The 56,421-nt window shown below is 72.9% G+C and carries 51 protein-coding genes and 2 pseudogenes (1 of these 53 only partly in view); 27 read left to right on the top strand and 26 right to left on the bottom strand.

Features of this window, described 5'->3' with window-relative positions:
• Nucleotides 1–193 precede the first annotated feature (193 nt).
• The 6 genes from O7633_RS18510 to O7633_RS18485 all read right to left on the bottom strand — a co-directional run bounded on the left by O7633_RS18510 (nt 194) and on the right by O7633_RS18485 (nt 6,339).
• Entirely contained in the window at nt 194–1,423 is a 1,230-nt protein-coding gene (locus tag O7633_RS18510; protein ID WP_282323322.1) for an LCP family protein, read from the bottom strand.
• 77 nt (nt 1,424–1,500) lie between these two features.
• Nucleotides 1,501–2,478: an NAD-dependent epimerase/dehydratase family protein gene (locus O7633_RS18505; RefSeq protein ID WP_077935279.1), complete on the bottom strand. Its 978-nt coding sequence runs from the start codon at nt 2,476–2,478 to the stop codon at nt 1,501–1,503.
• A 142-nt stretch (nt 2,479–2,620) separates the two neighbouring features.
• Nucleotides 2,621–4,294 carry a cation acetate symporter gene (locus tag O7633_RS18500; RefSeq protein ID WP_282323320.1) on the bottom strand — a complete coding sequence of 558 codons (1,674 nt, stop codon included), beginning with the start codon at nt 4,292–4,294 and terminating at the stop codon, nt 2,621–2,623.
• The gene (locus tag O7633_RS18495) at nt 4,272–4,670 is read right to left on the bottom strand and encodes a DUF485 domain-containing protein (protein ID WP_282323319.1); all 399 of its coding nucleotides are present in this window, start codon (nt 4,668–4,670) and stop codon (nt 4,272–4,274) included. The genes O7633_RS18500 and O7633_RS18495 overlap by 23 nt, the downstream gene beginning before the upstream one ends.
• 160 nt (nt 4,671–4,830) lie before the next feature.
• Nucleotides 4,831–5,361 carry a flavin reductase family protein gene (locus O7633_RS18490; protein ID WP_282323318.1) on the bottom strand — a complete coding sequence of 177 codons (531 nt, stop codon included), beginning with the start codon at nt 5,359–5,361 and terminating at the stop codon, nt 4,831–4,833.
• A gap of 483 nt (nt 5,362–5,844) precedes the next feature.
• Nucleotides 5,845–6,339, bottom strand: a complete 495-nt coding sequence (locus tag O7633_RS18485) for an SRPBCC family protein (RefSeq protein ID WP_282323316.1) — start codon at nt 6,337–6,339, stop codon at nt 5,845–5,847.
• A 121-nt stretch (nt 6,340–6,460) separates the two neighbouring features.
• On the opposite strand from O7633_RS18485, the gene O7633_RS18480 reads away from it, so the two are divergent.
• Nucleotides 6,461–6,715 (top strand): hypothetical protein, encoded by a 255-nt coding sequence (locus tag O7633_RS18480; protein WP_278130327.1) that lies wholly within the window; start codon nt 6,461–6,463, stop codon nt 6,713–6,715.
• Nucleotides 6,716–6,722: 7 nt separating this feature from the next.
• On the opposite strand, the gene O7633_RS18475 is transcribed toward O7633_RS18480, so the two are convergent.
• The 3 genes from O7633_RS18475 to O7633_RS18465 all read right to left on the bottom strand — a co-directional run bounded on the left by O7633_RS18475 (nt 6,723) and on the right by O7633_RS18465 (nt 9,859).
• Complete coding sequence (locus tag O7633_RS18475; protein WP_282328593.1) at nt 6,723–8,447, bottom strand: ABC transporter permease; 1,725 nt, start codon at nt 8,445–8,447, stop codon at nt 6,723–6,725.
• Nucleotides 8,448–8,479: 32 nt separating this feature from the next.
• On the bottom strand, nt 8,480–9,244 hold the full coding sequence (locus O7633_RS18470; protein WP_074478090.1) for an ABC transporter ATP-binding protein: 765 nt from the start codon (nt 9,242–9,244) through the stop codon (nt 8,480–8,482).
• Nucleotides 9,245–9,361: 117 nt separating this feature from the next.
• Complete coding sequence (locus tag O7633_RS18465; RefSeq protein ID WP_282323314.1) at nt 9,362–9,859, bottom strand: flavin reductase family protein; 498 nt, start codon at nt 9,857–9,859, stop codon at nt 9,362–9,364.
• 586 nt (nt 9,860–10,445) lie between these two features.
• Between O7633_RS18465 and O7633_RS18460 the strand changes: the two genes are divergently transcribed.
• The 13 genes and pseudogenes from O7633_RS18460 to O7633_RS18400 all read left to right on the top strand — a co-directional run.
• The gene (locus tag O7633_RS18460; RefSeq protein ID WP_348776294.1) at nt 10,446–12,284 is read left to right on the top strand and encodes a non-ribosomal peptide synthetase; all 1,839 of its coding nucleotides are present in this window, start codon (nt 10,446–10,448) and stop codon (nt 12,282–12,284) included.
• A gap of 96 nt (nt 12,285–12,380) precedes the next feature.
• Nucleotides 12,381–15,389 (top strand): condensation domain-containing protein, encoded by a 3,009-nt coding sequence (locus O7633_RS18455; RefSeq protein ID WP_282323312.1) that lies wholly within the window; start codon nt 12,381–12,383, stop codon nt 15,387–15,389.
• Nucleotides 15,386–15,721: an acyl carrier protein gene (locus O7633_RS18450; RefSeq protein ID WP_282323311.1), complete on the top strand. Its 336-nt coding sequence runs from the start codon at nt 15,386–15,388 to the stop codon at nt 15,719–15,721. Before O7633_RS18455 ends, O7633_RS18450 begins: the two co-directional genes overlap by 4 nt.
• Entirely contained in the window at nt 15,718–19,140 is a 3,423-nt protein-coding gene (locus O7633_RS18445) for a thioester reductase domain-containing protein (RefSeq protein WP_282323310.1), read from the top strand. The genes O7633_RS18450 and O7633_RS18445 overlap by 4 nt, the downstream gene beginning before the upstream one ends.
• Complete coding sequence (locus O7633_RS18440) at nt 19,137–19,985, top strand: 3-hydroxyacyl-CoA dehydrogenase family protein (RefSeq protein WP_282323308.1); 849 nt, start codon at nt 19,137–19,139, stop codon at nt 19,983–19,985. Before O7633_RS18445 ends, O7633_RS18440 begins: the two co-directional genes overlap by 4 nt.
• The gene (locus O7633_RS18435) at nt 19,982–20,263 is read left to right on the top strand and encodes an acyl carrier protein (RefSeq protein ID WP_282323307.1); all 282 of its coding nucleotides are present in this window, start codon (nt 19,982–19,984) and stop codon (nt 20,261–20,263) included. Before O7633_RS18440 ends, O7633_RS18435 begins: the two co-directional genes overlap by 4 nt.
• On the top strand, nt 20,256–21,365 hold the full coding sequence (locus tag O7633_RS18430) for an acyl-CoA dehydrogenase family protein (protein ID WP_282323306.1): 1,110 nt from the start codon (nt 20,256–20,258) through the stop codon (nt 21,363–21,365). Before O7633_RS18435 ends, O7633_RS18430 begins: the two co-directional genes overlap by 8 nt.
• Nucleotides 21,362–22,324 (top strand): 3-oxoacyl-[acyl-carrier-protein] synthase III C-terminal domain-containing protein, encoded by a 963-nt coding sequence (locus O7633_RS18425; protein WP_282323305.1) that lies wholly within the window; start codon nt 21,362–21,364, stop codon nt 22,322–22,324. The genes O7633_RS18430 and O7633_RS18425 overlap by 4 nt, the downstream gene beginning before the upstream one ends.
• Before the next feature lie 14 nt (nt 22,325–22,338).
• Complete coding sequence (locus tag O7633_RS18420) at nt 22,339–23,454, top strand: HAD-IIIC family phosphatase (protein ID WP_282323304.1); 1,116 nt, start codon at nt 22,339–22,341, stop codon at nt 23,452–23,454.
• On the top strand, nt 23,451–25,010 hold the full coding sequence (locus O7633_RS18415; RefSeq protein WP_282323303.1) for an AMP-binding protein: 1,560 nt from the start codon (nt 23,451–23,453) through the stop codon (nt 25,008–25,010). The genes O7633_RS18420 and O7633_RS18415 overlap by 4 nt, the downstream gene beginning before the upstream one ends.
• Nucleotides 25,007–26,371 carry an MFS transporter gene (locus O7633_RS18410; RefSeq protein ID WP_282323302.1) on the top strand — a complete coding sequence of 455 codons (1,365 nt, stop codon included), beginning with the start codon at nt 25,007–25,009 and terminating at the stop codon, nt 26,369–26,371. The genes O7633_RS18415 and O7633_RS18410 overlap by 4 nt, the downstream gene beginning before the upstream one ends.
• 4 nt (nt 26,372–26,375) lie before the next feature.
• The gene (locus tag O7633_RS18405; RefSeq protein WP_278130303.1) at nt 26,376–27,428 is read left to right on the top strand and encodes a MupA/Atu3671 family FMN-dependent luciferase-like monooxygenase; all 1,053 of its coding nucleotides are present in this window, start codon (nt 26,376–26,378) and stop codon (nt 27,426–27,428) included.
• Nucleotides 27,429–27,433: 5 nt separating this feature from the next.
• Nucleotides 27,434–27,820: pseudogene (locus O7633_RS18400) on the top strand (helix-turn-helix domain-containing protein); the annotation flags it as partial.
• Nucleotides 27,821–28,383: 563 nt separating this feature from the next.
• Here the strand turns inward: O7633_RS18400 and O7633_RS18395 are convergent.
• Together O7633_RS18395 and O7633_RS18390 are read right to left on the bottom strand one after the other, a co-directional pair.
• Nucleotides 28,384–29,337, bottom strand: coding sequence for a 3-oxoacyl-[acyl-carrier-protein] synthase III C-terminal domain-containing protein (locus O7633_RS18395; protein WP_282323301.1), 954 nt, complete (start codon nt 29,335–29,337; stop codon nt 28,384–28,386).
• A 67-nt stretch (nt 29,338–29,404) separates the two neighbouring features.
• Complete coding sequence (locus tag O7633_RS18390; RefSeq protein WP_282323300.1) at nt 29,405–30,259, bottom strand: NAD(P)-dependent oxidoreductase; 855 nt, start codon at nt 30,257–30,259, stop codon at nt 29,405–29,407.
• A gap of 178 nt (nt 30,260–30,437) precedes the next feature.
• On the opposite strand from O7633_RS18390, the gene O7633_RS18385 reads away from it, so the two are divergent.
• Together O7633_RS18385 and O7633_RS18380 are read left to right on the top strand one after the other, a co-directional pair.
• The gene (locus O7633_RS18385) at nt 30,438–30,839 is read left to right on the top strand and encodes a RidA family protein (protein ID WP_278130298.1); all 402 of its coding nucleotides are present in this window, start codon (nt 30,438–30,440) and stop codon (nt 30,837–30,839) included.
• A 15-nt stretch (nt 30,840–30,854) separates the two neighbouring features.
• Complete coding sequence (locus O7633_RS18380) at nt 30,855–31,673, top strand: class I SAM-dependent methyltransferase (protein ID WP_282323299.1); 819 nt, start codon at nt 30,855–30,857, stop codon at nt 31,671–31,673.
• Between the two features lie 86 nt (nt 31,674–31,759).
• Here the strand turns inward: O7633_RS18380 and O7633_RS18375 are convergent, their stop codons facing one another.
• From O7633_RS18375 to O7633_RS18350, 6 genes are all read right to left on the bottom strand, one after another.
• Entirely contained in the window at nt 31,760–33,418 is a 1,659-nt protein-coding gene (locus O7633_RS18375; RefSeq protein WP_282323297.1) for a cation acetate symporter, read from the bottom strand.
• 1 nt (nt 33,419) lies between these two features.
• Nucleotides 33,420–33,770 (bottom strand): hypothetical protein, encoded by a 351-nt coding sequence (locus O7633_RS18370; RefSeq protein ID WP_043963597.1) that lies wholly within the window; start codon nt 33,768–33,770, stop codon nt 33,420–33,422.
• Nucleotides 33,771–34,027: 257 nt separating this feature from the next.
• Nucleotides 34,028–34,789 (bottom strand): LytTR family DNA-binding domain-containing protein, encoded by a 762-nt coding sequence (locus tag O7633_RS18365; RefSeq protein WP_074478051.1) that lies wholly within the window; start codon nt 34,787–34,789, stop codon nt 34,028–34,030.
• Nucleotides 34,786–36,009, bottom strand: coding sequence for a histidine kinase (locus tag O7633_RS18360; RefSeq protein ID WP_282323295.1), 1,224 nt, complete (start codon nt 36,007–36,009; stop codon nt 34,786–34,788). Before O7633_RS18360 ends, O7633_RS18365 begins: the two co-directional genes overlap by 4 nt.
• A gap of 32 nt (nt 36,010–36,041) precedes the next feature.
• Nucleotides 36,042–37,613: a sugar transferase gene (locus O7633_RS18355; protein WP_282328592.1), complete on the bottom strand. Its 1,572-nt coding sequence runs from the start codon at nt 37,611–37,613 to the stop codon at nt 36,042–36,044.
• A 266-nt stretch (nt 37,614–37,879) separates the two neighbouring features.
• Entirely contained in the window at nt 37,880–38,740 is an 861-nt protein-coding gene (locus tag O7633_RS18350) for a DNA-formamidopyrimidine glycosylase family protein (protein ID WP_282323294.1), read from the bottom strand.
• 24 nt (nt 38,741–38,764) lie between these two features.
• On the opposite strand from O7633_RS18350, the gene O7633_RS18345 reads away from it, so the two are divergent.
• On the top strand, nt 38,765–40,018 hold the full coding sequence (locus O7633_RS18345) for a glycosyltransferase family 4 protein (RefSeq protein ID WP_282323293.1): 1,254 nt from the start codon (nt 38,765–38,767) through the stop codon (nt 40,016–40,018).
• A gap of 193 nt (nt 40,019–40,211) precedes the next feature.
• Here O7633_RS18345 and O7633_RS18340 read toward each other — a convergent pair.
• Nucleotides 40,212–40,433: pseudogene (locus O7633_RS18340) on the bottom strand (helix-turn-helix transcriptional regulator); the annotation flags it as partial.
• Nucleotides 40,434–40,499: 66 nt separating this feature from the next.
• Between O7633_RS18340 and map the strand changes: the two are divergent.
• Entirely contained in the window at nt 40,500–41,282 is a 783-nt protein-coding gene (gene map / locus O7633_RS18335; protein WP_282323292.1) for a type I methionyl aminopeptidase, read from the top strand.
• A gap of 148 nt (nt 41,283–41,430) precedes the next feature.
• On the opposite strand, the gene O7633_RS18330 is transcribed toward map, so the two are convergent.
• Together O7633_RS18330 and O7633_RS18325 are read right to left on the bottom strand one after the other, a co-directional pair.
• Entirely contained in the window at nt 41,431–41,970 is a 540-nt protein-coding gene (locus tag O7633_RS18330; RefSeq protein WP_282323291.1) for a cupin domain-containing protein, read from the bottom strand.
• Complete coding sequence (locus O7633_RS18325; RefSeq protein ID WP_282323290.1) at nt 41,945–42,745, bottom strand: glucose 1-dehydrogenase; 801 nt, start codon at nt 42,743–42,745, stop codon at nt 41,945–41,947. The genes O7633_RS18330 and O7633_RS18325 overlap by 26 nt, the downstream gene beginning before the upstream one ends.
• Before the next feature lie 182 nt (nt 42,746–42,927).
• Between O7633_RS18325 and O7633_RS18320 the strand changes: the two genes are divergently transcribed.
• Complete coding sequence (locus O7633_RS18320) at nt 42,928–43,587, top strand: TetR/AcrR family transcriptional regulator (RefSeq protein ID WP_278130280.1); 660 nt, start codon at nt 42,928–42,930, stop codon at nt 43,585–43,587.
• Nucleotides 43,588–43,850: 263 nt separating this feature from the next.
• Here O7633_RS18320 and O7633_RS18315 read toward each other — a convergent pair whose 3' ends face one another.
• Genes O7633_RS18315 through O7633_RS18300 form a run of 4 tightly spaced genes read right to left on the bottom strand, consistent with a single transcriptional unit; the run spans nt 43,851 to nt 45,730 of the window.
• Nucleotides 43,851–44,150 carry a hypothetical protein gene (locus O7633_RS18315; protein ID WP_282323289.1) on the bottom strand — a complete coding sequence of 100 codons (300 nt, stop codon included), beginning with the start codon at nt 44,148–44,150 and terminating at the stop codon, nt 43,851–43,853.
• A gap of 2 nt (nt 44,151–44,152) precedes the next feature.
• The gene (locus O7633_RS18310) at nt 44,153–45,355 is read right to left on the bottom strand and encodes a helix-turn-helix domain-containing protein (protein ID WP_282323288.1); all 1,203 of its coding nucleotides are present in this window, start codon (nt 45,353–45,355) and stop codon (nt 44,153–44,155) included.
• Nucleotides 45,342–45,512 (bottom strand): hypothetical protein, encoded by a 171-nt coding sequence (locus tag O7633_RS18305; protein WP_176735024.1) that lies wholly within the window; start codon nt 45,510–45,512, stop codon nt 45,342–45,344. Before O7633_RS18305 ends, O7633_RS18310 begins: the two co-directional genes overlap by 14 nt.
• On the bottom strand, nt 45,509–45,730 hold the full coding sequence (locus O7633_RS18300; protein ID WP_282323285.1) for a hypothetical protein: 222 nt from the start codon (nt 45,728–45,730) through the stop codon (nt 45,509–45,511). The genes O7633_RS18305 and O7633_RS18300 overlap by 4 nt, the downstream gene beginning before the upstream one ends.
• Before the next feature lie 130 nt (nt 45,731–45,860).
• Between O7633_RS18300 and O7633_RS18295 the strand changes: the two genes are divergently transcribed.
• Nucleotides 45,861–46,688, top strand: a complete 828-nt coding sequence (locus O7633_RS18295; protein ID WP_282323284.1) for a helix-turn-helix transcriptional regulator — start codon at nt 45,861–45,863, stop codon at nt 46,686–46,688.
• Nucleotides 46,689–46,696: 8 nt separating this feature from the next.
• Nucleotides 46,697–46,891 (top strand): DUF397 domain-containing protein, encoded by a 195-nt coding sequence (locus tag O7633_RS18290; protein WP_077935251.1) that lies wholly within the window; start codon nt 46,697–46,699, stop codon nt 46,889–46,891.
• A 213-nt stretch (nt 46,892–47,104) separates the two neighbouring features.
• Here the strand turns inward: O7633_RS18290 and O7633_RS18285 are convergent, their stop codons facing one another.
• A complete protein-coding gene (locus O7633_RS18285) occupies nt 47,105–48,823 on the bottom strand; it encodes a tetratricopeptide repeat protein (protein ID WP_282323282.1) in 1,719 nt (572 codons plus the stop codon).
• A 510-nt stretch (nt 48,824–49,333) separates the two neighbouring features.
• On the opposite strand from O7633_RS18285, the gene O7633_RS18280 reads away from it, so the two are divergent.
• The 4 genes from O7633_RS18280 (at nt 49,334) to O7633_RS18265 (ending at nt 51,828) form a co-directional block, all read left to right on the top strand.
• Nucleotides 49,334–49,798: an SUKH-3 domain-containing protein gene (locus O7633_RS18280; RefSeq protein ID WP_282323281.1), complete on the top strand. Its 465-nt coding sequence runs from the start codon at nt 49,334–49,336 to the stop codon at nt 49,796–49,798.
• Between the two features lie 224 nt (nt 49,799–50,022).
• Entirely contained in the window at nt 50,023–50,478 is a 456-nt protein-coding gene (locus tag O7633_RS18275; protein ID WP_282323280.1) for a hypothetical protein, read from the top strand.
• Between the two features lie 88 nt (nt 50,479–50,566).
• A complete protein-coding gene (locus O7633_RS18270; protein ID WP_282323279.1) occupies nt 50,567–51,481 on the top strand; it encodes an IS5 family transposase in 915 nt (304 codons plus the stop codon).
• Between the two features lie 26 nt (nt 51,482–51,507).
• The gene (locus O7633_RS18265; RefSeq protein ID WP_282323277.1) at nt 51,508–51,828 is read left to right on the top strand and encodes a hypothetical protein; all 321 of its coding nucleotides are present in this window, start codon (nt 51,508–51,510) and stop codon (nt 51,826–51,828) included.
• Between the two features lie 8 nt (nt 51,829–51,836).
• On the opposite strand, the gene O7633_RS18260 is transcribed toward O7633_RS18265, so the two are convergent.
• Entirely contained in the window at nt 51,837–53,315 is a 1,479-nt protein-coding gene (locus tag O7633_RS18260) for a tetratricopeptide repeat protein (RefSeq protein WP_282323276.1), read from the bottom strand.
• A gap of 257 nt (nt 53,316–53,572) precedes the next feature.
• Here O7633_RS18260 and O7633_RS18255 point away from each other — a divergent pair, with 257 nt between their 5' ends.
• A complete protein-coding gene (locus tag O7633_RS18255) occupies nt 53,573–55,831 on the top strand; it encodes a CHAT domain-containing protein (RefSeq protein ID WP_282323275.1) in 2,259 nt (752 codons plus the stop codon).
• Between the two features lie 28 nt (nt 55,832–55,859).
• Nucleotides 55,860–56,421 carry the 5' portion of a tetratricopeptide repeat protein gene (locus O7633_RS18250; RefSeq protein ID WP_282323274.1) on the top strand. Its footprint extends 500 nt past the window's final position, so the window shows 562 of its 1,062 coding nt (coding positions 1–562); the start codon lies at nt 55,860–55,862; the stop codon falls past the right edge of the window.

The following is a 56,421-nucleotide window of genomic DNA, read 5'->3' as shown; positions in this document are numbered from 1 at the left end:
CCGTCAAGGCGAGTTCGTCCGCCGGCTATTCGCAGTTATCTTCGTAGTTGCCTGCGGAATTCACCCGAACGGTCAATGGAATGCGGCCGGTCGGCGGTAAGGCCCCCGGTGGAACGGGGTCCGGCCGCCGACCGGCGCTGACGTGTGTCGAAGTAACGACCATCCGGGATCCGTCTCCGTTACCGGAAGCCCGTCACCCCGAGCTGCCCTCCGGCGGGTTGGCCTTCACCCAGTCGGCCATCTTGTCCGCCGTCATCGCCTGGTACATGGCCAGCGCCTTCTCCCGGTCCGAGACGACCACCGACTCGCCGTTGATCGTGTCGCTGCCCGAGTTCGGGCTGGTGATGAAGATCAGGTTCTCCCCGCGCAGGCTGCGGAACTGCACCGCCATGTCGACGAGCGAGAAGCCCTGGTCCACGGTCACCGCGTCCGTCACCGACTGGAGGAACGCGTTGAGCTTCTTCGGGTTGGTCAGGGTGCCCGTGCTGGCCGCCTTGTCCAGCAGGGCCTTGAGGAACTCCTGCTGGTGGCGCATGCGGGCGAAGTCGCCGTCGGGGAACTGCTTGCGCTGCCGGATCCAGTCCAGCGCCTCAGCGCCGTTCATGTGCATGGTGCCCTTGGTGAACTTGCGGAACGGCTTGTGGATCGAGGTGATCGACCGCTCCACCTTCAGGTCCACCCCGCCGAGTGCGTCGGTGACCTGCTTGAACCCGGCGAAGTCGATCGCCATCACGTTGTCGATGCGGACGTCGGTGAAGCACTCCACCGTCTTCACGGCCAGCGGCAGGCCGCCGAACGCGAACGCGGCATTGATCTTCGCCCGTTGCGCCGAGCCGCAGTCGGCCTGGGCGTTCTCCGGGATCGGCACGTAGAGGTCGCGGGGGATGGAGACCAGGTAGGCGGACTTGTGGTCGGCCGGGATGTGCATGACGATGATCGTGTCGGCCCGCCACTGGCTCTGCTGGTCCACCGGTGCGTCCGGGTCCCGCGAGTCGCTGCCGACCAGCAGGATGTTCAGCGCCCCGTCGACCGCCTTCGGCGGCCGGCCGCCGGTCAGCTCCGAGAACGGGTCGGTGCGGGCCAGGTCCTGATTGAGGTTGCGGGTGTAGAGCCATGCGCCGACGCCGCCGAGCAGCGCGAGGACGAGCACCGCCACGCCGGCCACCAGGCCGATCCGGCCCCACCTCGGGCGCGGCCCGCGCCCGCCGGACCGCCGGGGAGCGCCCGGCCCGCCGGGGCCACCCGGGCCGTCCGACCCGCCGAAGCCGCCGCTGCGGGGCCGGTCGTCGTGGGTGGGATACCACTGGGCCCCGGGCACGCTGGCGCGCCCCGAGCCGCCCTGGCCGGGGCCGGGCACCGGGGCACGCCCCGCGCTGCGACGCAGGGGCGGGACCGGAACACCGGCGGAAGCGGTCGCTGACATGTACCCGAGGGTACGTAGCCCGGTCGAGCGCCGCCCTCAATCGCAGGCCGGCCGGCGGGCCGCGTCGCGCGGACCGGCTACCCTAGCCGCTCGCGGAAGTGCTCGATCGTGCGGCGGAGGCCGTCTTCGGGCGCCACCGCCGGCTCGTATCCGAGCAGTTCACGGGCGAGGGTCAGGTCGGGGCGGCGCATCTCCGGGTCGTCGGCCGCCCGGGTGACGTACGTCACCTCGGACGTGCTGCCGGAGAGTGACACGATCAACTCGGCCAGTTGCCGCATGGTCAGCTCGTGCTCGGTGCCGCAGTTGACCGGGCCGGTCTCCGTGGAGTCGAGCAGCAGCAGGATGCCGCGCACCAGGTCCTCGACGTAGCAGATCGACCGGGTCTGGTTGCCGGTGCCGTGCACGGTGATCGGCTCGCCGCGCAGCGCCTGCGAGATGAACGTCGGGATCGCCCGGCCGTCGTCCGGCCGCATCCGCGGGCCGTACGTGTTGAAGATCCGCACGATCGCGGCGTCCAGCCCCCGGTACCGGTGGTAGGCCATCGTGGCCGCCTCGGAGAACCGCTTCGCCTCGTCGTAGACGCTGCGTACGCCGATCGGGTTGACGTTGCCCCAGTAGGTCTCGCGCTGCGGGTGCTCCTTCGGGTCCCCGTACGCCTCGGAGGTGGAGGCCATCAGGAACCGGGCGCCGTCGGCGACCGCGCGGTCCAGCAGGTGCAGGGTCGCCACCGACCCGACCCGGAGGATCTCCACCGGCAGGGTGGCGAAGTCGGTGGGGCTGGCCGGGGACGCCATGTGCATGATCGCGTCGAACCGCTCGGCCAGCGCCGGGTGGTGGGTCGGCAGCCCGTCGGAGATGTCCGCCTCGACCAGCGTGAAGTTGGGCTTGTCGTGCAGGTGGGCCACGTTGTCCTTGGAGCCGGTGACGAAGTTGTCCAGCGCCACCACCGTGCAGCCACGGGCGACGAGTGTGTCGACCAGGTGCGACGGCACGAAGCCGGCGCCGCCGGTGACGAGGACGCGGTGACCGGGACCGAAGCGCGGGGCAACCTTCATACCGACCAGCCTATACAGGTACGAGAGGGAAGGAAGGGCCCCCTGTTAACGCGAAACGTTGTACAGGGGGCCCCTTTTAACCAGCTCGGCCGGTGCGGGGCCGAGCGGGATCGGTACGCACCCGGGCCGGTGCGTACCGGCCTCAGTGCGCGCCCGCGCCGGTGAGGGAACGCACCTCCAGTTCGGCGTACTTGTCCTCGTCGCTCTCCTTGGAGATCATCGTGCCGATCCACCCGCACAGGAAGCCGAACGGGATGGAGAGGATGCCCGGGTTGGACAGCGGGAACCAGTGCCAGTCGTGGTCCGGGAACATCGACGTCGGCGCCCCGGAGACCACCGGCGAGAAGAACACCAGCAGCACGGCGGCGAGCAGGCCGCCGTAGATCGCCCAGACCGCGCCGGAGGTGTTGAACCGCTTCCAGAACAGGCTGTAGAGGATCGCCGGCAGGTTGCCCGAGGCGGCCACCGCGAACGCGAGCGCCACCAGGAAGGCCACGTTCAGGCTCTGCGCGTAGATCGACAGGGCGATCGAGACCGCGCCGATGACCAGCGCCGAGACCCGGGCCACCCGGACCTCCTGGCGCTCCGACGCCTGCCCGTTCTTGAGGACGTTGGCGTAGAAGTCGTGCGCCAGGCTGGACGACGAGGCCAGGGTGAGCCCGGCGACCACCGCCAGGATGGTGGCGAAGGCCACCGCCGCGATGATCGCCAGCAGGGTCGCTCCGCCGAGGTCGCCGCCGAGGAAGTCGATGCCCAGCCTCTCGGCGAGCTGCGGCGCGGCGGTGTTGCCGGCCTTGTCCTGGGCGGTGATCGCCGGGCCGCCCACCAGCGCCGCCGCGCCGAAGCCGAGGGCCAGGGTGAGCAGGTAGAACGAGCCGATGATGCCGATCGCCCAGAGCACGCTCTTGCGGGCCGCCTTGGCGGTCGGCACGGTGTAGAAGCGGATCAGGATGTGCGGCAGGCCGGCCGTGCCGAGCACCAGCGCGATGCCGAGCGAGAGCAGGTCGACCTTGTTGTAGAACGTCTGCGTCGCGTTGCCGGCGACCTCGACGCCGTAGCGCAGGCCGGGTTCGAGGAAGGCGCTGCCCTTGCCCGAGCGGGCGGCGGCGTCGCCGAGCAGCGACGACAGGTTGAACTTGTACTTCGCCAGGACCAGCAGGGTCATCACCAGCGCGCCGGTCATCAGCAGGAACGCCTTGACGATCTGGACGTACGTGGTGCCCTTCATGCCGCCCACGGTGACGTAGATGATCATCAGGGCGCCGACCATGATGATCGTGGCGACCTTCGCGGTGTCGGCGTCCATGCCGAGGAACGTGGTGCCCGGCTTGATGCCCAGCAGCAGCGCCACCAGCGCGCCCGCGCCGACCATCTGGGCCAGCAGATAGAAGATCGACACGGTGATGGTGGAGACCGCCGCCGCCGTGCGCACCGGCCGCTGACGCATCCGGAACGCCAGCACGTCCGCCATCGTGTACCGGCCCGAGTTGCGCAGCAGCTCGGCGACGAGCAGCAACGCCACCAGCCAGGCGACCAGGAAGCCGATCGAGTAGAGGAAGCCGTCGTAGCCGTAGAGGGCGATGATGCCGGCGATGCCGAGGAAGGACGCGGCCGACATGTAGTCGCCGCCGATCGCCATGCCGTTCTGGAAGCCGGAGAAGGACCGGCCGCCCGCGTAGAAGTCGGTGGCGGTCTTGGTCTGCCGGCTGGCCCAGATGGTGATGGCCAGGGTCACCGCCACGAAGACCAGGAACAGCGTGATGGTCAGGTTGCGGGCGGTGCCGCCGCCCGCCTCAGCCGCGAGGACCGTCTCCATGGGTCACCTCCCCCATCTCGGCGCGGATGCGGTCGGCGATCGGGTCGATCTTCCGGTCGGCGAACCGGGAGTAGAGCCAGGCGATCAGGAACGTCGATACGAACTGGAGCAGGCCGAAGATCAGGGCGATGTTGATGTTGCTGCCGAACAGCCGCGTGCCCATGAAGTCCCGCGCGTACGCGGAGAGGATCACGTAGAGCGCGTACCAGAGGAAGAACGCGACGGTCATCGGGAAGATGAAGCCGCGCAGAGCGCGACGCAACCCGGCGAACTCGTCCGATCGCTGTACGGCGAGGTACCGGTCCGCCGTGGACGCGGCCGACGCCGGCGTCTCCGGCTCGGTCGGTGCGTCCGACGGGGGTGTGTCCGTGGACATCTGTGGATCACCACCTTCACAGGCGTGGGGGTTTCGCGCACGGTAGGAACCGCACGCCCCGCCCGGGAAGACGTGGATCGACGGCGGTCACCACCTGCGCCGAGCGGTCGCCTGCCTGCGCCGAGTGACTCAGGTCACTCCGGTGACCGGTAGCTGCTGGTCAGCTCAACTCGTGGTACCGGCCGCGGTAGTGCAGCAGCGGGTCGCTCTCCCCCGTCAGGTCGATGCGCTCGATGGTGGCCTCGACGAGCAGCGCCCAGCCGTACTCGCGGGCGGTGTCGAGCCGGCACCCCGCCCAGCCGGCGGCGTCGGCGGGCACCGGGCCGTACCCGGTCTCGGTCCAGGTGTCGGTGGCGAAGAGGCCGCCCGGCGACGGGAACAGGCCGGCGAACCGGTCGGCGAGCTGCCGGTGCGGCGGGCCCAGCGGCGCGACGACGAACCGTCCCGTCGCCTCGACCGCCGCCCACAGGTCCGACTCCGCGTCGATCAGGCCCAGCAGCCGGTCCGGCTCCCCCTCGGCGACCAGCGTGGACGACACGGTCAGGCCGGCGGGGCCCGGCGCGGTCCACAGCGTCACCGGCGCGGCCAGCCGACCCCGCAGCCGCCGGGCCGGGGACCGCTGTCCCGCCGGTACGGCGAACGGGTCGACGTGGTGGATCTCGGCACCCGGCTCTGGATTCACGTGAAACATTGTGACCCCACCCGGCCCCCGCCAACCGCCGGTCGGGACCTTCCGCCGGGGCCCGCGCTCACGCCCGCCCGCGGCCGGACCGCGACGGTCGCAGCCCTCCCGCTCTCTCCGGCACCGCGACCCCCGTGTGTCCCCCTTTGCTCTGCACCCGCATAGGCATCGCTCGCCGAGCGTGACCGGCACTGTGACCCCCGTGTGTCCCCCTTTGCTCTGCACCCGCATAGGCATCGCTCGCCGAGCGTGACCGGCACTGTGACCCCCGTGTGTCCCCCTTTGCTCTGCACCCGGATACGCATCGCTCACCAAGCGTGAGCCGTCTCTGCAGCCCCGCTTTTGTCGGCCCCCGAACTCGCGCAGCTCACGAGGGTGTTGCGCGGGTGGGTGCAGAGCAAAGGGAGGTGAAGGCGTGCAGGGCCGTGAGGGGTGACCACGGAGAGCGACGGGACGCGGTGGCCCGTCGGCGCGACGCGCGGGGCCCTGTGGTCACTCGTCGGAGCGCAGGGTGCGGCGGGCGGCGGCCAGCACCTCCGGGTCGGCGCAGCCGGCGGCGTACCCGGTGATCCGGTGACGGATGTCCCGGCCGAGCAGCCACCTGCCGACCCGGTGCGCGACGGGGCGCAGGAACGCCGGCCGGCAGCGGAAGTGATACCGCCAGGTGGCGACCGACGTGCCGGGCTCCGGGCCGGGGGCGAACCGCCATCCGCCCGCGAACATCTCGAAGAACCACGGGCCCCGGACCATCTTCATCCCGACGTGGCTCGGCGGGGCGAAGGAGACGTACTCGCTGACCATCGTCAGGCCGTGCCGGGAACGGGTGAAGGTGCGCACGCCCTTGCCCGGGCGCGTGGCCCCGTCGGTGAAGTGCTGCTCGCGGACGAACGGGTCCCAGCGGTAGCGCACCGGCGCGACGGTCTGCGACACCGCGAAGGCCAGCTCGGGCGGCACCGGGACGGTGATCACCGACTCGACGACAGGCATCGCCCCATTGTGCCGCCCGCCGACCAGGCCGGCCCCGCGCCGGCACGCCCCGCCCCGGCCCGGGCGAGGCCGGCACAGGCGCGGGCCTGCGCGGGTGCGGGGGGCTCCTATCGTGCCGGGCATGAGTCCCGTGACGCCGCAGCAGCTCGCCCAGGCCCGCGTCGTGGCCGCCGACGCCGTGCTCCGCAACGAGGTGGACTTCCGGGGCTATCCCCACCGGCACCTCGCCGTCGCCGCCCGTCCGCGACTGAGCACCAGCGGCGTAACCCAGCTCCTGGAGGCCGTCGAATACCTCAGCCACTACGGGTGGGAACTGGTCAACGTCAGCTCCTCCAGCAACAGCGCCCTGTTCTACGCGTTCCTGCGCCGCCGCTGAACCGGGCTCAGCGGCGCGGGGTCACGGCCGTCAGCAGTTCGGAGGCCCGCCGGTCCAGCACGTCACCGGCCAGGTACGCGCCCAGCAGCGCCGCGCCCAGCCCGTACGCCAGCCCCACCGGCGGGGCCAGCCAGAGCCAGGCGTCGCCGAGCAGTGCCGCGGCGACCACCATCGGCACGCTCGCCACCGCCGTGCCGAGCATCGACAGCAGGGTGAGGAAGCTCTTCGCGACGCCCGCCCCGCTGTTCATCGCGAACGGGTTGCTCGTCTCCGGCAGCGAGTACGCCCCCAGCACCGAGACGAACGCGCTGATCGCCAGCCCCGCCCCGTAGGTGGCGAGGAGGCTGCCCGCCATCACGCCCAGCCACGCCGGCCGACCCAGCAGCACCCCCAGGACCACCGTGACGACGGCGAGCATCGGCAGGACGTACACCGAGAAGGCGGCCATCCGGGCCCGCAGCTCCAGCCGGCCGGGAACGCCCGCGACCACGTTCGCCGCGTACGCGCTGCCGTCGAAGCCGAACTGGTTGGCCAGGGTCACCGAGGCGAGCAGGCCGACGAACACCATCGAGATGCTGACCAGCACGGGGGACGAGTCGGGGGTGGCGAACTCCACGCCCTCCCCGGTGGAGAAGCTCGCCCCGCCGAAGTTGACCATCACCGGCACGAAGATGCCGACCACGGCGATCGTGATCAGGTTGGCCCGCCGGCGGGCGTCCCGCCACCAGTAGCGGCACTCCCGGGCCACCAGCGCGCCGAACCGGTCCCGGCGCGCCCAACCGACCGCCCACGGAAAGAGCTGCCCGACCGCACCGGCTCCGGCCCCCGCCGGACCGTCGCCGGTCTTCGCCGCGCCGCCGCGCGCCCCGGTCCGGCCGCCGCTGGCCGTGCCGACCATCGCCGACTCCAGCGACCGGGACCACCACCACAGCAGCGCGCCGATCGTCAGCGCGGTGATCAGCAGCTTCACCGGAACGGCCCAGGCCCGTCCCTCGGCCACGTCGACGCCGACCGTCCACGGCGCGCCGAACGGGGTCCAGCCGACGATCCGGGCCACCCCGGCCAGCCGGTCCCAGTCGGCCTGCTGCACGGCGGCGAGCACCACGATCTGCAACGGGCCGAGCAGCGCGGCGAGCACCGCCAGCAGCACGGCCGCCAGGTCGCGTACCCGACGGGACCGCAACATCGTCGCGAACGCGCTGGTCATCGCCCGGCTGGCGGCGACGCAGAGCAGCAGCCCGGCGACCACCCCGACGGCCGCGACGAGCGCCGCGACCGCGTCGCCGAGCAGGCCGGAGGTGAGCACCAGACCGCCGGCCGCGATCAGCGCCGCCGCGGCCGGGACGCTGACCAGCGCGGCGGCGAACAGCCCGGTGACCAGGGTGCGCCGGGACAGCGGCAGCAGGGCGAACCGGGCCGGGTCGAGCGTCTCGTCCACCCCGAAGAAGACCAGCGGCAGCAGCAGCCAGCCGAGCACCAGCAGGCCGCCGCCGAACGCGGCGGCCATCATCGCGTACGTCGGCTCGTCGGCCAGCCCCGGCGCGGCCAGCAGGAAGAAGCCGGTCGTGGCGAACCAGAGCCCGGCGACCACCCCGCCCACGAACATGGCGATCCGCCAGCCCTGGCCCCGGAAGTTGTTGCCCATCACCCGCAGCTTGAGCCGGACGAAGTGCCGGGCGGAGACGGGCCGGGCCCGCCCGGCCGGCTGACCCGCCGGCCCGGTCACCGTCATGGCCGGGCCCGCCTCCCGCTGCTGCGGACCGGTCACCGGGACAGCCACGCCAGCTCCTCGCCGGTCGCCGTGCGCCCACCGACCACCTCGACGAACACGTCCTCCAGCGAGCGGTCGCCGCGCACCTCGTCGAGCGTGCCGACCCGCTTGATCGTCCCCTCGGCGAGGATCGCCACGTGCGAGCAGAGCCGCTCGACGACCTCCATGACGTGACTGGAGAAGATGACCGTCCCGCCGCCGACGACGTACCGGTGCAGGATGTCCCGGATCAGGGCCGCCGACACCGGGTCGACCGCCTCGAACGGCTCGTCGAGCACCAGCAGCCGGGGCCCGTGCAGCAGCGCGCAGGCCAGGCCGATCTTCTTCTTCATGCCGGCCGAGTAGTCCACGACCAGGGTCCGGCCGGCGTCGCCGAGGGCGAGCACGTCGAGCAGCTCCGCCGCGCGCTGGTCGACCACCGCCGGGTCCATGCCGCGCAACAGACCGTGGTACGCCAGCAGCTCCGCCCCGCTGAGCCGGTCGAACAGGCGCACGCCGTCGGGCATCACGCCGAGGAGCTGCTTCGCCCGGACCGGGTCGGCCCATACGTCGTGCCCGAGCACCCAGGCGCCCCCCGCGTCGGGGCGCAGCAGCCCGACCGCCATGGACAGGGTGGTGGTCTTGCCGGCCCCGTTCGGGCCGAGCAGCCCGTAGAACGAGCCGGCCGGCACGTCGAGGTCGACGCCGGCCACCGCCACCTTGCCGTCGAACCGCTTGGCGAGGCCACGCAGCGCGAGCGCGGGGTGCTCATCAGTCATGTACCGACCGTATCCGGCGCCGGCCAGCGGCCGCTCCCGCCCAGGGACGACCTGCGCCTCCTCCCCGGGCAGGAGGCGGCCGGGCCTCCGCCGCCCGGGGTGCGCGTGCCGTCGCGCTCAGTGGGTGAAGCGGCCGTACCGGCCGCCGAGGAACAGCAGGGGCTGCCCGTCCGGCTGGCCGTGCAGGTGGTGCACCCGCAGCACCACGATGACGTGGTCGCCGGCGTCGTGTTCGGCCTCCACCGCGCCCTCCACCCAGGCCACCACGCCGGCCAGCACCGGCGCGCCGCCGGGGGACAGCTCCCAGTCGAGGCCCTGGAACCGGTCCACCCGGGGGGCGGCCATGCGTTCGCAGACGGCCCGCTGTCCGGCGCCGAGGATGTTCACGCAGAGCCGGTCGGCGGTGCGCATGACCGGCCAGCTCCCGCTGTCCCGGCTGACGCAGAAGGAGACCAGCGGCGGGCGCAACGAGACGGACGCGAACGAGTTCACGGTGAGGCCGACCGGCCGGCGGGACGCGGGGTCGAGGGCCGTCACCGTCGTGACGCCGGTGGCGAAATGTCCCAGTACGTAGCGGAAGTGGGCTGTATCGATCGTTGACGTGGATGGGTTCACGAGCCTGTCCTCCCGTTCCGGTCGCCGCCGGCCCGCGCGATCACCTGGGGCGGGCACGGGGCGATCGACCCGTTGGCCGAAGTGAATGTGACACGTCGGCGCAAGGCCGGGTTTGGCCAGCATTAATGCAGGTGGCGCGCCGAACCATTCGAGGATGGCCCGGAATTGCCGGTGTCGGGGTGCGCTCCACGATTGAAGTGTCCGCGATGATAACGGACTCCGGCCAGTCCCGAAGGCCGGTTACCCTCCGTAATGTGACTCGGCGGCGAGTTCCTAGGTGCCCGGTCGGGGCGGCGGCGGTAGCGGGAAATTGCTGGTCATGGCTGTTCTGGGGTGGCATTGTGGCGCGGCGGCCGGCGGTCGGCGCGATGCGAAGCGACTCCAGTCATTCACGCTGGGTCACCGGAGCCGGTGCGATTCGGTCCATTTTCCCCCCGGGTGGCCCGCTCGCGCCGGGCGAGATGCTGTGAGGTGGATCACTATTGCCCTCCGTGGCATCTTGGTAACGTGACGCGGGACTGCCGCGGGAAGCCATTGTCATCCATGATGTTCCCGCTCGTTGTCGCTAGCGCATTCAGGGGGGAATGTGTTGCCAGCAGATTGTTCGCGAGCGGTTCCGTCACTCGTGGAGCGCTGGGTCCAGAGTCGACCGGATAGCCCGGCCATTATCGATCCGACCTGCGAAGAAGCGACGAGCTACGCGCAATTGTGGCGGTCCTCCGGCGCGCTGGCCGCGTACCTGCGCCGGCTGGGCGTCGGCCGGGGCGCGGTGGTGGCCCTTTCCCTGCCACGCGGCCGGTCGCTGATCGTGGCGATGCTCGCGGTGGCGCGTGCCGGCGCGGCGTACCTGCCGGTCGACCCGGCGGCACCGGTGGACCGGGTGCGCCGGACGCTGGACACCGCAGGCGTCTCCGTGGTGATCGCCGATCGGGACGAGCCGTGGCTCGGCACCGCCCGGCGCGTCGACCCGGCCGTGGCCGGCGACCCGACCGCGTCCGGCCCGGCCCCGATCGGCCCGGCTGTGGCCGGCGACGACCCGGACCCGGTGGTCGACGCGGACGATCCGGTCTACGTGATGTTCACGTCCGGCTCGACCGGCGAGCCGAAGGGGGTCGTGGTCCCGCACCGGGCGGTGGCCCGACTGGTGGTCGAGCCGCTGTTCTGCACCGTCGCGCCCGGCGACCGCGTCGCCCACACCTCGAATCCGGCGTTCGACGCCAGCACCTTCGAGGTCTGGGGCGCGCTCGCCGCCGGTGGCTGCGTGGTGCCCCTGCCCGCGGTGACCGACCTGCCCCTCGACGAGTGGACGGCGCACCTGGCCGGCCTGTCGGTCGACGTGCTGTTCCTGACCACCTCGTTGTTCCACATGATCGCCCGGGAACGGCCGGCCGCGCTGCGGACCGTCGGCACCGTCCTCGTCGGCGGCGAGCAGCTCGACCTGTCCGCCGCGTGCCGGGTGCTCGCCGGCTCGCCCCCCGCGCGGCTGGTCAACGGGTACGGCCCGACCGAGACCACCACCTTCGCCGCGTACCACGACTGCACCCTGGAGAGCCTGGCGGGCCGGGAACGGGTGCCGGTGGGCCGTCCCCTCCAGCGCACCAGCCTGCACGTGCTCGGCCCGGACCTCGCCGAGGTCCCCGCGGGCGAGGTCGGCGAGCTGTGCATCGGGGGGCCCGGCGTCGCCCTGGGCTACCTGGGCCGTCCCGACCTGACCGCCGAGCGGTTCGTCACCCGGCCGGGCGACGACGGGCGGGTCTACCGCTCCGGCGACCTGGCCCGCCGGCTTCCCGACGGTCTCGTCGAGGTGCTGGGCCGGCGGGACCGGCAGGTGAAGGTGCGGGGCTTCCGCATCGAGCTGGACGAGATCGAGCTGGCGATCACCGCCACCGGCCTGGCCGACGCGGCGTTCGCCGAGAAGCTCGGCGACGGGCCGCAGGCGCTGCTCGCCGTCGCCGTCGTGCCGGCGGCCGGGCGGTGGGACCGCACCGAGCTGGCCCGCCGGCTGGCGGAGCGGGTCCCCGACTACATGGTGCCGTCGCGGTGGGTGCCGCTCGACCGGCCGCCGACCGGGCCGACCGGCAAGGTCGACCGGGCCGCGATCGCCCGGCTGCTGGCGGAGTCCGGCCCGGCAGCGCCGGACACCGACACCGACACCGCCGCCACCCCCGGCACCACCGACGGCGGCGTTGAGGCCGATCCGGTGACCGCCGCCCTCCGGGGGATCTGGCGGGACGTGGTCGGCAGCGAGCCCACCGCGACCCGCAACTTCCTGGAGATGGGCGGCAACTCGATCATGGCCGTCCAGCTCGCCGGGCGGGTCCAGGACCGCCTCGGCGTCCGGTCCGAGCCGCACGACGTGCTGCTGGCCGAGTCGTTCGCCCACCTGGCCGACCAGATCAGGGTCGCGCTCGACCGCACGCACTGAGCGACCGCACGCACTGAGCGACCGTCCGGAGTACGCCGACGCGTGAAGCGGTCGCCGGGTCGACCCCGGCGGGCGCAGCCAACGGAAGGAACCCGAATGGACACCCGAGCGCCCGGGTCGGCGCGGGAGACCGAAATCCCACGCGCGGACTTCCCACAGAACGGCCACCCGGCGGCCGACAGCCCGGAGTGCGCCCCGCTGTCCCTCGCGCAGGAACGGCTGTGGCTGATCGACGCGGCCGCCCCCGGCGCGGCCACCTACCTCGTCCCCGTGCTGCTGCGCTGGCAGGGCCGGGTCGACCCGGCGGTGCTCGGCGTCGCGCTGACCGCGGTGGTGGCCCGGCACGAGCCCCTGCGCACCGGCTACCGGTTGCGCGGCGACGAGCCGGAGCAGTTCGTCGGCCCGGCGGCCGACGTCCCGGTCCGGGTGGTCCGGGCCCCCGGCGGCTCCTGGGCCGACGTCGAGGACGAGGTACGCCGGCTCTGCGCCGAGCCCCTCGACCTCGCCACCGGCCAGGTGCTGCGCTGCGTCGCGTTCACCGGCCTCACCGGCGGGGACGCGGTGCTGCTCGTCCTGCACCACATCGCCTTCGACGGCTGGTCGATGGGGCGGCTCTGCGCCGACCTCGCCACGGCCTACGCGGCCGGCGTCGACGGCCGGCCGCCCCGGCTGCCCGCCGTCGGGGTCCGCTTCGCCGAGCTGGCCCGGCGCGACCGGGAGGCGGGCAGCCGACCCGACACGCGCGCCGCGGTGACGGATCGGGCGGCGGAACTCCTCGCCGCCGGGCCCGGGCTCACCCTCGCCGGGGCGCTGCCCGCCGCCCCCGGCCGCGCGGTGGAGCGGGCGGGCGGCGAGGTCGTCACCGCCCTCCCCGCCGGGCTCTGGGACCGCGCCACCGCACTGGCCGCCGAACACCGCGTCACGCCGTTCGTGCTGTTCGGCACCGCGTTCCAGGTGCTGCTGAGCCTCTGGTCCGGGCGGGACACCTTCCGCTACGGGGTGATCGCCGCCAACCGGCCCGGCCCGGAGGCCGACGACGTCGTCGGCTTCTTCGTCAACACCGTGCCGTTGCGGGCGGCGCTGGGCGGCGCGGACGACTTCGCGCAGTTGTGCGCCCAGGCCCGGGGCGAGGCGTTCCGCACGCTGCTCTACCAGCGCCTGCCGTACCACCGGCTCACCGCCGCGGCCCGGGCCGAGCTGGTCGAGGTCGCCTTCGCGTTGCAGAACTTCCCCGTGCCCGGCCCCGAGGTGCCGGTGCGCTGGGCGTTGCCCGAGGTGCTGCCCAACGGCACCGCCAAGTTCGACCTGATGCTCACCGTCGAGGAGCGGGCCGACGGCTGGTACGCCCGCTGGGAGCACGACCTGGCCCGCTACCCCCGGCCGGTGGTGACGGCGCTGGCCGAGGCGTACCTCGGGCTGCTCGGGGCCGTGACGGAACGGTACGCCGTGCCCCTGGCGGAGCTGGCCCGGTACGGGCCGGACCCGGCGTGGGCGACGACGGCCGCGCCGGACGCGACGACCCCGACGCCCGCCACGGCCGGGGCCGCCCCGGTGCCCGAGGCCGCGCTGCGCCGCGCCGCCGAGTGCTTCGCCGTGGCGCTGGCCGACCTCGTCGACGAGCCGCCGGAGGCGGTCGCCGCCGGGCTGACCCCGACGGCCGACTTCTTCGCCCTCGGCGGCCACTCCCTGCTGGTCGTCACGATGCTGCGCCGCATCGAACGCCAGGACGGCACCGTCCTGTCGGCGCGGGAGTTCCTGGCCGACCCGACGGTGGCCGGGCTGGCCCGGCTCCTCGCGGCCCCGCCCCGGGTGGCGGCCGCGCCGCCGACCGGCAGCGACGGCCGGCAGGCCACCAGCCCCGCGCAGCAACGCTTCTGGTCCGTCGACCGGCTGCCGTGGCTGCGGCAGGCGTACCTGGTGCCCACGGTGGTGGACCTCGCCGGTGGCGTCGACGTGGAGCGGCTGCGCGCCGCCGTCGGGACCGTGCTCGCCCGGCACCCGGCGCTGCGGGCCCGCTTCGAGCTCGACCGCCGGCAGCGCCGGGTCTACCACCGCACGGACGGCCCGGCCGGTGACGTCACCGTGGTGGACGCCGCCGACTGGACCGACGAGCAGGCGCGCGAGGCCGTCGCGGAGTGGAGCTGGACCGGCTTCGACCTGGCCCGCGCCGCCCCCGCCCGGGCGCACCTGCTGGACCGGGGCGGGCGGGGCGTCACCCTCGTCGTCGTCGTCCACCACATCGTCTTCGACGGCTGGTCGCGGCAACTGCTGCTGCGCCAGATCGCGGCGGCCTACCGGGGCGAGGACCTGCCCGAGCCGGTGGCCGGGACGGGCCACACCGACCCCGACGACGCCGCGCAGGCCGACACCCGGGCGGTCGTGGAGGCGCTCACCGGCGCGCCGGTCGACGTGGCCCTGCCGTACGACCGGGGCCGCGGCGACACCCAGGAGACCCGGGCGGGCCGGCTGACGTACGACCTCGACCCGACCCGCGCCGACCGGCTGCGCAAGGTCGCGGCGGACGCCGGCTGCACGATGTTCATGGTCTCGGCCGCGCTGCTGGCGGTGGCGCTGGCCCGGGTCGGCGGCCAGCGCGACTTCCTGTTCGCCTTCCCGTGGTCGCAGCGGACGGGGGCGCGCAGCGCCGACGCGGTGGGCCTGTTCATCGACACGCTCGTGCTGCGCGCCGACACCAGCGGCGAGCCGACCTGGCAGGAGCTGCTGGCCCGGGTGCGCGACGCGGCGAACCTCAGCTTCCGGCACTCCGCGGCACCGTTCGACGCGGTCGCCGCCGCGTTGCATCCCGACCGTGACCTCGGCCGCCCGCCGGTGACGCCGGTCTACCTCAGCGCCGCCGACGGCGAACTGGAACCTCCCGACCTCGGGCCGGACGTCACCGCCACGGTCCGCCCGCTCGACCCGCTGCACCTCAAGTACGAGCTCGAACTCACCGTCGTCGACCGGCGGCAGGACCTGCGGTGGGAGCTGCTGTATTCCGCCGCCCTCTTCGACCCCGCCACCGCGCACGCCGTCCTGCACGCGGTCACCGCCGCGGCGGACGACCTCATCCGGCAGCCCACCGCTCGACCACTGGAGGGACATTGACCACCCTGACGGAGGACCAACTGCTCGATCGGGTCCGGGCCGCCTGGGCCGAGGTGCTCGACGTCGACGATCCCGGCAGCCTCGACCCGGACCAGAACTTCCTGGAGGCCGGCGGCAGCTCCCTGCTGCTCATCATGCTCTGGGAGGACCTGCACGAGCTCACCGAGCGGTCGCTGCGGGTGGCCGACCTGTTCCAGCACGCCACGATCCGGGCGCAGGCCAGGCTGCTGGCCGGCGGCGGTGAGGAGCCCCGGCAGCAGGTGACCGGGGCCAGCCAGCGCCGCGCCCTGCTCGGCCGGGCCCGTACGGCGGAGGTGCCCCGACCGTCATGACCGAGATCTCCGACACCGACATCGCCGTCGTCGGGACGGCCTGCCGCTTCCCCGACGCGTGGAACCCCGAGCAGTACTGGCGCAACATCGACACCGGCGTCGTCTCGATGCGGGAGCTGACCGACGAGCAGCTGCGCGCGGCCGGCCACACCGAGGAGGAGACGCGCCAGCCGGGCTTCGTCCGGGTCGGCGCGACCCTGCCGGGGGTGGCCGACTTCGCCGCCGACTTCTTCGGCTACACCCCCCGCGAGGTCGACGCCATCGACCCGCAGCAGCGCATCTTCCTGGAGTCCTGCTGGGAGGCGCTGGAGTCGGCGGGCCTGGCGCCCGGCGCGGACCGCCTGGTGACCGGCGTGTTCGCCAGCAGCGCCGCCGGCAACTACTCGGCGGCGGTCTTCGCCGCCAAGGTCCGTGACCACGGGCTCGCCGCCGCGATCGGCGACCTCGACCTGACCGTCGGCGGGCAGGCCGACTTCATGACCTCGCGGACGGCCTACAAGCTCGGCCTGCGCGGGCCGTCCGTCAGCGTCCAGACGGGCTGCTCCTCGTCGCTGTACGCGGTGCACTACGGCATGCTGAGCCTGCTCGCCGGGGAGTGCGACGTGGTCCTCGCCGGCGGCGCGACCGTCGTGGAGCCGCTGCTCGGCTACCAGCCGATCCCCGGGGCGTGGGTCTCCGAGGACGGCTACGTCCGCTCCTTCGACGCGAGCAGCAGCGGCACCACGTACGGCTCCGGGGTCGGGGTGGTGGCCCTGCGCCGGCTCGCCGACGCGCTCGCCGACGGCAACCCGGTGCTGGCCGTCCTGCGCGGCTCGGCGGTCGGCAACGACGGCGGCGCGCGCCTGGGCTACGCCGCCCCGAACCTCGACGGGGTGGCCGACGTGATCGCGGCGGCGCTGTCGGTCGCGGGCGTCTCCGCCGACGCGGTCCGCTACGTCGAGGCCCACGGCACCGGCACGCCGCTGGGCGACCACATCGAGCTGCTGGCCCTGACCGAGGCGTTCCGGCGCAGCACCGACGAGGTGGGCTACTGCGGCCTCGGCTCGGTGATGTCCAACATCGGGCACCTCGGCCCGGCCGCCGGCATCGCCGGGCTGATCAAGGCGATCCACGTGGCCGGCACCGGCTCGCTGCCCCCGCACCCGACGTTCGACGTGGCCCGCGACCCGGCGGAGCTGGAGAAGAGCCCGTTCTTCGTCACCACGACCCGCCGCGAGTGCGCCGAGCCGGACCGGCTGGTGCTGGTCAACTCGATGGGCGTGGGCGGCACCAACGCCACGATGGTGGTGGCCGCGCCGCCCGCGCCGGTCCGGCGGCCCGCGCCGGCTGCGCCCGTCGTCCGGCTGAACGTCTCCGCCCGCAACCGGGTGGAGCTGGACCAGCTGTGCCGGGCGCTGGCCGACCGGATCGACAGCGACCCCGCGCAGGCGGCGGACGTCGCGTACACGCTGCGGGTCGGGCGGGCCGTCTTCGACGAGCGGCGGGTGGTGACCGCGCCGGCCGACCGGCTCGCGGCGGCGCTGCGGCTGCCCCGCCCCCCGGCCGTGCGCACCGTGCGGGCCGCCCGCCGCACCGCCGTGATCGTGGCGGGGGAGCAGGCGGAGCCCGCGAGGCTGGCCGCGCTGCGGGCAGTGCTGCCCGGCGCGGCCGTGGTCGACCGGCTCGACCTCGCCGGGGACCGGTACGCGGTGGTGCTGGGCGGGACCGGTGACGACGCGGGCCTGGCCGACTCGCGGGGCGTCCTGGTGCCCGCCGGTGACGACGGCTGGGACGAGGCGCTGAGCACCGCCTGGCTGCACGGCGTGCCGGTCGACTGGGAGGCGGTCAGCGGCGGCTGCGGGCGGCGGCTGCGCCTGCCGACGTACCCGTTCCAGCGCAAGCGGTACTGGCCGCTGGACCACCTCGACGTGTTCCGCCGGCAACCGACGCCCGCGCCCGTCGGCGCGGAGCCGGCGGCGGCGGGGGACTCCATCGAGGAGAGCGTCGCCGGCATCTGGCGGGAGCTGTTCGACCGGGGCGACGTCGGGCTGGACGACGAGTTCGGCGCGCTGGGCGGCACGTCGCTGCTGTCCGTGCAGATGGTGCTGCGGATCCAGCAGCAGTACGGCGTGCTGATCAACCTGCACCGGGCCGGCGGCAGCCGGGCCACCGTACGCCGGCTCGCCGGGATCGTCCGGGCCGGCGTCACCCCCGACCGGCAGAGCGCGGCCGACCGGGACGGCGAGCTGATCGACGCGGACCTGGCGCTGCCGATCGGGCCGCTGGCCCCGCGTCGCGCCCCGGGCCGGGACGTGCTGCTCACCGGCGCGGCGGGCTACCTCGGCGCGTTCCTGCTGCACGAGTTGCAGCGCGCCGGCCGGCGCGTCCACTGCGTCGTGCGGGCGGCCGACGAGCAGGCGGGCATGCGGCGGCTGCGGGAGACCGCCGCGCGCCTGGCCCTGCCGGAGCCGGACCCCGAGCTGGTCCGCGTCGTCCCGGCGGACCTGCGGGCCTTCGCCGGCACGGACGCCGGGGACCTCGACGGCGAACTCGCCGACCAGGTCGGGCACGTGCTGCACTGCGCGGCCCGGGTGGTCTTCACCGAGCCGTACCGGACGCTGCGGGAGGACAACGTCCTGCCGATGGCGGGCCTGCTGAACTGGATGTGCCGGCACGGCATCCGCGACTTCAGCTACGTGTCGACGCTGGCCGCGACGGGCGCGGGGTCGGGCACGGCGGGCACCCGGCTGGAGACCCGCAGGCAGCCCCTGCACTCCGACCTGGGCGGCTACGGGGTCAGCAAGTGGGTCGGCGAGCGGCTGCTGGAGAAGGCCGAGGAGGCCGGCATCCGCGGCCGGGTGTTCCGGCCCGGCCTGATCATGGCGGCCCGGGACACCGGGGCCTGCAACAACAAGGACCTGGTGTGGCGGATGCTCGCCAGCGGCATCGCCATCGGCGCCCACCCCACCGACGAGCGCGCCGAGCCGGTCTCCCCGGTCGACGTGGTCGCCCGGGCGGTCGTGTCGCTGGCGCTGTCGCCGTCGTCGGTCGGCCGGGTCTACCACCTGGCCGACGAGCGTTCGATCAGCACCCGGGAGCTGTTCGACATGCTCGGCCGGGCCGGGCTGCCGACCGAGCCGATGCCGCTGCCGCAGTGGCAGCGGCGGGTGGCCCAGCGGGCGCTGGACGGCGGCAGCGAGGTCATGTCGGCCGTGGCCCTCTACGAGTTGGAGGGGCACGAGCTGGCCGAGGACGACGTGCAGGTCCGGGGCTGGCAGCCCTGGCTGCGCAAGCAGGGCCTCTCCGCCGCCGTCACCCCCGAGCAGCTGCGCCGGGGCCTGGAGTTCCTGGCCGGACGCCACGAGGAGTTCGCCGCGCTCCTGCCCGGCCTGGTGGGGCGGCGGGGCGATGACGTCAACGCGATCGAGGAGCGGGTATGAAGCAGCGACATGTCGCCGTGCTGGGCGCGGGAGTGATGGGCAGCGCCATCGCCGCCCTCGCCGTCGGCAACGGCCTGCCGGTCACCCTGGTCGACGTCGACCGGGCCGTGCTGGACCGGGCCCGGGGCGAGGTCACCCGCCACCTGCGGCTGGCCCGGCTGATGGGGGCGCAGACCGGGGCGGACGTGGCCGAGCTGCGTACCACCGTGGACCTGGCCGACGTCGCCGACGCCGACGTGGTCGTCGAGGCCGTCACCGAGCTGGCCGACGTCAAGGCGAAGGTGCTCGCCGAGGTGTCCGCGCTCGTCGGGCCGGAGGCGCTGGTACTCACCAACACCTCCGCCATCCCGGTGGACGAGCTGGCCGGCTCGGTCGCGCACCCCGAGCGCACCGTCGGCGCCCACTTCATGAACCCGCCGTACCTGATCAAGACGGTGGAGGTGGTCCGGGGGCCGCGCAGCTCCGAGGCCGCGCTGGCCGTCGCCCGGGACTTCCTGACCGGCATGGGCCGGGAGGTCGTGGTGGTCGGGGACGGGCCGGGCTTCGTCATCAACCGGGTGCTGCAACGAATGATCAACGAGGCGGCCCGGATCGCGGACGAGGGGCTCGCCACGCCGGAGGAGATCGACCTGCTGTTCACCGGCTGCCTCGGGCACCGCACCGGACCGCTGGCCACCGCCGACCTGATCGGCCTGGACAACGTCGTCGACTCGCTGCGGGTGCTCCGCGACCGCACGGGCGACCAGGGTTACGAGCCATCCGCGCTGCTGCTGGCCAAGGTCGCCGACGGCGACTTCGGGCGCAAGACCGGGCGGGGCTTCTACGAGCACAGGGGGACCAAGTGAGCTCATCCACCACCGACCAGCACACCCTCAGCCCGGGATCGATCCGCGGCCAGCTCACCGCGTTCCTGGAGCGGCAGACCAAGAAGGACATCGAACCGGACCTCGACATCTTCGCCGCCGGCCTGGTCTCGTCGCTGTTCGCGCTGGAGCTGGTGGTGCACATCGAGTCGACGTTCGACGTCGTCATCGGCGGGCCCGACCTGCGGCTCGACAACTTCCGGACGGTCGACCGGATGACCGAGCTGGTCCTGCGGCTGCGCGGGGACTCCGATGGCTGAGCGGTGGTCGGAGGCGGCGGCGCTGGTCGCCGCCGCCGTCGGCGATCACGCGGAGACCTGGGACCGCGCCGGTCGGATCCCGCTGGAGACCCTGCGCGAGCTGGGCACCAAGGGGGTGCTCTGCGCGCAGATCCCCCAGGAGTACGGCGGCCTCGGACTGTCCAGCCTGGACAACGGCGAGCTGACCGCCGCCACCGGGGCCCGGTGCAGCTCGCTGCGCAGCGTCCTCACCTCGCAGGGCATGGCGGCGTGGACCATCCTGCGCCTCGGCTCGGCCGCCCAGCGGCGTGCCCACCTGGCCGCGCTGTCCAGCGGCAGCCTCGCCGGGGTCGCCTTCAGCGAGCCGGGGGCGGGCAGCGACCTGTCCGCGATGAGCACCCGGATCAGCGAGGACGGCACCGGCGTGCGGGTCGACGGGCGGAAGGTGTGGATCACCGTCGGCGCGTACGCCGACCTGCTGGTGGTCTTCGGCCGCTTCGGCGACGAGGCGGCGGCGGTGCTGGTGCCGACGGACGCGCCGGGCGTCCGCATCGAGCGGGTGGCCGACCCGCTCGGCTGCCGGGCCGCCGGCCACGCCGACGTCCACCTCGACGGGGTACGCCTGCCCAGGGACGCGGTGCTCGGCGGGGCGGCCATGCCGCTGGGCCTGATCGCCACCACGGCGCTGACGTACGGCCGGGTCTCCGTGGCCTGGGGCTGCGTGGGGATCCTGCGCAGTTGCCTGGCCGAGGCCGCCCGGCACGCCGCCGCCCGGGCCCAGGGCGGGGCCGTGCTCGCCTCCCACCAGCTCGTGCGGCGGCACCTGGCGGAGCTGACGGTCGCCGAGCAGGCCGCGACCCGGCTGTGCGAGCACGCCAGCCGGGCCTGGGACGCCCGGACGTCCGACCTGGTCATGGCCGCCGTGCTGGCCAAGCACTTCGCCGCCACCCGGGCCGCCGAGGGGGCGAGCACGGCGGTGCAGGTGCTCGCGTCGGCCGGCAGCCGCGACGGGCACCCGGTGGCCCGCGCCTACCGGGACGCCAAGCTCATGGAGCTCATCGAGGGGAGCAACGAGATGTCCCAGCTCATGCTGGCCGACCACGCGCTGGCGGCCTGGTCATGACCGTCGGCATCGGGGCGATCCACTGCGTCCTGCCGGAGGGGTCCACCCCGGTCGCCGGGCTGCCCGAGGTCGACGCGCTGCGGACCGAGGAACGCGAGTTCGTCGGCACCTGCGGGATCGACCGCGTCGGCGTGTTCCCGGACGCCCCGACCACGGACTTCGCCGTCCAGGCGTGTCAGGAGCTGGGCAAGGCGACGCCGCTGGACCCGGACGTGCTGATCATGGTGGGGTCGCGCGCGCCGGACGTCCTGCTCGGCTCCGACTCGGGGCGGCTGCAACTCGACGGCGGCTTCGACCGCGCGTTCGCCTTCACCCTGGACGGTCTCGGCTGCACCGGCTCCAGCGCCGCGTGGGCGCTGGCCCGGGACCTCCTGGTCGCCGACCCGGGCCGGCAGAGCGTGCTGATCGCGCACGCCAGCCGCCCCACCGGCGTGGACCGGGTGCGCTTCCCGGTGACGGTGATCGGCGACGGTGCGTACGCGATGACCATCGTCCGCGGCGGCAGCCCGGCGCTGGTGGCGCACCGGCAGGAGAGCGACGGCACGTTCCACGACCTGTTCCGGGTGGACTACAAGCAGTCCCCCTGGTACGAGTGGCGCGAGGAGTGCGAGTCGCCCGACCGCTACCGGTTCGAGCTGGCCCTGCACAGCCGGCAGCGGCTGGGCCGGATGGTCGAGACGGTCCTCGCCGACGCCGGGATCACCAGGGCCGACGTCGCCGCGACGCTCATGCAGAACGTGACGGCGAGCGCGTACGGCTTCTACCAGTCCCTGCTCGGGCTGCCCATCCACCCGGTCTGCCAGCGCCAGCTCGCCGCGTACGGCCACCTCGGCGCGATGGACGTCGTGCTCAACCTGGACCGGCTCCTCGCCGGTGGCGACGTCGGCCCCGGCGATCACGTCCTGGTCCTCAACAACAGCCCCGTGGCGGCCTGGGCGGCCACGGTGTGGCGCATCTGACGAAGGGAACGACCGTGAGCCAGACTCCACCGACGGTGAAGTGTCTCGTCTGGGACCTGGACAACACCCTGTGGCGGGGCACGCTGCTGGAGGACGGCGAGGTGACCCTGCCCGACGAGGTGCGGGAGGCCATCGCCACCCTGGACGCCCGGGGGATCCTCCAGTCGGTCGCCAGCCGCAACGACCACGAGCACGCGTGGGCCCGGCTGGTGGAACTCGGCGTGGCCGACTACTTCGTCGTCCCGCAGATCGGCTGGGGGCGCAAGCCGGACTCGATCCGGGCGATCGCCGACGAGCTCCAGTTCGCCCTGAACACGATCGCGTTCATCGACGACCAGCCGACCGAGCTGGCCGAGATCGGCCACCAGCTGCCCGAGGTCCGGTGCTACCGGGCCGACCAGGCCGGGACGCTGACCGGCCTGCCCGAGTTCAGCCCGGCGGCCGTCACGGTGGACTCCCGCCGCCGCCGGCAGATGTACCAGGCGAAGTTCCGCCGGGACACCGCGCGGGAGGGCTTCCAGGGCCCGGACGAGGAGTTCCTGCGCAGCCTGGAGCTGGAGATGGTCATCGACCGGGCGCGGGACGAGGACATCTCCCGCCTGGAGGAGCTGACCCTGCGCACCAGCCAGATGAACGCCACCGGCGTGCACTACTCCGACGCGACGCTGCGCGGCCTGCTCGACGACCCGCGGCACGAGGTGCTGGTGGTCAGCATGACCGACCGGTTCGGCCCGCACGGCGCGGTCGGGGTGGCGCTGCTGGCCCGGCACCCGGGCGTGTGGCACCTGAAGCTGCTCGCCACCTCCTGCCGGGTGGTGTCCTTCGGCGCGGGCGCGATCATCCTGCGCTGGATCGGTGACCAGGCGGCGCGGGCCGGCGTGCACCTCGCCGCGGACTTCCGGCCGACGAACCGCAACCGGATCATGGAGGTCGCCTACCGGTTCGCCGGCTTCGCCGACGACGGGTGCGACTGCCTGGCCGACGTGGGCCCGGCGGGCGAGGAGGGGGTGCAACTGCTGCACCTGCGGCCCGAGCGCACCTGCGGGCCGACCTCGCTGCGGCTGCGCGCCCCGGCGCTCGACGACGCCGACACCGGGCTGCGGGACTGGTCGGAGGTGGTGCCGGCATGACCGGGGCGACCCTCTACGAGCTGTTCGCCGCCTCCGTCGACCGCTACCCCGACGCGATCGCGCTGGAGGTCGAGGGCGACGAGGTCTCCTACGCGGATCTGCACCGGCACGCCCTCGCGCTGGCCGAGGAGATCGTCGCCCGGCACGGCGGCGTGCCGGCCCGGGTGGCGCTGCTCGCCCAGCGCAGCGTCACCGCCTTCGCCGGCTACCTCGCCGCGCAGCGCCTCGGCGCGGCGGTGACCCCCCTCAACCCGGGCTACCCGGTGCTGCGCAACCGGCGGGTGTGCGACCTCGCCCGCGTCGACGTGCTGGTCGCCGACGGGTCCGGCGCGCCGCAACTCGCCGACGGCCTCGGCGACGCCGCCCCGACGGTGCTCGCGCTCGACGACGACCGGGTCCGCGCGCTCGCCGGCACCGGCGTCGGCCTCGCCGGCTACCGCGGCGGCCCGGACGACGTGGCCTACGTCCTGTTCACCTCCGGGTCGACCGGGCGGCCCAAGGGGGTGCCGGTCCCGCAGCGCGCGGCGGTGGCGTACGTCCGCCACAACGTCGACCGCTTCGCCGTGGGCCCGGGGGCGCGGGTGTCGCACACCTTCGACCTCACCTTCGACCCGTCGGTGTTCGACCTCTTCGTGACCTGGGCCGGCGGCGCGACCCTGGCCGTGCCCCGCCGCGCCGAGCTGCTCAACCCCGTGGACTACCTGCGGGACCGGCGGATCACGCACTGGTTCTCCGTGCCGTCGGTGGTCTCGGTCGGCGACGAGCTGGGCACCCTGCCCACCGGGCAGGTCACCGACCTGCGGTACAGCATCTTCATCGGCGAGCCGCTCACCTACCGGCAGGCCGAACGGTGGCAGGAGATCGCCCCGGGGGCCGTCGTCACCAACGTGTACGGGCCGACCGAGCTGACCGTGGCCTGCACCGAGTTCCGGCTGGACCTCGACCCGCTGCGGTGGCCGGTGACCTCCAACGACACCGTGCCGATCGGGCCGGTCTACGACTTCCTCGACCACGTGATCGTCGGCGCGGACGGCCACGCCGCCCAGGAGGGCGAGCTGTGCGTACGCGGGGTGCAGCGGTTCGTCGGATACCTGGACTCCGGCGACGATGTCGGCCGATTCTTGACGTATGGTCCCGACGGCGCCGAACCGTACGAAGGCGGCGGCCTCACCGACGAGCACTACTACCGCACCGGGGACCGGGTCCGCATCGAGGACGGCAACCTCGTCCACCTCGGCCGGTTGGACAACCAGGTGAAGGTGCGCGGGTACCGCATCGAGCTCGGTGAGATCGAGGCGGCGCTGCGTCGGCACGACGGCGTGACCCAGGCCGTCGTCGTCGCGGTCAACCGGACAGGAGAGACGGAATTGATCGGCTTCTACACGGGCGAGGAGGCGCCGCAGTTGCGGCGCTGGCTGCGCCGGCAGGTGCCGCTGCACATGGTGCCCCGGGTGCTCCACCACCTGGCCGCCATGCCGCTGAACGCCAACGGCAAGATCGACCGGGGGGTGCTGCGGGACTCCGTGGCGGAACTGGCGACGGCGGGCCCGGCGTGACGGCGACCGCCCGGCTGCGTGCCGTGACGGCCGAACTCGTCCCGCCCGCGGGCGTGGTGCGGGTGGTGTCGCTGAGCAACCTGGCCAAGACCGCCGCGCACGGCATCATCATGTCGGTGAGCGTGCTGTACTTCACCACGTCGATCGGGATCTCGGCCACCAGGGTCGGCCTGGCGCTGACCATCGGGGCGGCGGTCGGCATGCTGGTCGCGGTGCCGGCCGGTCACGCCGCCGACATCTTCGGCCCGCGCAACGCCACCGTGCTCGCCATGCTCGCGCTCGGGCTGGTCACCTGCGGCTACGCCTTCGCCACCAGCTTCTGGTGGCTCACCGCCGTCGCCTGCCTCGTGCTGGCCGGCGAGTCCGCCACCGACGCGTCCCGGGGGGCGCTGGTCGCCGGCGTGGTGCCGCCGGAGGAACGGGTCCGGGCCTGGTCCTACTTCCGCGCCGTGGCCAACCTGGGCGTCACCCTCGGCGCGGTGATCGGCGGGATCGGGCTCTACTTCGACTCCCAGGCGGGCTACCGCGCGCTGCTGCTCCTCGCGGGTGCGCTGTTCGCGGTCGCCGGCCTGGCCTACCTGCGGGTGCCGGTCGTGCCGCCGACCCGCAACACCGAGGCGCAGCCCAGCCTCGTCGTGCTGCGGGACCGGCCGTACGCGGCGTTCGTCGTGCTCAACGCGCTGCTGGTGATGAACGGGCCGCTGCTGACCGTGGCGCTGCCCATCTGGATCGCGCAACGCACCGAGGCCCCCACCGCGATCTACCCCGTCATCCTCGTGATCAACACGATCTGCGTGGTGCTGCTCCAGGTACGCGTCAGCCGGGGAGCGGAACGCCTGGACGGTGGCGCGCGGGCCTGGCAGCGGGCCGGGCTGGTGCTCGCCGCGTGCTGCGTGCTCTTCGCCCTCGCCGGTGGCCTGCCCGTCTGGGCCGCGGTGGCGGCCCTGCTCGCCGGCGCCCTCGTGCACGTGCTCGGCGAGATGCTGCACAGCTCGGGGGCGTGGTCCCTGGCGTACGGGCTGGCCCCCGAGGGCAGCCACGGCCAATACCAGGGGCTGTTCGGCATGTCCACGCAGCTCGGCTCCACCATCACCCCGTTCGCCGCGACCGTGCTCATCATCGGCTTCGGCTGGTCCGGCTGGCTCGTCTTCGGCGCGGTCATGTGCGCCGCCGGCCTGCTCGCCCCCGTCGTGGTGCGCGCGGCGCGCAAGGACCCGACCCGCAGCGGCTTCTCCGCGCCGGACGAGCCGGCGAAGGTGCCCGAGACCAGGCCGGCAGCGGACGAGTCGGCGGCGGACGAGCCGGCGACGGTGTCCGGCGACGAGGCGGCCGGTGATCCCCTCTCGACCGACAGGAGCTGACCGGATGGACTTCAGCCTCTTCTACTTCGCCAACGACAGCCGGCTCGGCCAGCACGACCGGTACCGCGTGCTGCTGGAGGGCGCGCGGTTCGCCGACGCCAACGACTTCGCCGCCGTCTGGACGCCGGAGCGCCACTTCCACCCGTTCGGCGGCCTCTACCCGAACCCGTCGGTCACCAGCGCGGCGGTCGCGGCGGTGACCAGCCGGGTGGCGATCCGCGCGGGCAGCGTCGTCGCGCCGCTGCACCACCCGCTGCGCATCGCGGAGGAGTGGGCCATGGTGGACAACCTCTCCAACGGGCGGGTCGGCGTGTCCCTCGCCTCCGGCTGGCACGCCGCCGACTTCGTGCTCCGCCCGGAGACGTACGCCGACCGCCGCGCCCTCCTGGCCGAGTACGCCGAGCAGGTCCGCGCGCTGTGGCGGGGCGAGTCGATCACCGCCACCGACGGGGTCGGGGAGACCCGGCAGGTACGCGTCTTCCCGCCGCCGGTGCAGGCGGAGCTGCCCATCTGGCTGACCAGCGGCGGCGCGGTGGAGACCTTCCGCACCGCCGGCGAGCTCGGCGCGGGCCTGCTGACCCACCTGCTCGGCCAGGACCTCGACGAGCTGGCTGCGAAGATCGCGGTCTACCGGGAGGCCGCCGCGGCCCGGCCCGGCGGCTGGCCGGGGCACGTGGCCCTCATGGTGCACACCCACCTCGGCGACGACGAGGACGAGACGCGGGACCTCGTACGCCCCGCGTTGAGCGACTACATCCGCAGCTCGCTGCACCTGATCCTCGGGTCCCGGATGGACGGCAAGCGCAGCATCGACCCGTCCCGGCTGCCCCCCGAGGAGCTCGACTTCCTGGTCGAGCGGTCGTTCCAGCGCTACTTCGACGAGGGTGGCCTGCTGGGCACCGTCGACAAGGCGTACGGCGTGGCGGGCCGGCTGCGGGAGATCGGGGTGGACGAGGTGGCCTGCCTGATCGACTTCGGGCTGCCGGACAAGACGGTGCTGGCCGGGCTGGACCAGCTCAACGAGCTGCGGCTGCGGTTCGCCTCCGCCGACGGCTGACCGGCATGGCCGCGCGGGGGCGACCGAAGGCCGAGCTGGTCCTCTCCGGGGGCGAGCGCCGCACGCTGGAGGAGTGGGCGGCGTGGACGGGCGGTGGCCGCCTCGCCCTGCGGGCCCGGATCGTGCTGGCCAGCGCGGAGGGGCTGTCCAACCGGGACGTCGCCACGAAGCTGGAGGTGGGGCCGCACACGGCGGGCAAGTGGCGGGCCCGCTTCGTCGACCGGCGGCTAGCCGGTCTGCTCGACGGGCCACGGTCGGGGGCCGGCCGGCGGATCACGGCGGCGCAGGCCGACGCCGTGCTGGCCCGGACCCTCCAGACCGCGCCCCCGGCCGGGGCCGGGCTCTGGTCGACCCGCGCCATGGCGGCGGCGGTGGGGCTCAACCAGACCGCGGTCTCCCGGCTCTGGCGGGCGGCGGGCCTGCGGCCCCACCAGGTCGCCACCTGGCGGCTGTTCCAGGATCCGCGCTTCGCGGCGACGGTACGCCTGGTCGCCGGGCTGCGGAGCGCGGCGGGCGACCGGATCCTGGCGCTGGCGACGGAGCCGGTCGGGCCGGGCCAGCCGGGCCCGCCCTCCGGCCCCCGCTCCGTGGCCCCGGCCGGCCTCGTTCCGACCGGCCCGGTTTCGACCGGCCCGGTTCCGACCGGTCCGGCCCCGCTTCACTCCGCCCCGATTGACCCCGCTCCGACCGACCCCGCTCCGACCGACCCCGCTCCGGCCGGCCCGACGCCCGGCGGGGCCGTCGGGGAGGTGCTCGACTTCCTCGCCGCGCTCGACGCGCGCGTGCCACCCGAGTGGGAGGTGCACGTCGCCTGCACCGGGCGGACGGCACGCGGGCACCCGGCGGTGCGGGCCTGGCTCGGCGCGTACCCCCGGTTCCACCTGCATCCGGTGCCGGTGGCCCAGAGCTGGCAGCGGCTGCTGGACCGGTGGGCGGGCCGGCTGGTCCCCGACGTTCAGCGGCGGCGCAGCGCGGTCACGCCCCAGGAGAAGCCCATCCCGCTGCTCGCCACCAGCACCACGTCCCCCGGGGAGAGCCGACCCCCGTCCATCAGCTCGGCGAGGGCGAGGAACGGGTCCGAGCCGCCCATGTGCCCGTAGCGGTGGTAGTTGAACACGGACCGCTCCGGCGGCACGCCCAACGCCCCGAGGACCCGCTCGTGCATGTTGCGGTCGCCCTGGTTGATGAGGAAGTAGCGCACGTCCGCCGGGGCCAGGTCCAGGGTCGACAGCGTGTCGTTGGTCAGCTCCACGAAGTTGCGCAGGTACGCGTCGCCGAGCCCTCGGCGGTGTCCGCGCCGACGCATGAGAATGCGGTCGTCCTCGATGTCGCCGGAGTAGTAGTCGGCCCACTCCGGCTCGGTGCGCATCTGCGAGTGCAGCAGTTCGAGCGGCCCGTCGCGGCCGACGAGAACGGCGGCGGGGGCGTCGCCGAAGTTGAACAGCATCTTCGAGTCGGGGTCGTGGTAGTCGACCAGTTGGCTCAGCCGGTCGCCGACGAGGACCAGGGCGTGCCGGGCGCGACCGAGGGTGATCTTGTCGGCGGCGAGCTGCACCGCCGTCATCGCCGCGTTGCAGAAGTTGGACACCTCGAAGCAGTGCGCCCGCTCGATGCCCAGTTCGGCGGCGACCTTCGCCGCCGGTGACCAGAACGGCCGGTCCCACTCGCCGGAGCCGGCGTAGAGCACCAGGTCGACGTCGGCCGGCGAGACGCCGCTGCGCTTGAGCACCGTGCCGGCGGCCTCGGTGGCGAGCTCCCACGCGGTCTCGTACTCGTCGAGGACGGGGAACCGCTCGGTGTGGGTGATCTCCAGGATCTCGGCCAGCGCCAGCCCGGAAGCCTGCTGCATGTCCCGCACGTCGGCCTGCCCGGAGGGCAGCCGCACCTCGAAGTCGACGATCGCCGCCATGCCTCGCTCCTCCCGCTCGACGCGTTCCTCCGGCCTCGGCCCGGCCGCGCGGGGCGGCCCTCCGGCCTCACCCCGACTGGCTGCTGCCCCCGTCGGCGAGGGCCCGGACGATCGCGCTCACGTCCTCGTCGCCGAGGCCGGTGGCGTGTGCCTCGGCCAGGGCGCGCCGGGCGGCCACGATCACCCCGTCGGGGCGGGCCCCGGCCGCCACGGCCAGGCGCAGGTCCTTCTCGGCGTGCCCCAACGAGAAGAGCGTCGGCTGGTGGGAGGCGGCCACCCGGGGCCGCATCACCCCGGCGATCGGGCCCAGCGTGGTGCGGCCGAGCGCGTCGAAGGCGGCCTCCCGGGCGACGCCCAGCCGGGCCGCCAGGCCCAGCGCCTCGCCGAGGAGCACGGCCGAGTTGATGGTGGCGACGTTGACCACGAGCTTGACGGCGGCCCCGTCGCCCAGGGGGCCGACGTGTTCCACGGTGCCCAGCGCGGACAGCGCCGGCGCGCAACGGGCCACGTCCTCCGCCGTCCCGCCGGCGAAGATGTGCAGCGCGCCGCCCTCCGCCTGGGGAACGCTGCCCAGCACCGGAGCGTCGACCAACGCCACCTCCGCGGGCAGCCGCTTGCGCAGCTCGGCGACCGCGTCCGGCCCGATGGTGGACATCTCGACCAGGGTCGCGCCCGGGTCGAGGACGAGCCCGTCGAGGAGGCCGAGCACCGCGTCGGGGTCGCTGAGCATCGTGATCACGAGCGGTCGCCCGGCGACCGCCTCCTGGGCGCTGGCAGCACCGTGGGCGCCGGCGGCGACGGCCTCCGCCGCCCGGCCGGCGGTCCGGTTCCAGACGGCGACGTCGTGACCCGCGCGGGCCAGCCGGATCGCCATGGGCAGGCCCATCCGGCCGAGCCCGAGGAATGCGATTCGGAGCTGCATTGCGGAAGTGTAACCGTCGGTCCGACGACGCGACAACGCCGCAATTATTGCGACTACTTGTGACTCACCGGCTCTGTCGGGGAATGGCGTCCACCGCTGATTGTGGTAACGTCCCCGGCGTCCGTAGGTTGACGAAGGTGTTTCTCCGGATCCCGGTGCGAGGTAGCAGACAATGCAGATGAGACTGGTGAACCCGAGCGGAGCGCCCGCCCCGGCGGGGCCCTACTCCCAGGTCGCCGAGGTGCGCCTCGGTGACACCACGCTGCTCGTCCTCTCGGGTCAGGTCGCCCTCGACGACGACAACCGCGAGATCGTCGGGCCGGGCGACATGACGGCGCAGGCCGAGCGCACCCTGGAGATCATCGGGCAGTTGCTGGCCGCGCACGGCGCGACCTTTGCCGACGTGATCAACATCCGGACGTACCTCACCGACATGGCCCACCGCGCGGAGTACGCGGCGGTGCGCGGGAAGTACTTCACCGGCGACCTGCCGACCAGCACGACGGTCGAGGTGTCGAAGCTGTTCCGCGACGACGCGCTGATCGAGATCGAGGTCACCGCCGTCGTCGCCGCCGGCTGAGCGGCGGGGGCCTCCATGCGCGTGGACCGCACCGTCAGCCCCGAGTTCCAGCGCGTCGTCACCGGCCTGCGGGTGCCGGAGATGGGCACCGACGTGGTCGCCCCGCTGCTGGTCAACCTGGTTCACCTGCTGCGACCGGCCCGGGTCCTCGAGGTGGGCATGGGCTACACCACCCCGTTCCTCGTCGCGGCCCTCGCCGACGTGCGCGAGCAGGTCGCCGCCGAGGCTCCCGCGCTCGCGGCGAAGACCGGGCGGCACCTCGCGGACGGGCTGCACGACGAGTGGCTCAACGAGGAGCCGGCGCTGGCCGCGCCGGCCTTCCACCTCCGGCCCTACGAGCCCCGCCTGGTCGCCGTCGACGACCTGTCCAACCCGTTCTCGTCCGCCGGCCGGGTGCTGGAGGTGCTCCGGGAGCTGTTCGTCGACGAATTGGTCACCGTGGTCAACTCCGATGTGCGGAAGTGCGGCGACAAACTGCCGGCCGACTACGACGTCATCGACTTCGCCTGGGTCGACGCCTGGGAGTGCCTCTATTTCTTCGAGCACTTCTGGGAGCGCATCAACCCCGACGGCGGCGTGTTGTTGATGCATTACCTGATGACCTATCCCGAGGGCGAGGCGATTCTGCGCTACCTGCGCCGGTTCCAGCAGTCCAATCCAGGTGAACTGGAGATGGTCAATCTGCTGGAGCCGCACAAGTTGACGCAGAACAGCGTGACGATGCTCCGCCGCACGAGCGGGGCCCGCCGCCTCGACTACGGCGCCTCCGGCGGCACGGTGAAATACTCGGCGGCGCTGCGCGAGGCCGCCGAACAACAGTCCCGCCTCTTCTGACCCGCCTCCTCGCCGACCCCCGCCCGCCCCGCGCTCGCTCACCCCGCCTCGGCGGGTGAGAAGGGAACCCTTCTCTACCGTATGCGTTAAGAAGGGGCCCTTCCTTCGGAGCGGAGCGCCTCGGGGGAGTGCAGGCGCAGCATGGTGCCGGCCACGTCGGCCGGCAGCCGCCGCCGGGACGCCACCGACACCGCGATCATCACCGTGAACGCGAGCGGCACCGTCCAGGCCGCCGGCTGCGCGGTGAGCGTCGCCGGCCAGCCGGACAGGGGCGGGCCGAGCACCGTGACCAGCACCGCCCCGATCGCCGCCCCGCCGCCGGCCAGCACCCCGGCGGCGGCCCCCACGTCGGTCAGCCCCCGCCACCAGATGCCGAGCACCAGCAGCGGGCAGAAGCTGGACGCGGCGACCGCGAAGGCCAGCCCGACGACCTGGGAGACGTCCATCCCCGAGACGTTGAGCGCGAGCACCGCCGGCACCCCGCCCGCGATGACCGTGGCCAGCCGGAAGCCGCGCACCGAGCCGCGCCCCAGCACGTCCGTGGAGATCACCCCGGCGACGCTGGTGAGCAGCCCGGACGACGTCGACAGGAACGCGGCGAACGCCCCGGCGGCGACCAGCGCGGCGAGCAGCCGGCCGGTCGACCCGTCGCCGAGCGCCGCGCCGGGCAGCAGCACCACCACCGCGTCGGTCTGCCCGGTCACCAGCAACTGCGGGGTGTAGATGCGGCCCAGCACCCCGTACAGGGTGGGCAGCAGGTAGAACACGCCGACCAGGGCCAGCACCACCAGCGTGGTGCGCCGGGCCGCCGCCCCGTCGGGGTTGGTGTAGAACCGCACCAGCACGTGCGGCAGCCCCATGGTGCCCAGGAACGTGGCCAGGATCAGCGAGTAGGTGGCGAACAGCCCCCGGTCGTCGTCCCCGGCGGTGCTGGGCAGCAGCCAGTCCGCCGCGTCGGTGGCCGTGCCGGAGACCTGCGGCACCGGGTCGCCGGCGGCGAAGTCGAGCCGGTCGCCGGGGCGTACCTCGCGGATGTCGCCGTCGGGCAGGGTGAGGGTCGCGCGGTGCTCGACCACGACGGTGGTCGCGGTGCGGAACGTCGGCCCGTCGGGCGGGGTCACCGCCGGGCGGGCGTCGGCCTGCCACTGCAACACCAGGAAGATCGCGGGTACGGCGAGCGCGGTCAGCTTCAACCAGTACTGGAACGCCTGGACGAAGGTGATGGCCCGCATCCCGCCCAGCGCCACGTTCGCGGTGACCACCACGGCCACCACGAGCGCCCCGACCGGGTACGCCGCCCCGGTCAGCGTGGCCAGGGTCAGCCCCGCCCCCTGGAGCTGCGGCACCAGGTACAGCCAGCCGATGAAGATCACGAAAGCGGTGGCGAGCGTACGCAGCCGCCGCGACCCGAGCCGCACCTCGCAGAAGTCCGGCAGGGTGAACGCCCCGGAGCGGCGCAACGGCGCGGCCACGAACAGCAGCAGGGCCAGGTAGCCGGCGGCGAAGCCGACGGGGTACCAGAGCACGTCGACGCCGTACTTGAGGATCAGCCCAGCTACGCCGAGGAAGCTCGCCGCCGACAGGTACTCCCCGCCGATCGCGGCGGCGTTCCAGGTGGGGCTGACCGAGCGGGAGGCGACGAGGAAGTCGGAGGTGGTCCGGGCCAGCCGCAGCCCGTAGAAGCCGATGCCGACCGTGACCAGGGTGACCGCGACGATCGCGGGGACGACGTACCCGTTGCCCATCTCAGCGCTCCGGCCGCTGGACCAGGTCGGTGAAGTCCTGCTCGTTGCGTTCGGCGAGCCACACGTACGCCCAGCCGACGGCGATGAGGAACGGGAAGGAGACCAGCCCCAGCAGCAGCCACGGCAGGTTGATCCCGAACACGGTGACCCGGCCGACCGAGGGCGCGATGGCGAACAGCCAGGGCAGGCCGCCCAGGCCGATCAGCACCACCAGGCTCAGCCGCAGCGCCAGGGCGAGCTGGGCCCGCACCAGGCCCCGGACCAGCGCCTCGCCGACGCGGGTCTGCTGGGCCAGCTCGGCGCGGGCCCGGTCGGCGTCGGGTTCCCGGCGGGACACCTCGGCCAGCACGATCCGGGTCCGGCCGGGCGCGGTCGGCGCTGCGCCTGTCGCCTGGCCCGGGGTGCCGCCCGGTGCCTCGTCCCGGGCGGTCGCCCGGGGCGACGGTACGGGGTCGTCGGGTGCGGCCACCCCGGCAGTCTGGCCCGATCGGTGGGAATGTCAAGACACTGCGCTGTGCACAACCTGTGGAGAACTCTCCACACCTGTGGATAACCCTGTGGGTAACTCGGTGGACGACGGCGTGGACAAGCCCCGGCGACCCGCCTCCGTCAGCGGTTCCAGTCCTGCTTGGCGGCGCGGACCAGCTTGTCCTTCAGCTCCCGGGTGTGCCGGCGGCTCACCGGCAGCTCCGTCGAGTCGACCACCACCACGTAGCCGGAGTTGACCAGCCGCAGCTCGGCGATGAGCTTGAGCTGCACCAGGTACGACCGGTGGATGCGGACGAACCCGGCGTCCGCCCAGCGCTCGGCGAGGGTGGCCAGCGACACCCGCACCAGGTGCGAGCCGTCGGCGGTGTGCAGTCGGGCGTAGTCGCCCTGCGCCTCCACCCAGCGCACCGCCGACCGGGGCAGCATCCGGGTCGTCCCGGCCAGCTCGATCGGGATCGTCGGGTCCTCCTCGGCGCGGGCCAGCGCCGCCGGGTGCGTGGCGACCACCCGGGAGCCGATGACCCGGCGCAGCGACTCGGCCAGCCGCTCCGCCCGCACCGGCTTGCGCACGTAGTCCGTCGCGCCCAGGTCGAAGGCGTCCACGGCCCCGTCGTCGTACGCGGTGACGAAGACGATCGCCGGGGGCCGGGCGAACCGGCGCAGCACCCGGGCCAGTTCCATGCCGTCGAGGCCGGGCATGCGGATGTCGAGGAAGACCACGTCCACGTCGGCGTCGCGGAGCACCCGCAGCGCCTCGGTGGCGTCGCCCGCCGTGTGCAGCCGGGCTACCCGCGGGTCGGCCCGCAGGTGGTACGCCAGCTCGTCCAGCGCCGGCGGCTCGTCGTCGACGGCGAGCACCCGCAGGAAGCCGGGGGTGGTCACGAGGCGACCCGCACACCGGGGTGGAACTTCGGCACCCGCATGCTCACCTTCGTGCCGGAGCCGAGGCCGGTCTCGACGACCAGGCCGAACCGGTCCCCGAAGGCCGAGCGGAGCCGCTCGTCGACGTTCGACAGGCCGACGTGCTGGCCCGGATCGTCGGTGGGGTCGCTGCCGGCCCCGGCCAGCTCCGCGATGCCGGCGGTCAGTGTCGTCGGGTCCATGCCCACTCCGTCGTCCTCCACCGTGATGTGGCACTCGGCACCCGCGTCGCGGGCCTCGATGCTCACCATGCCGGGGCCGGGCTTGCGGGACAACCCGTGCCGGACGGCGTTCTCCACCAACGGCTGGAGGCAGAGGAACGGCAGGGTCACCGGCAGCACCTCCGGGGCGATCTGCAACCGCACCTGCAACCGGTCACCGAAGCGGGCCCGCTCGATGGTCAGGTAGCGGTCGATGGAGCGCAGCTCCTCCGCGAGGGTGGTGAACTCGCCGTGCGCCCGGAAGGAGTAGCGGGTGAACTCGGCGAACTCCAGGATCAGCTCCCGGGCCCGCTCCGGGTCGGTGCGCACGAAGGAGCCGATGGCGGTCAGCGCGTTGTAGATGAAGTGCGGGCTGATCTGGGCGCGCAGCGCGCGTACCTCGGCGCGGGCCAGCCGCTCCCGGGAGGCGTCCAGCTCGGCCAGGGCGAGCTGGTTGCCGGCCCAGTGCGCCGTCTCCAGGGTGGCCTGCACCAGCCCCGGGGCGGGCTGGTCGTCGGCGACGGCGATCAACGCGCCGACCACCCGGCCGTCGGCGCGCAGCGGCGCGACCACCGCGCCCCGCACCGGGCAGTCGACCCGGTCGCAGTGCAGCTCCGCCTCCCCCAGCACCGTGGACCGCCCGCCGTCGGCCGCCCGCCGGGCCGCCGCGACGAGCTGGTCGGCGTGGTGCGTGCCGCGCCCGTCGAGGGCGAGCAGCGCGCCCCGGTCCGTCAGGGCCAGCCCGGCCGCGCCGACGAGGGCCCGCAGGTGGCGTACGGCCTTCGTCGCGCCCGCCGCGCTCAGGCCCGTACGCAGCGGCTCGGCGGCCAGGCCGGCGGTGTGCAGCACCTCGTAGGTGGCCCGCTGGGTGGCGGTGGCGATGCCCCGGCGGGCGCGCAGCCGCACCACCGCGTAGAGGGCGGCGCCCAGCGCGGTGCCGAGGGAGACGACGCCGAGCACGGCGGAGACGTTGCCAGCCACCCCGCGATCCTGACGGCTGTCGCCGCCGCGCGCTAGTACGCGCCCTTGCGGGCCAGCACCACGCCCACCGTGCGCCACAGGATGCTCAGGTCGTAGGCCAAGGACCAGTTGTCGACGTAGTAGAGGTCGAGCCGGACGGCCTCGTCCCACGACAGGTCGGAGCGGCCGGAGACCTGCCACAGCCCTGTCATGCCGGGCCGCACCAGCAGCCGGCGGCGCACGTCGCCGAGGAAGTCGCCGTCGTCGGCGGGCAGCGGACGTGGCCCCACCAGCGACATCTCGCCCCACAACACGTTGATCAACTGGGGCAGCTCGTCGAGCGAGGAGGCCCGCAGGAAGCGGCCCACCGGGAAGACCCGGGGGTCGTGCTTCATCTTGAACAGCATGCCGTCGGTCTCGTTCTGGTCGACGAGGCCGGCGAGGCGGTCCTCGGCGTCGACGTACATGGTGCGGAACTTCCACACCCGGAACGTGCGGCCCTCGTGGCCGACCCGGGGCTGGCGGAAGAAGACGGGGCCGCGGTCGGAGAGCCGGATCGCCACCCCGATCGCCAGGAACACCGGGACGAGCAGGAGCAGGCCGAGGCCGGCGGCGACCCGGTCCATCAAATTCTTGGCCAGCAGCGCCGGGCCCGACAGGGTCGGCTCCTCGACGTGCAGCAGCGGCAGCCCCTCGATGGGGCGGATGTGCACCCGGGGGCCGGCGATGTCGGTGAGCTGCGGGGCCACCACCAGGTCGACGCCGGAGCCTTCGAGCTGCCAGGCCAGCCGGCGCAGCTCGCCCGGCTCGGCGCTGGCCGAGCCGCAGACCGCGATCGTGTCGCCGCCGACCTCCCGCACCAGGGCGAGGACGTCGCGGCCCGCGTAGACCGGGACGGGGGTCTGGATGCCCCGGGCCGCCGCGTAGCCGTCGGTGATGTGGATGGCCACCGGGACCAGCCCGGCGCTCGGGTTGCGGGTGACCGCGGTGTAGACCTCCAGGCACTCCGGGAGGGTGCCGACGAGCACCATCCGGTGCCCGGCCTGGCCGACCCGGCGGCGCACCGCGTGCAGGGTGAACCGGGCGAGGATGCGGCCCAGCAGGATCAGCACCAACGCCCCGAGCAGGGCGAAACCGACCGACCACCGGGACAGGTCGGTCTTGGTGGCGAACGCGATGAACGAGACGGTGGCGGCCACCGCCACCCCGGCGCGGATCACCCGCTTGAACTCGTCGGGCCCGAGCCCCATGTAGCGCCGGTCGTAGGCCCGGTTGCCCCAGAGGATGACCAGCCAGCCGAGCGGCAGCAGCAGGAACGCCACCGTGTAGAACCAGGTCGGGTCCGCCTGGGCGTTGTAGAAGCCGGCGCGGGCCTGACCGAACGCCTCCTGGGCGATCCAGTCGGCCAGCACCACGGCGAGGAAGTCGACAAGCAGCAGGGCGGCCGTGTAGGGGCGGTGCCAGCGGGAGACGCGCCGGCGGGCCCGCGCCCACGCCGACCGGGGGACACCGTTGTGGGACGGCGGTGTCGGCGGCTGGATCTCGAAGCTGTCGACGTGCCGCACGAGTTGGCTCCGGCCTGTGTTGGTTACCGGGCGCTGGAGGCTAGTCGTCACCTCACCCATGTCCTCCCGCATGACGCGCGCCGCTCACTCGCAGTGAGGGCCCGGGTCGCCCACCGTTCAGTTTCCCACGCGGGGCCCGCACCGGACGTCGACCCGAGGGACTTCGCGCACAGTGCGCCGCGTGGGATCCGGCCGGCTCCACCTCAGGTGCGAAAAGCCGGGGACCGGGCCACTATACCGATGGATGACGGGCCGGGTAGAGGCGCGGACCGGGAGCATCGGCGCTCCGGAGGCGATTCCCCTCCGTAACCCCCCGGTGTCGTTACTCACCGTACGATCCGTGACAACCGTCGGTCAGCGAGCGGCTTCCCGCCGGTCTGGCAGGTCGGGCAGTATTGCAGGCTCGAATCGGCGAAGCTGACCTCCCGCACCGTGTCGCCGCAGACGGGGCAGGGCAGGCCGGTGCGGGCGTGCACGGCCAGCCCCGAGCGCTTCTCGCCCTTCAGCTCCGCCGCCCGGTGCCCCAGCGACCGGGACACCGCGTCGCCCAGCACCCGCCCGGTCGCCGCGTGCAGGGCGGCCACCTGGTCGTCGGTGAGCCGGTCGGTCAGCGCGAACGGCGACAGCTTCGCCGCGTGCAGGATCTCGTCGGAGTACGCGTTGCCGACCCCGGCCAGCACCGACTGGTCCGTCAGCACCCCCTTGACCTGGCCCCGCCGGCTGCGGATGCGCGCGGCGAACGTGGGCAGGTCGGCGGCGAGCGCGTCGGGGCCGAGCTTCGCCACCCCCGGCACCGTCGCCGGGTCGGCCACCAGGTAGGCGGCCAGCTTCTTCTGGGTGCCCGCCTCGGTCAGGTCGAAGCCGGAGCCGTCGTCGAGCCGCACCCGCAGGGCGATCGGCCCCTTGCCGGGGCGCAGCGGCGCGCCGGACGGGAACGACTCCCGGTAGTGCAGCCAGCCGGCCCGCGCCAGGTGCACCACCAGGTGCAGGTCGCCGTCGAAGGCGACGTCGAGGAACTTGCCGTGCCGCCGCGCGTCGGTCACCGTGCGCCCCGACACGGCGGCCGGTGCCGGGTCGTACGTCTTCAGGGCGCTGATCGCGGCGACCTCGACCCGGTCGACGCGCCGGGACACGGCGCGCTCCCGCAGGTAGCCGGCGAGCGCTTCCACCTCGGGAAGTTCGGGCATGCTGCAACGGTAGCCTTCATCCCCGTGAGAATCGTGGTGGCGCACAACCGGTACCGGGAAGCCCAGCCGTCCGGCGAGAACACCATCGTCGACGCGGAGATCGCCCAGCTCCGCGCGGCCGGGGTGGAGGTGCTGCCGTTCCTGCGCAGCTCCGACGAGATCCCGAGCCTGCCGAAGACGGCGAAGGCGCTGCTGCCGATCTCCCCGATCTACGCCCCCCGCGCCCAGCAGGAGCTGAGCCGGCTGATCACCGAGCACCGGCCGGACGTGCTGCACCTGCACAACCCGTACCCCCTGCTCTCGCCGTGGGTGGTGCGGACCGCGCACAAGCACGGCGTGCCGGTGGTGCAGACGGTGCACAACTACCGGCAGGTCTGCTCCTCCGGGCTCTACTTCCGCGACGGGGTGATCTGCCAGGACTGCCGGGGCCGGGCGCTGGGCGTGCCGGCGATCGTGCACCGCTGCTACCGGGGGTCGCGGGCGCAGAGCGCGCTGATGGCCACGACCCTGGCCGTGCACCGGGGCACCTGGCACTCGGTGGACCGGTTCGTCGCCCTCACCAGCGCGGTCGGCGACCACCTGCGCGACTACGGGGTGCCGGCGGACCGGATCGTGGTGAAGCCGAACGGCATCCCCGACCCGGGCGCCCCCGCGCCGCTGGGCGACGGCTTCCTCTACATGGCGCGGCTCTCCCCGGAGAAGGGGCTGGGGCTGCTGCTGGACGCCTGGCGGCGGCACCCGGACGGCTCCCTCGGGCCGCTGCGCATCGCCGGGGACGGCGAGCTGCGCCACCTGGCCGAGGCCGCCGCCGCCGAGCGCGCCGACGTCACCTACCTCGGGCCGCTGGACCGCGCCGGGGTGCGCGCCGCCATCGAGGCCAGCGCGGTGATCATCGCCGCGTCCACCTGGCACGACGTGCTGCCCACGGTGATCATCGAGGCGCTGGCCAGCGGGCGGCCGGTGCTCGGCACCGCCCTCGGCGGCATCCCGTACCTCGTCGGCGCGGACGCCCCCCGCGAGCCCGCCGGCACCGGCCCGGCGGCCGTCGCCACGGCCGCCCCCGGGCAGGGCCGTGTACCGCTGCCGCACGGGGTGCAGGAGGGCGAGACGGGCTGGGTGGTGGCCCCGGAGCCGGCCGCGCTGGCCGCCGCGCTGCCGGTCGCCCGCGCGGGCGCGGCGGCGCTGGCCGCCCCGGCGCGGTTGCGCTACGAGCGCACGTTCCACCCCGACGTGGTCACCAAGCGCCTGATCGACGTGTACGCCTCACTGGCGCGCTGAGCCCTCCCGGGCCTTCCGGCTGCTACGAGGCGAGCCGCTCGGGCGCGTGGCGGCGGGGGCCGGTCGGCTCGACGGCGCGCACGGGCCTGTCGGTCTCGGCCTGGTTGATCCCTGCCCGGTTGACTTCTGCGTGGTTGATCCCTGCCCGGTTGATTTCTGCCTGGTTGGCCTCGACCCTGTTGATCTCGGCCCACAGCGCGTCGAGGGAGAGGCCGAGGACGTCGGCGATGGCCGCGATGGTCGGGAAGGCGGGGGTGGCCACGCGACCCGACTCGATCTTGCGGAGGGTCTCCGGCGAGACGCGGGCGTCGAGCGCGGTCTGGAGCATCGGGCGGTCCCCCCGGGCGTGGCGCAACAGCGCGCCGAGGCGCTGCCCGCGCTCGACCTCCTCGGGGGTGAGCGGCAACCTGACCATGCGGCCGATTCTAGTACCGGGATAGTATGGCCGGGATAGTTATTGGAGGCACGAGGAAGGCGCCGCATGATCGAGATCCTGAGCCCCACCCAACTGCCCCGGGCGCGGGAGGCCGGCGCCCTGGTCGCCGACATCCTCCAGACGCTGCGGGGCCGCTGCGAGGTGGGCACCAACCTCCTCGACATCGACCGGTGGGCCCAGGCCATGATCGTCGACGCCGGTGCGTCGTCCTGCTACGTCGACTACGCGCCGTCCTTCGGGCGCGGGCCCTTCGGCCACTACATCTGCACCTCCGTCAACGACGCCGTGCTGCACGGGCTGCCCCACGACTACGCGCTCGCCGACGGCGACCTGCTCTCCCTCGACCTCGCCGTCTCCGTGGGCGGCGTCGTCGCCGACTCCGCCATCAGCTTCATCGTCGGCGACTCGAAGCCCGCGCAGAGCCTGGAGCTGATCGCCGCGACCGAACGCGCGCTCGCCGCCGGCATCGCCGCCGCCGGGCCCGGGGCCCGCATCGGCGACATCTCCCACGCCATCGGCACGACGTTGCAGTCCGCCGGCTACTCGGTCAACACGCAGTTCGGCGGGCACGGCGTCGGGTCGACGATGCACCAGGACCCGCACGTGTCCAACACCGGGCGGCCCGGCCGGGGCTACAAGCTGCGCCCCGGGCTGCTGCTGGCCCTGGAGCCGTGGATCATGGCGGACACCGCCGAGCTGGTCACCGACGAGGACGGCTGGACGCTGCGCAGCAAGACGGGCTGCCGCACGGCACACAGCGAGCACACCATCGCCATCACTGACGACGGCACCGAGATCCTCACCCTGCCGGGGCAGCCGCACCCGTGACGTCGCAGCCCCGGTCCGTCAAACCCTCCCGAACAGTCGACCTGCCCTGCTCCGGTCCAGCCGATGCCCGGACCGGATGGTCCGGGCATCGGCCCGTTCAGCCTGCTCGGCGGGCTTTGCGCGACTCGTGTCCGGATCGGGCAGCGGCTCAGGCCCAGTCGTCGCCGTCGGACAGCAGGATCATCTGGTGGGCGTCGAGCGACTCTCCCAGCGCGGCGAACTTCTCCGCCGTCCACGCGGGCGGCAGCTTGCCGGACGGGTCGGGATCCTCGCCGTGCTGGAGAAAGAACTCCTCGGCCCCCGCCGGGGTGTAGAAGACCAGCAGCTTGGCCTCCTCCGTGCCGAGGTTCCTGAACCCGTGACGGGTGCCACGCGGGATGTAGACGAAGTCGCCCGGACCGGCGGTGAAGGTGCGGTCACCGTTGATGAACCGGAACTCGCCGGACACCACGTAGAAGGCCTCGTCCTCGGCTCCGTGAGCGTGCGGAAGGTTGCCGAACCCGGGCGCGATCCGGCCTTCCATCAGGCTCAACCGGCCATCGGTCTGGCTCCCCGTGACCTTGACGCGCATGATCTCCTGCCCGCCGTTGAGCAGCTTGACCGCGCCTTCGGTGTCGCGTACCACGAAGCCGTTGGCGGCGGTCCAGATCGGGTCACTCCGGTCAGGCCGCGAGTTGAGCGGATCCATGCCGATCACCCTCCCTTCCGTTCTGGTCGGGCACCGAGGCCCAGTTCGCCGCACCGGCGAGGTCGCCACCGTCGACGACCAGGTCCGCCCCGGTGACGAATCGGGAACCGTCACCGGCGAGGAAGAGCACGGCGCCGGCGATGTCGGCCGGCTGCCCGACGCGCTTGAGGGCGACGTGGGCGGTGTCGAAGTCGGCGCCGTCGGTCAACGGCGTCTCGGTCTGCCCGGGGTGGACGGCGTTGACCCGGATACCGTCCGCGCCGAGCTCCAGGGCGGCGGCCCTGGTGAGCCCGCGGACCGCCCACTTGCTCGTGATGTAACCGGTCATCAGCGGGTAGGCGCGGAACGCGCCGATCGAGCCGACGTTGATGATCGAACCTCCGCCGACCTGCCGCATCGCGGGCGCGACGGCGGCGATGCCGTGGAACAGCCCCATCACGTTCACGTCCAGCACCCGCCGGAACGCCTCCTCGCTCTGCTCCGCGAACGGCGCGATGGCGGCGACGCCCGCGTTGTTGACGAGCACGTCCACCCGCCCGTACGCGCGCTGCGCCTGGGCCACGACCCGCGACCAGGCTCCGGCGTCCCGCACGTCCAGCTCCACGAACCGTGCCCGCTCGCCGAGGGCCGTTGCGAGCTCGCCTCCCTCGGCGACGTGGACGTCGGCGATCACCACTGTCGCGCCTGCGGCGTGCAGCGCCCGTGCCACCCCCGCACCGATTCCCTGTGCCCCGCCGGTGACGATCGCCGTTCGCCCGGCCAACTCCCCTGACATGCCGTGCCTCCCTTGTGCTGGGTTCCGCTCGGCTCACCGTACGAATTTCGTTGAACGCTGGTCAATGAGATTGGAATCACTGAACAGTGTTCAATGAACGGCGTGCAACACTGGCTGTGGGATCGACGCGTAGGTCGACGCGTGAATCGACGGGTGAATCGACGGGTGAGGAGCGCAGGCACGTGACCGGACCGACCACGAAACGCCAGGCCGCCGCCGAGCAGACCCGCCAGCGGCTGCTGGCTGCGGCGATGGAGGAGTTCTCCCGGCGGCCCTACGTCGAGGTGACGGTCGGTGACATCGCCCGCGCCGCCGGTGTGTCCCAAGGGCTGCTCGCTCACCACTTCGACAACAAGTGCGGCGCATACCTGGCCGCGCTACGCGCGGCCCGCCGCGACCTCGGGAGCCTGCCGGCCACCCGCCCGGACCTGCCCCCCGGCGCTCGCATCCGCCTCTACTGGGAAGGTCACTTCACCTACCTGGCGGACCATCCGGACCTGGCGCTCAACCTCGTCCTGTCCGACTCCGGTCCACCCGAAGGCACCGCCGAATTCGAAGCCGCCCGCCGCGAGGGCCTCCACGACCTCTGCCTGATCCTCGGGCTCGACCCCGACAACCCCGCCGTCGCCATGGCGCTACGGGCCTTCGGCGACGGAGTGGACCGGCTCACCGTGGAATGGCTTCGCGCGGGACAACCGTTCAACGTCCCGGTGCTCGTCGAGGCGAGCATCCAACTCCTGGTCGGCGCTGTCCGCGCACTGCCCCTCATGGACGCCGGCATCCGGGTCGACAAGGCCGTCCGCCTGCTCCTCAGGAAGCCGCCAGCCGACCAGGGCCGCTGACCGATGCGAGCAGCGCAAGGTCGTGCTCGATCGTGGAATGAGTGGCCTCCAAGCGGTGACGACACCACTCTTTCCCTGATCGAGCACGACCTTGCTCCCTGATCCGAGCGCGACCCGAGCTGAGATGGGTCGACCCCGCTCCCAGGGCCAAGCCATCTCGTACGCCCAGGGCGGCCGGCGCAGTGACCCGCCGATCAGTGGGTAGATCTTGGAAGAAGTCGGCCCCTGGAGGGGCCATCTGATTCCAAGATCTGTGTCTGCCTCTACCACTCGTCCGCTGCTCTGAGTGGGGGCTCGGTGGCGGAGGCGGTGCCTGCGGGGCGTGGCGTGGCGTCGTGGGCCCGGGTTTGTTCCGCCGCCCGGCCTTCCGCCGGCCGGCAGGTGGCGGAGGCGGCGTCGATGACGTTGCGGGCGGCGGTCGCCACCCGACACTCCGGCACCCGGCACACCCGGCACACCCGGCAGCGGCCGTCCGGCCCGGCCCGATGATCCCGCAGCACCGCCCTGGCGGTCAGGATCAGCCGGTTGCGGATCTGCGCCAGCGACAGGAACGGCCCGGTCATCCTCAGGTCACCCCGACGGCGACGGCGAGCTGGACGATCGTGGCCGGGGCGTGCGGGTCGCGGGCGATCTGGGCGAGCACCTCCCGGGCGGCCGGGCGGTGGCGTACCTCTGCGGGTGCCAGCCGGTCCGCGTCGAGCAGCACCCGACCCGCGCGGGCCGGGTCGTCGGCCCAGGCGTAGGCGCGGGCCGCGTCGACCAGGTGCGCCGCGCGGTGCTCCACCGGCAGCCACCGCCAGCCGTCCCGCCGGGTCGTCCGCTCGTGCCAGGCGACCGCCTCGCCCGCGTCGCCCAGGTCGAGGGCTGCGGCGGCGCGGGCCAGGTCGACGGCCGTCGGCCCGAACGCCGTACGGTGATGATCGTGGCCGTCGCCTACCCGGGCGGCCATGCCGGCGGCCTCGTCGAGCAGCTCGTCGACGGCGCGGTCGTCGCCCCGGCGGGCCGCCGACAGGGCCCCCTGCACCAGCAGCGTCCCACACAACGACAACGCCCCGGGGGCACCCTCCGCCGGATCGTCCGGCGCGATCCGGTACGCCGCAGCCAGCACCGCCGACTGCGCCGCCCGCGCCCGCCCCGCCGCGCGGAACACCTGGCCGAGCTGCACCGCGGCGGCGGCCACCAGCACGGGATCGCCGGTCGCGGCGGCCATCGCCCGGTCCGCCGCCAGCCAGCCCAGCTCCACCTCGCCGAGCTTCACCAGCACCGACGCGGCGAGCCGGTACCCCTCCACCACCAGCGGCCGGCCCCACCCCGGATCGTCGGCGGCGGCCCGCTGCACGCCCGCCAGCAGGCCCGGCACGCTGGCGACGGCCTGCGGATAGCGGGCATGCTGAAACGTCACCCACGCGTGCTCGACGTCCCGGGCCAACCGGTCCGCCGGCACGGCACCGTCGCGGGTCGACGGCCGACCCAGAGCGATCTCGTACGTCGACAGGGCCTCCCGGATCCGCTCCACCCCCTCGACCCGCTCGGCCGTGGCGGCGGGCCGGGCGTCCCGGCCGAGCAGCACGGCGGTGTCGATCCGCAGCACGGCGGCGATGTCCCGCAACGTCGACACCTTGTCCAGCGACCGCACACCCCGCTCGACCTTGTCCACCCAGGACTTCGACCTGCCGAGCCGATCGGCGAACACCTGCTGCGACAGTCTCCGCCGCCCCCGCCAGTACGCCACCCGCCGGCCCACCGGCAGCAGCTCAGGGCTGTTCACGCTGCCACCGCCGGTCCGGCTTCGCCCGGGTGCTCTCCTCGGCCGGTATCCGCTCCGCCTCGGCCTGGGCGAGGATCCGCTGCCGGGCGGCCTCCCGCTCGGCCGCCTGGATCTGCTCGCCCCGGTCCTCGTGCTGGGGCTTGCGCCGCGCCGTCACGACCAGCGCCCCGCGCGGTCGCCCCCGGCGAGGGCCGGCAGCGGCCGTTCCGGCAGGTAGGGCACCCGCGCCACGCCGACGGCCCGGCACGCCGCCGGCCGGTCCGGGGCTGTCCTCGGAGGACAGCGGCAGTCGGGCGGGTTCGCGCGGCGGCGCTCGAAGGGCCAGAGCCGGCGCAGCAGACCGGGGCGCGTCGGGTTCTTCGCATGCCGAGCCATGAGTCCTCCCGAAAGTGCTTCTGGTTCCTTAAATTAGGAGTCCAGAAAAGTAGGCTAGCTATCCGATCCTGATTTGGGAACTCACGGCGTGTCGCCGGATTGGCGGCGGCAGGGGCGGGATACTCGCCGCATGGTCACCCCGACGATCCAGCGGCGTCGCCTCGGCAACGCCCTCAAGCGCGCCCGCGAGGCGGCAGGCAAGACGCAGGAAGAGGCCGCCGAGATCATCGACTCGGCGTCGAGCAAGGTGAGCCGGCTGGAGTTGGGTCAGTCCGGCATCCGGCTGACCGACCTGAAGCTGCTGCTCGACTTCTACGGGGTGACCGGCGAGGAAGCCGAGCCGCTGCGGGAACTCGCCCGCGCCGGACGGCAGCGGGGTCGGTGGAGCGGCTACCGCAACGTCGTGCCGGACTGGTTCCGGCAGTATCTCGACCTGGAGGCGGACGCGGCGGAGATCCGCTGGTACCAGTCCGAGGTCATCCCCGGCATCCTCCAGACCGAGCCCTACATCCGGGCGATCATCGAAGGGGACGACGTAGAGCAGCAGACCGCAGTGCGCCTCGAACGACAAAAGGTCATCGAACGCCCGGACGGGCCGGAGCTGAACTTCATCCTCAGCGAGTCGGCGCTGCGGCGAGATCTCGGCGACCGGGCGGCGATGCGGGAGCAGTTGTCCCATATTGCCGCTGTCGCCAGCCGTCCCAACGTGACGATCCAGGTCTTTCCGCTGGATGCCGAGACGTATGTGACATCCTCGTACAACTTCATCATCCTCCGGTTCGGGGAGGAGGTCGCCTCGGACGTCGTCTACCTGGAGACGTTCACGGACGCGGATTACCTCGACAGCCCCGAGGCGCTCCGGTCCTACAATCGGCTCTGGGGCCGTCTCCAGGCTGCGGCCCTGGGGCCGGCGGAGTCCCGGAAACTCATCCGGCGGATCGCCGACGAGATGAAGTAGAGGCTGACATGTCGAACCCGGACCTCACCGGCGCGGTGTGGCGCAAGTCCACCCGCAGCGACTCCAATGGCGGCGCGTGCGTCGAGGTGGCGGACCTCCGCGACGGGGTGGCCGTCCGCGACAGCAAGGACAAGTCCGGCCCGACGCTGGCCTTCGACGCCCACGGCTGGCGAGCGTTCGTCGACTCCCTCAAGAGCAACTAGCGCCGCTGCTCGCACCAGCAAAGCAGCAACGTGCCCCGGCTCCCTTCTCCGGAGTCGGGGCACGTCCTTTCCTCAGTCGCCACCAGGCCCGGCGCCGGGCATGTGGGGCAACACTGGGCGCGTCAGAACGCCGCCCTGGCTGGCATCGCGCGAGCCGCGCCGGACCACGGGGTCTCCCGATGCCCCCTGCCCCTGCCCTCCCGCCCTCTCGGTTCAGGTGGGTTCCCGGGTCTCTGCGCGTTGTTGGCGGAGTTGTTCGAGGACGGTGGTGTCGGCTTCGAGGTCGGGGTGGCCGACCTGCCGTTCGAGTTCGACGACGTGTTCGAGCTGCTGGATCGCCTGGTCGAGGTCACCTTCTGCTTGGTGGACCATCGCGATGTTGTACCGCGTGACGGCTTCGCCGGCCCGGTCGCCGACGTCCCGCCGGATGGGGAGGGATTGGTGGTAGTGGTCGAGGGCCCGCTGCCAGTCGCCCAGGCTGGTGTACACGCTGCCGATGTTGTTGAGGGTGGTGGCTTCGCCGGCGCGGTCGCCGACTTCGCGGGTGATGGGGAGGGCTTGGTGGTAGTGGTCGAGGGCCCGCTGCCAGTCGCCCAGGCTGTCGTACACGTGGCCGATGTTGTTGAGGGTGGTGGCTTCGCCGGCGCGGTTGCCGACTTCGCGGGTGATGGGGAGGGCTTGGTGGTAGTGGTCGAGGGCCCGCTGCCAGTCGCCCAGGCTGTCGTACACGCTGCCGATGTTGTTGAGAGCGGCGGCTTCGCCGGCGCGGTTGCCGACTTCGCGGGTGATGGGGAGGGCTTGGTGGAAGTGGTGGAGTGCCTTTTGTCGGTCGCCTAGCCCCTCGTACACGCTGCCGATGTTGTTGAGGGTGGTGGCTTCGCCGGCGCGGTCGCCGACTTCTCGTCGGATGGGGAGGGCTTGGTGGTAGTGGTCGAGGGCCCGCTGCCAGTCGCCCAGGTTGTCGTACACGCTGCCGATGTTGTTGAGAGCGGCGGCTTCGCCGGCGCGGTTGCCGACTTCGCGGGTGATGGGGAGGGCTTGGTGGAAGTGGTGGAGTGCCTTTTGTCGGTCGCCTAGCCGGTTGTACACGTGGCCGATGTTGTTGAGGGTGGTGGCTTCGCCGGCGCGGTTGCCGACTTCGCGGGTGATGGGGAGGGCTTGGTGGTAGTGGTCGAGGGCCCGCTGCCAGTCGCCCAGGCTGTCGTACACGTGGCCGATGTTGTTGAGGGTGGTGGCTTCGCCGGCGCGGTTGCCGACTTCGCGGGTGATGGGGAGGGCTTGGTGGAAGTGGTGGAGGGCCTGTTGTCGGTCGCCTAGCCCGTCGTACACGCTGCCGATGTTGTTGAGGGTGGTGGCTTCGCCGGCGCGGTCGCCGACTTCCCGTTGGATGAGGAGGGATTGGTGGTAGTGGTCGAGTGCCCGCTGTCGATCCCCCAGCCGGTTGTACACGTGGCCGATGTTGTTGAGGGTGGTGGCTTCGCCGGCGCGGTTGCCGACTTCGCGGGTGATGGGGAGGGCTTGGTGGAAGTGGTGGAGGGCCTGTTGTCGGTCGCCTAGCCCGTTGTGCACGCTGCCGATGCTGCTGAGGGTGGCAGCTTCGTTGCCCCGGTCGCGGGCCTGCTCATACCTGGTCAGGGCCTCGTGGTAGTCCTCCAGCGCCAGCCAGGGCCGACCGGTCGCCGACCGCGCCCAACCCCGCTGGTAAAAGGCGCTGGCGATCGGTCCCAGGGTCAGGGTCGTGGTGGCCATGGCCTCCACGGCGGCGAACCGCGACGTACGCAACCACACCCGGCACACCCGGTCACCGACGTGCCGGGCGATCTCCGCCTGCCGGCCGGCGACAGCGAGCCGATGCACCTCCACGTATCGGGCGACGGTTGGCGTTCCAGCGAGGGTGAGAGGACGTGATCGTGAGGTTTCTGGGTCTTCCATGCCCCGAGCCACCCCTTCGTTCTGCGGGCCGTGGCAGCACCGGCGTGGGGCGGGTGCACCGGTCGTCAAGTTTCTTGCCACGACTGCCGGCGCGCGGCTGGTGAGTCGGAAACTCGTCACCTGAGCCGGCTTCTCCGGCCGGGCCCGGGATCCGAATGAAACGTACAGTGACCGCCATGGCACGCCGTCGATCACCTGGCCGGGGTCATGGTGCCGGCGGGCAGAACTGAACCGGCCCAACATCGAGCTTCAGGTGCTTCCCTTCAGTGAGGGGTGGCACGCGGGTGCCGTGGACTCGCTCTCCATCCTGGAGTTTCTCGACGGCATCCATAGCCCGATCGTGTACGTGGTGAGCCAGGCGGGAGACGCCTATCTCGCACGCGAGGATGACTTGCAGCGCGTCATAGCTGATCGGTGTGTGGCGAGCCGTGGTTGGTTCTGGCACGGCGGGGTTGCGAACCTCCGGAGCTGCGTTCGGCGATGGCACCAGCAGCGGGGTAAGGAGAGTGCATGGTCGGGAGATTTCCGCCTGACGTCGAGCGGGCGTTGCAGCGCGCCGGGTGGCGCTCGGGGCGGCGAGTGGAGACGGCGCGATGGCGAGCGGAACTGGTTGGGCTCGACATGCACCCGGCAGCAGAGGCATTCCTCGGCGAGTTCGGCGAGCTCGTCGTCGATGTTGATGGACCGGGACGGACGGCGGCGCGCGTCCCGTTCGAGCTGAATCCGTCGCTTTGCGTCGGTGAGGAGGATCGGTTCCTGGAGTGGAGTGATGAGACCGGGCGGTCGCTCTACCCGTTGGGCGAGTTGGACCAGGGTCGGTTCCTCCTCGGGATGGACGAGCGGGGCGTGATTCTCCTGGTCGAGACCTGGGTTGCCGTTTTCGGGCCAGGCGACCAGGGCCTGATTGCCTTGTGCGAGGGAACGATGCCCACACAGCTCCGAGTGGCCGGCCCGCTCCACCGAGGTTCTGCCTGAACACGGCCTAGCGCCACTGGTCGCACTAGCGGGGCAGGGAAGCGCCCCGGCTTCCACCTTCCTCCGAGCCGGGGCGCTTTCGCTTGGGCGTCTCGCGTGTCCGGGCCGTCCAGAGAACGACAGGTGTGGAGCTGCCTCGCGTTGTCATACGGCGCTGGCATCATCACCTGCGAGCGGCCCCGGGATGCCGGTCACGCTGGCGACAGCTATCCGAAGGAGACGTCGTGTCCGACTGGGACGACCTGCTTGGTCACGCGTTCGGGCTGCTGCTCGGCCGGCCGTTGGCGGAGTTCGACGCGGCGGAGACGTACGCGGTCTTCTACTACGACGACGAGACCGCCGGCGAGGCGCTCGAAGACCTTGACCCCGGCGAACTCGTGGCCGCCGTCGACGGGAGGTCAGGCGACCAGGGCGGCGACGGGCTCTATCCGGACCGCTGGGTGCCCGACCTGGCCAGGTCGGCGTTCGTCGCCACGGAGGTGCGGCCCGCCGCGCTCCAGCCGCTGCTGACCGTCACGACGGACGACGACCGGGCCATGGTGTGGGGCAGGGACATCGGCAGGGCGCTACAGGCCGGCTCGCTGAGTCTCGACGAGCTCAGCCCCGACGGCTACCGGCTGTTTCCCCACCTGCTCCTGCGGCCACGGACGGACGGCTCGCTGCTAGGCCGTGTTTCGTAGCGGTCGACGGCGTGGCGGTGGTCGCTAATGGGAGAGGTCTCCGGTAGTTGGTTCAGCGACCAAGCTAGAACTTCACACCGGAGACCTCGTGCCGAGCGTAGCGGCAGCGAGGCGACATGACCTGACCGACGTGCAGTGGGCGGTACTCGAGCCGTTGCTGCCTGCGGGAACGGGTCATGCTCGGCCGCGCAGATGGACCATGAGACTGATCATCGACGGGATCCGGTGGCGGGTCCGGACCGGGTCACCGTGGCGGGACGTCCCCTTGCCCTACCCGCCGTGGCAGACCCTGTACCGGTGGTTTCGACGCTGGCAGCGTGACGGCGTCTGGTCTCAGATTCTCACCTCGTTACAGGCCAGCGCGGACGCGGCGGGGTTGATCGGCTGGACGGTGAGCGTGGACTCGACCATCAGCCGCGCCCATCACCACGCCGCTGGGGCCCGCCGCGACGGTCAGGCGCAGAAAGAGCCCCCCGGTGGTGTGCAGGCCGAGCCGTCCGATCACGGGCTCGGCCGGTCGAGGGGCGGCTGGACCACCAAGACCCATCTGGCCTGCGAACAAGGCCGCAAACTGATGGCCGTGGTGGTGACCGCCGGACAACGCGGCGACAGCCCACAGTTCATCCCCGTGCTGGCCAGGCTCCGCGTCCCCCGCGCCGGTGGCGGCCGGCCACGGACCCGCCCCGACATGGTGCTGGCCGACAAGGCATACACGTCCAAGGCCAACCGCTCCCACCTGCGATCCCGCAGCATCCGCGCGTGCATCCCGAGCAAGACCGACCAGGACGCGCACCGCAAAGCCAAAGGCTCCAAAGGCGGACGTCCGCCCGCCTTCGACCCCGACCTCTACCGCCTGCGTCACGCCGTGGAGTGCGGCATCAACCAGCTCAAACAACACCGCGCCATAGCCACCAGGTACGACAAACTCGCCGTGCGCTACGAAGCCACCCTCACCATCGCCGCCATCAACCAATGGCTCCGAGCCCTACGAAACACGGCCTAGACGCGATGCGGGCAGCGACGTGGACGATGAGCGCTCCGGACGGCCTCTCCGACATCGGCGAGAGCCTTGTGCGGGATGGATACGTCACGTCCGAGGTGGGCCTGGTTGACCCTCGCTGGGAATCGGCCCTGGACCAGGTCGGCGACGATGCGCTACGACGGCATCTCCGTGGGCTGTGCCTCGATGCTCACTGGGCACGGATGGCCGGGGCGTACTATCTCGGCCCCGGTGAATGCCCAGCCGATCTCGGGCCGATCGCCGCCTTGCCGGGCAGCAAGGTGATCGCCGGCTGGGAGTTCGGTGAGGGCCAAGGCTCCATGGTCGTCTTGGGCCTTTCCCTACCTTGAATCCCGGCTCAGGTGGGTTCCTGGGTCGCCGCGTGTTCTCTGCGGAAGTGTTCGAGGATGGCAGTGTCGTCTTCGAGGTTGGGGTGGTCGACCTGCCGTTCGAGTTCGACGATGTGTTCGAATTCCTGGACTGCCTGGTCGAGGTCACCGCCCGCGTGGTGGATCATCGCGATGTTGTACCGGGTGTGGATCTCGCCGGCGCTGTTGCCGACTTCCCGATGGATGGGGAGGGCGTGGCGGTAGTGGTCGAGGGCTTCCTGCCGATCTCCTAGCGCATGGCAGGCGTTGCCGATGTTGGTGAGGGTGATGGCTTCGCCGATGCGGTCGCCGACTTCCCGCCGGATGGGGAGGGCCTGGTGGTAGTGGTCGAGCGCCTTCTGTCGGTCTCCCAGCCCGTCGTATGCGTTGCCGATGTTGTTGAGGGCGATGGCTTCGCCCGCGCGGTCGCCGACTTCCCGTGCGACGGGGAGGGCCTGGTGGTAGTGGTCGAGGGCCCGCTGTCGGTCCCCTAGCCTGTGGTATGCGTTGCCGATGTTGTTGAGGGTGATGGCTTCGCCGGCCCGGTCACCAACCTCCCGCCGGATGGGGAGGGCCTGGTGGTAGTGGTCGAGGGCCCGCTGTTGGTCTCCCCGCCCGCCGTACACGTTGCCGATGTTGGTGAGGGTGGCGGCTTCGCCGGCGCGGTCGCCGACCTCCCGCTGGATGGCAAGGGCTTGGTGGTAGTGGTCGAGGGCGCGCTGCCAGTCTCTCAGCCCGTCGTACGCGTGGCCGATGCTGTTGAGGGTGGTGGCTTCGCCGGCGCGGTCGCCGACCTTCCGCTGGATGGCAAGGGCCTGGTGGTAGTGGTCGAGGGCCCGCTGTTGGTCTCCCCGCCCGCCGTACACGTTGCCGATGTTGGTGAGGGTTACGGCTTCGCCGGCGCGGTCGCCGACTTCCCGCTGGATGGGGAGGGCCTGGTGGTAGTGACCGAGGGCCTTCTGCCAGTCTCCCCGCCCGCCGTACACGGCGCCGATGTTGGTGAGGGTGCCGCCTACGCCGGCGCGGTTGCCGACTTCCCGCAGCAGGGGGAGGGCCTGGTGGTAGTGGTCGAGGGCCTTCTGTCGGTCGCCCAGCCCGTGGTAGGTGTGGCCGATGTTGTTGAGGGTGGCGGCCTCGCCGGCGCGGTTGCTGGCCTGCTGGTGTAGGGCCAGGGCCTGCTGATAGTCCTCCAACGCCAGCCAGGGCCGACCGGTTGCCGCTCGGGCCCAACCCCGATCGTAGAAGGCGTTGACGTCCGGGCCCAGGGTCAGGGTCGCGGTCGCCATGGCCTCTACGGCGGCGAACCGCGAGATGCCCAGCCACACCTGACACACCCGCGTGCCGATGCTGCGGGCGATCTCCGACTCCCGACCGGCGACGGCGAGCCGGTGCACCTCCGCGTGCCGGGCGATGGTCGTTGTCGCAGCGGGGGCGAGGGGACGTGATCGTGTGGGTTCTGGGTCTTCCATGCCCCGGGCCACCCCTTCGTTCTGCGGGCCGTGGCAGCACCGGCGTGGGGCGGGTGCGTCGGTCGTCAAGTCTCTTGCTACGACTGCCGGCGCGCGGTTGGTGAGTCGGAAACTCGTCACCTGAGCCGGCTTCTCCGGCCGGGCCCGGGATCCGAATGAAACGTACAGTGACCGCCATGGTCCGCCGTCGATCACCTGGCCTGGGGCGTGGTGCCGGCGGGCAGAACTGAATCGGCCACCGCGACGGGGATGGGCAGATGAGCGCCTTCGAGCTGGAGGTCTTCGCGCAGACCTCCAACTACTACGAGCTTCGCCTGTCCGCCGACGGCGGGCCGCCCCGCACGCGGGGCCTGGACCGGGCCGTGGTCGACGAGCTGATCGCGCTGGTGCGGCGCGACTACAGCACCGACGCTGCCGCGCGGAAGGCGTACGGCGCGACCCGGCTGGCCGAGCTGGGGGCGCGGCTGGCGGAGTTCCTCGACGGTGACCAGCGGTGGCTGGCCCCGATGCTGGCCGATCCCGCCGGGTCGGTGCTGCGGATCACCGCTGAGCAGCGGCTGCGGCACCTGCCCTGGGAGCTGCTCGCCTGGGAGGGCGCGTTCCTGACGGTGGCCGGGCGGGCGCCGCTGTTGCCGGTGCGGGCGGTCGGCACCCACGCGGCGTTGACCGGTGCGGTCGCGCCGGGCAACCGGCCGTTGCGGGTGCTGTTCATGGCGACGTCGCCGGAGGGCGTCGAGCCGGTGCTCAACTTCGAGGCCGAGGAGGCCGCGATCCTGGCGGCGACGCGGCGCACGGGCACGGATCTGGTGGTGGAGGAGAGCGGCACCCTGGAGGGGCTGCGGTTCCTGACCCGCGACTACGGGCCCGATTACTTCGACGTGCTGCACCTGAGTGGGCACGCCACCACTGCCGGTGGGGAGCCGGTGTTCGTGGTGGAGGACGAGTTCGGCGGGGTCGCCAGGGCGACGGCCGACCAGCTCGCCCAGGCGATGCAGGGGCACTGGCCGAGGCTGGTGTTCGTCTCCGGCTGCCTGACCGCCGACGCCCCCGACGGCGGGGTGTTCCCGTCGATGAGCGAGAGCCTGGTGCAGGCCGGTGCCCCGGCGGTGCTGGGCTGGGCGCTGCCGGTCGGGGACGTCTCGGCCACCGACTTCGCCGCCGCCCTCTACCGGGCGCTGGCCGACGGCCAGCCGCTGGACCAGGCCGTCGTCGAGGCCCGCCGTCACCTGTTCCACGACAAGAAGAGCAGGTACTGGCATCTGCTCCGGGTCTACGCCGACCGGTCCCCGCTGGCACCCATGGTCACGCCGCTGCACACCAAGGGTCGCAAACGCTTGCAGGTGCGCCCCGCCGACCAGCAGTTCCTGGACCCGCAGACCCAACTGTCCCGGGTGGCGTCCCGCGCCGAGTTCGTCGGCCGACGTCGCGTCATCCAACGCTGCCTGCGGGTCCTGCGGCAGCCCGCCGACACCCCGGGCGCGGCGCAGGGCCTGCTGCTGGCCGGGATGGGCGGGCTCGGCAAGAGCAGCCTCGCCTCCCGGCTCCTGGAGCGCATGCCCACCCACCAGCGCGCCGTCTGGTTCGGCCGGGTCGACGCCATCAAGTTCCGCGAGCTGACCAGCAAGATCCGCTTCGACAGCGTCGACGAGACCATCGAGGCCAACAAGCTCCTCGACAACGAGCAGCTCCCGCTTCCGATCCGGCTGCGGCACCTGCTCGACGAAGACGGGCCGCTCGGCCGGACGCCCTGCCTGTTCGTGTTCGACGACTTCGAGGCCGGCAACCTCGACACCCGCGCCGACGGCAGCCGGGTGCTCGCCCCGGCGATGGCCGAGATCCTGCCCGCCCTGCTCACCGCCATCCGCGACACCGGTAGCCCGAGCCGCGTCATCATCACCAGCCGCTACCGCTTCCCCGCCCCGGCCGGCACCACCCTCGCCGTCGAGGCCCTGGAGACGCTCACCCCCGTCGAGCAGGACAAGAAGGTCGCGAACCTGGCCAACCTGCGCCCCGAGTCCACGATCGACCTCACGATCCGCGACCGGGCGATCGAGGCGGCAGCGGGCAACCCCCGCCTGCTCGACTGGCTCGACCGGATCGTCGGCGATCCCGCGCTCGACGTTGACGGGCTGCTCACCGCCATCGAGAACGAGGCCGACCGGTTCCGCCGGGAGACGGTCCTGGCCGACAACTTGCTCGACTCCCAGCCCGTCGACCTTCGCCGCATGCTCGCCAGGGTCAACGTCGTCGAGCTGCCCGTGCCCGCCGCCACCGTCCACGCCCTGCACCAGCACCCCGACGCCGGCCAACACATTCAGCGGGCCGTCGAACTCGGCCTGCTCGAAGAGGGCACCGACCCGGAAACCCGCCAGCCCCGCTACTACGTCTCCAACGTCCTGCATCCCCTCGTCCGCCCCCTGCTCACCGATGACGAATACACCGATGCGTGCGCCGCCGCAGCCCGGTCCCTCTACCAGCTCTGGGTCCTCGACCCCGCCGCCTCCGATGGCCACTGAATCGGCGGGCCTTCCGCGGTGGGTGGAGGTGCATCGGCTCGCCGTCACCGGTCGGCAGGCGGCGATCGCCCGAGACGTCGGTGACCGGGTGTGCCAGGTGTGGTTGCGTACGTCTCGGTTCGCCGCCGTGGAGGCCATGGCCACCGCGACCCTGACCCTGGGACCGATCGCCAGCGCCCTTTACCAGCGGGGTTGGGCGCGGTCGTCGACCGGTCGGCCCTGGCTGGCGCTGGAGGACTTTCAGCAGGCCCTGGCCATCTACCAGCAGGCCGGCGACCGGGGCAACGAAGCCGCCACCCTCAACAACATCGGCTACGTGCACGACAGGTTGGGGGAGCGGCAGCGGGCCCTCGACCACTACCACCGGGCCCTGCCCATCACGCGGGAGGTCGGCTACCGGGCCGGCGAGGCCGCCACCCTCAACAACATCGGCCTCGCGTACGACGGGTTGGGGGACCGGCAGCGGGCCCTCGACCACTACCACCGGGCCCTGCCCGTCGTGCGGGAGGTCGGTGACCGGGCCGGCGAAGCCACCACCCTCAACAACATCGGCAGTGTGTACGACGGGTTGGGGGACCGGCAGCGGGCTC

The organism is Micromonospora sp. WMMD712 (assembly GCF_029581295.1).
Lineage (GTDB): Bacteria > Actinomycetota > Actinomycetes > Mycobacteriales > Micromonosporaceae > Micromonospora > Micromonospora carbonacea.
Note: the sequence above shows the minus strand (reverse complement) of the source record. Positions and strands in the feature narration are given on the sequence as shown.

Excerpts from the sequence above, each read along its gene's own strand:
- O7633_RS18290 (WP_077935251.1), top strand. The coding sequence starts at position 46,697 with ATGTCGAACCCGGACCTCACCGGCGCGGTGTGGCGCAAGTCCACCCGC.
- O7633_RS18355 (WP_282328592.1), bottom strand. The coding sequence starts at position 37,613 with ATGGGTGAGGTGACGACTAGCCTCCAGCGCCCGGTAACCAACACAGGC.
- O7633_RS18385 (WP_278130298.1), top strand. The coding sequence starts at position 30,438 with ATGAGACTGGTGAACCCGAGCGGAGCGCCCGCCCCGGCGGGGCCCTAC.
- O7633_RS18480 (WP_278130327.1), top strand. The coding sequence starts at position 6,461 with ATGAGTCCCGTGACGCCGCAGCAGCTCGCCCAGGCCCGCGTCGTGGCC.
- O7633_RS18430 (WP_282323306.1), top strand. The coding sequence starts at position 20,256 with ATGGCTGAGCGGTGGTCGGAGGCGGCGGCGCTGGTCGCCGCCGCCGTC.
- O7633_RS18505 (WP_077935279.1), bottom strand. The coding sequence starts at position 2,478 with ATGAAGGTTGCCCCGCGCTTCGGTCCCGGTCACCGCGTCCTCGTCACC.
- O7633_RS18265 (WP_282323277.1), top strand. The coding sequence starts at position 51,508 with ATGAGCGCTCCGGACGGCCTCTCCGACATCGGCGAGAGCCTTGTGCGG.
- O7633_RS18500 (WP_282323320.1), bottom strand. The coding sequence starts at position 4,294 with ATGGAGACGGTCCTCGCGGCTGAGGCGGGCGGCGGCACCGCCCGCAAC.
- O7633_RS18375 (WP_282323297.1), bottom strand. The coding sequence starts at position 33,418 with ATGGGCAACGGGTACGTCGTCCCCGCGATCGTCGCGGTCACCCTGGTC.
- O7633_RS18260 (WP_282323276.1), bottom strand. The coding sequence starts at position 53,315 with ATGGAAGACCCAGAACCCACACGATCACGTCCCCTCGCCCCCGCTGCG.
- O7633_RS18425 (WP_282323305.1), top strand. The coding sequence starts at position 21,362 with ATGACCGTCGGCATCGGGGCGATCCACTGCGTCCTGCCGGAGGGGTCC.
- O7633_RS18295 (WP_282323284.1), top strand. The coding sequence starts at position 45,861 with ATGGTCACCCCGACGATCCAGCGGCGTCGCCTCGGCAACGCCCTCAAG.
- O7633_RS18285 (WP_282323282.1), bottom strand. The coding sequence starts at position 48,823 with ATGGAAGACCCAGAAACCTCACGATCACGTCCTCTCACCCTCGCTGGA.
- O7633_RS18415 (WP_282323303.1), top strand. The coding sequence starts at position 23,451 with ATGACCGGGGCGACCCTCTACGAGCTGTTCGCCGCCTCCGTCGACCGC.
- O7633_RS18495 (WP_282323319.1), bottom strand. The coding sequence starts at position 4,670 with ATGTCCACGGACACACCCCCGTCGGACGCACCGACCGAGCCGGAGACG.
- O7633_RS18395 (WP_282323301.1), bottom strand. The coding sequence starts at position 29,337 with ATGGCGGCGATCGTCGACTTCGAGGTGCGGCTGCCCTCCGGGCAGGCC.
- O7633_RS18300 (WP_282323285.1), bottom strand. The coding sequence starts at position 45,730 with ATGGCTCGGCATGCGAAGAACCCGACGCGCCCCGGTCTGCTGCGCCGG.
- O7633_RS18390 (WP_282323300.1), bottom strand. The coding sequence starts at position 30,259 with ATGCAGCTCCGAATCGCATTCCTCGGGCTCGGCCGGATGGGCCTGCCC.
- O7633_RS18280 (WP_282323281.1), top strand. The coding sequence starts at position 49,334 with ATGGTCGGGAGATTTCCGCCTGACGTCGAGCGGGCGTTGCAGCGCGCC.
- O7633_RS18330 (WP_282323291.1), bottom strand. The coding sequence starts at position 41,970 with ATGGATCCGCTCAACTCGCGGCCTGACCGGAGTGACCCGATCTGGACC.
- O7633_RS18325 (WP_282323290.1), bottom strand. The coding sequence starts at position 42,745 with ATGTCAGGGGAGTTGGCCGGGCGAACGGCGATCGTCACCGGCGGGGCA.
- O7633_RS18380 (WP_282323299.1), top strand. The coding sequence starts at position 30,855 with ATGCGCGTGGACCGCACCGTCAGCCCCGAGTTCCAGCGCGTCGTCACC.
- O7633_RS18485 (WP_282323316.1), bottom strand. The coding sequence starts at position 6,339 with ATGCCTGTCGTCGAGTCGGTGATCACCGTCCCGGTGCCGCCCGAGCTG.
- O7633_RS18510 (WP_282323322.1), bottom strand. The coding sequence starts at position 1,423 with ATGTCAGCGACCGCTTCCGCCGGTGTTCCGGTCCCGCCCCTGCGTCGC.
- O7633_RS18470 (WP_074478090.1), bottom strand. The coding sequence starts at position 9,244 with ATGACTGATGAGCACCCCGCGCTCGCGCTGCGTGGCCTCGCCAAGCGG.
- O7633_RS18405 (WP_278130303.1), top strand. The coding sequence starts at position 26,376 with ATGGACTTCAGCCTCTTCTACTTCGCCAACGACAGCCGGCTCGGCCAG.
- O7633_RS18350 (WP_282323294.1), bottom strand. The coding sequence starts at position 38,740 with ATGCCCGAACTTCCCGAGGTGGAAGCGCTCGCCGGCTACCTGCGGGAG.
- O7633_RS18440 (WP_282323308.1), top strand. The coding sequence starts at position 19,137 with ATGAAGCAGCGACATGTCGCCGTGCTGGGCGCGGGAGTGATGGGCAGC.
- O7633_RS18490 (WP_282323318.1), bottom strand. The coding sequence starts at position 5,361 with ATGTTTCACGTGAATCCAGAGCCGGGTGCCGAGATCCACCACGTCGAC.
- O7633_RS18475 (WP_282328593.1), bottom strand. The coding sequence starts at position 8,447 with ATGACGGTGACCGGGCCGGCGGGTCAGCCGGCCGGGCGGGCCCGGCCC.
- O7633_RS18455 (WP_282323312.1), top strand. The coding sequence starts at position 12,381 with ATGGACACCCGAGCGCCCGGGTCGGCGCGGGAGACCGAAATCCCACGC.
- O7633_RS18255 (WP_282323275.1), top strand. The coding sequence starts at position 53,573 with ATGAGCGCCTTCGAGCTGGAGGTCTTCGCGCAGACCTCCAACTACTAC.
- O7633_RS18445 (WP_282323310.1), top strand. The coding sequence starts at position 15,718 with ATGACCGAGATCTCCGACACCGACATCGCCGTCGTCGGGACGGCCTGC.
- map (WP_282323292.1), top strand. The coding sequence starts at position 40,500 with ATGATCGAGATCCTGAGCCCCACCCAACTGCCCCGGGCGCGGGAGGCC.
- O7633_RS18315 (WP_282323289.1), bottom strand. The coding sequence starts at position 44,150 with ATGACCGGGCCGTTCCTGTCGCTGGCGCAGATCCGCAACCGGCTGATC.